This window comes from Legionella bozemanae (assembly GCF_900450575.1).
Classification (GTDB): domain Bacteria; phylum Pseudomonadota; class Gammaproteobacteria; order Legionellales; family Legionellaceae; genus Legionella; species Legionella bozemanae.
Map to the genome: position 1 here is coordinate 982055 of NZ_UGGY01000001.1, position 57671 is coordinate 1039725.

Consider the following 57671-nt stretch of genomic DNA (forward strand, 5'->3'; position numbering starts at 1 on the left):
ATATTCATGCGACGCCCCAACGCCGGCAAAGACCCCAGTTAAGCTGCCGCGCAACGAGCGGACCGGGTAGTTTGCATTTTCTAAAGCGTTGTAACACTGTTCTAAAAAGAGACGTTGTTGGGGATCTATGAAAGGCGCTTCGCGGGGGCTAATCCCGAAAAACGGCGCATCAAATGCTTTAATGTTCTCGATGAGCCCCAGTTTCGTAATGTAGGATTTTCCGGGGGCATCCGGATTGGGGTCGTAGTATTTTTTATTGTCCCAACGCTCAAGGGGAATCTCTTTAACGCCGCTTAGACCTTGTTCGAGCAGGGTCTCAAAGGCAGCAACATCAGGGGCACCAGGCAGAGAACAACTCATGCTGATAATGGCAATCGGTTCATTCATGATGTTGTCTTTGCTCTCTTGATGTCCTTTTTGTATCTGCATCGTGTACCTCTGAAGTAGTTACTTAAATTTTAGCTAGGAATGACGCTTCTGTCTAAACAAGAAGACCTAGACTATAATACTTATAGAAAGGCTAAATTATGATAAGTTTTAAAGGGCCTCTCATTCTCCAAAATGATCTCATATTAATGGTTGGTAAGATGGAAGCTTGCCCAGAACTATCGGCCTAATTTATAGACAGACTTTAATAAATGGGACAACCGTGAATGTCTAATACAATTTTAAATAAACAATTTACAATTGGTAAATTACATTTTATAAGCGAGCATGAAACGCGTGGGTTGATCTATGAAATCTTTTATCAAAAAACTTATTTGCCAGATTATCTCACTTTAAATCCTGGCTCGATTATTATAGACGTAGGGGCACATATTGGACTTTTTTCACTATTTGCTCTACGTCAATGCAAAAATGATGCATTGATTTATAGTTTTGAACCTATTCCTATCTCTTTTGAATGTCTAAAGAGGAACTTGGCGCCATTCGGAAAGAAATGTCATATATATAACATGGGAATTGGTGATGTTACTGACGATTGTTCTGTTGAATTTACCCTTTTTGGAAGTGATCTTACGACCGCAACCTATAAGCCCCTGGATAAAATGATCTCTAATTATAATCCTTTATTAGATTATAATACCTTACTAAAAATTGCTCGATATCGGAACAAGTTATTGTATTATCAACTGAAATATTTACCTTTTATGCGACACTATCTGATTAAAAGGAACTTTAAAAATCGAACAGCAGAAACAAAAGTCTTGTGTCAACTTACATCACTTGGCCGTTTTATCGAAAGAAAGGCGATAAATCATGTCGATTTTTTGAAAATTGATGTTGAAGGTGCGGAGTTTGAAGTTGTAAAAAGCATTAAATCCATGCAATTTTCTATGATTAAACAGTTATGCATTGAAGTGCATAATATAGATAATAGAGTAGAGTATCTTGCTGCATATTTGCGAGAACAAGGTTATCTTACTCTGATCAATAGAAATCCTCTTTATGAAAAGTTGGATTGGAACCAATATATGATCTATGCAAAAAGAGCAGTCTAATACAATGAAAGCAAGTAAACTTAGAAAAATACATCGATTTTTAATGCAGTTATCACCCATTCTACGCATCGCATTGATCCGCTGGCTCTATAATAAATTTGCATCGAATAACAAGTCGAAACAATGTGTTTTTCTGAATTATGGGTATCACGATGAGACTACCTTATCGTTAAAGCCCGAAGATGAGCCAAATCGATATTTCATTCAACTCTATCATCGTGTCGTCAGAGATATCGATTTACAGAACAAAGATATTGCTGAAGTTGGATGTGGTCAGGGTGCTGGTGGTACATTCTTATTGCAGTATAAAAAACCTCGCTCCTACATTGGTATTGATTTGTCTGAAAAAGCAATTGAAATATGCCAACGCAATTCCAAATGGGCCAATGCCCGTTGGATTCAAGGACGTGCAGACGCTCTGCCTCTCCCTGATCAGAGTGTTGATGTGCTTGTTAATGTAGAATCCTCTCATTGTTATCCTTCAATGGAAAAATTTCTTAGCGAAGTTTGGCGTGTGCTTCGAGCTAATGGTTACATGGCTTTTACCGATCTGCGTCCGTCTTCAGAGGTAGAATTGTTAGACCAATGTATTAGTACTTCTGGATTACACGTTATTAGTCGTTGTGATATTACTCCTCAAGTACTTGATTCGTTAACTCGTCTGTCGGACAGGCGAAAAGCCCATATTAATGCAACTTACTCACCCATATGGCGTCAAGCGGTTCGTGACATATCTGCAGTGAAGGGTTCAGTTACTTATAATGGGTTTATAAATGGGCAACAGAAGTATCTTTGTTATTTGTTACAAAAGAAAAGCACAGAAAGACATCTTGCATAATCTAATGAGGTAACGCGATGCAGACAAAAAAAGGACATCAAAATAGTATAAACGACATCCTGAATGAACCGATTGCCATTATTGGAATGAATTGTCAATTTCCCGGGATTAATTCTGATGTCGAAGATGTCGATGCGTTTTATGAGATGTTGCTCAAAGAACAGACTTCAATTAAAGAGGTGCCTGAGAACCGCTGGGATATTAATCAATATTATGATGCGGACAGACAGAAAGAAAATAAAATAGTAAGCCGTAAGGGAGGGTTTTTGAATGACCCTCAATTATTCGATGCCGCTTTTTTTAAAATAACGCCTACTGAAGCGAAACAAATGGACCCGCAACAACGTCTTTTTTTAGAGGTTTCCATTCGCGCGTTAAATCATGCCAACATCCCGCTTGATTCCTTAAAAAACTCCAACACTGGGGTCTATTGCGGCATTTCCACCCATGATTACAGCCAACTGAATTACAAAGACCATATCACATTTAATGCCTATACCTATATTGGTTCTGCTGATAGTGCTGCCCCAGGAAGACTGTGTCACTTTCTTAATTTAAAAGGCCCATGCATGACGGTGGATACCGCCTGTTCCTCCTCGCTGTCGGCACTTTATCTTGCCACAATGGCATTAAGAAATCAGCAGTGCGATATGGCGATTGTTGGCGGAGTCCATCTGAGCCTTTGCCCTGAAATTTTTATAGGGGTAACAAAAGCCAATATGCTCTCAGCTCTTGGCCAATGCAGCAGCTTTGATGCTACGGCCGATGGTTATGCGCGCAGTGAAGGGTGTGCGGTAGTGGTTGTGAAACGGCTTCGTGATGCCCTCAAAGACCAGAATAAAATCCTCGCCGTGATAAAAAGCATCGTCATGAATCAAGATGGCGGCGGCGGGATGGGTATGGCTGCGCCGAATATCGAGGCGCAAATTGCCATGCACCAGGCCGTCTTGGCACAGGCTCATGTAGCAGCAAGTGATATTGACTATATCGAAACCCATGGAACCGGGACGATTTTAGGAGATGAGGTCGAGTTTAATGCGATTCAGCACATACACCAAGGCCATCATTCCAAGGACAGTCCCTTAATTATCGGTGCAGTAAAAAGTAATTTGGGGCATACTATTTCTGCATCAGGAATTGCCTCGCTCATTAAAGTGATTGCCTCATTAAACAATGAACGCATCCCTGCTAATTTGCATTACACCACACCAAGTCCATCGATTGACCCCGAGAGCATCCCTGCGCTTCTCCCCGTTCAAGCAATCCCTTTTGTGAAATGCCCTAATAAAAAACGATATGCGCAAGTATCCAATTTTGGGTTTACCGGCACCAATGTGAGCGCAGTCATTGAAGAGCCGCCTGAGTTGGCATTAACCCCATTCAGTGCTCCTCACGATGAACCGCAGTGTTTTGTGCTTTCAGCACACAGTGAATATTCTTTAAAGCACATGCTGGCAAGTCACTTGCGCTATTTAAAGGAATCCTCCGCAAGCCTACACGATGTGTGTTCTACTTTAATCAATTGTCGGGATCATTATAAATTTCGTTGCGCCATTATTGCCCAAAATAAAGAAGAACTCATCCAAAAAATTGAAGCAAAAGCGTATGAGCTGAACAAAGTAGCCCTAAAAAAAGACATAATCATCATAGAGCATGAGGCCCAACAGATTTATACGCATTTTCTCGCAGGAGCCAATATCCGATTTGCTAAGAACACGGAATCATACAATCCAGTTGATTTGCCCTTGTATTTTTTTGATAGAAAAACCTACTGGCATGATAAAGAAGATAAAAGCATCTCAGTCGATGCACCGGTTCCTCAAGATTGGGGCTTCCAATTGCAATGGCAGAGCCAACCCGTTGGGAAAGATCATCGCAAAATATCAGGTAAACCTTGGCTTTTAATAGGAGCCAAACACTTGGCTTCTGGCTTTATAGAACAAGGATTACCTATTGTCCTGGATGATGATAGCCCCGCATTAGACACGCTGGATGGGATTATTTTTGCAGCGAATTTTGGTTCAATACCTCCAAAGGATATTGAGGCCCATATTGATTGGCAAAAGAATACGCTAAAAAAATTATTGAGTTTGCTTAAAGAGTTACAGCATAAAGCAATTGAATTACAGCTCATAGTCCTCACTACAAATGCAATAGCGGAGCTTGCCGACGACACACTGAATCTTGATAGCAGCGCTCTCTTGGGATTTTGCAAGACTTTGGTTTTAGAATTACCCCAATATCAAACGATTCTCATCGATTTGGATAAACACGATGAAGATTATTATCCGGGGCAGGTGGTTAATGAAATTTATTATAACCATGGCCAAAGTTATGAGCATGTCGTTGCCTACCGTAATGGCCAACGATGGGTCTCTCGCTTAAAAAGAGCCACACTACCCGACAAAAAACAATCACTATGCAGCGAAGGCCGCTACCTTATCACCGGGGGCTGTGGCGGATTAGGTTTGGTAACCGCGCAAGCATTACTATCAGCCGGCGCCAAAGAGTTAATTCTTGTCTCAAGGCATGTGGATAAGCCCGAATTAAAAGCACGTATTAAAATACTTCAATCCTATTATCCGAATCAAATAATTCGTATTGTTGGGTTAGATATTACAGATAAAGAAAAACTATGTAATTTGTTATTAGAGAATAACGAGGATGGTTTGTTAAAGGGCATTATTCATGCAGCCGGAGCCTCAATGAATGCGCCATTGCTTGAGCACCAAGATGAAGACATTGACTCTTTATTTTCTGCCAAGGTAAAAGGTGGCTGGTATTTACATGAATTAAGCCAGCACTGCAGTCTGGATTTTTTTATCGTCTACTCTTCTGTTTCCTCGGTATTTGGCAGCAACAAAGAGTCAGTATACAGTGCCACTAATAGTTTTTTAGATGCCTTAATTGCTGAGCGTCGGCGTTTGGGATTGGTGGGCACAGCAATTCAATGGGGACCTTGGGCTGAGGTCGGTATGGCAGAAAAACGAGCACGCGACCCGAGTCTAAAACAGGCATTCATTCATAATGAGCAAGGTCGTGCCTTGATTCATCGTTTAATCAATAGCCCATTAACTCATATCACTATTATATCACCTGAATACCTCAAGTTTATGCTGGATTTTGTGCCAAAACCACTGCCTTTATTTTATCAAGATTTGGACAATGAGCTGAATGGGGTTGAGCACAAGGGTAATGAAAACATATCGCCTTGGCTGAATGATTACATAAAGATAGCAGGTGATAAAAAAAGTATCGCGTGCAAGAACATGGTCTCTGCACTCTGTAAAAAAATCCTAGAATTACCAGAAACTGAAGAATTAGAAGAGCATGAAGGATTTTTTGAACTTGGTTTTGATTCGTTAATGGTTACTGAAATAGCGACCAGGCTGAAGGAAAAGTTGAAACCCTTTCTTAATGTAACCGCCACGATCGGCTTTGATTATCCATCCATAAGCAAACTCGCCCAATATGTTGAATCGGAATTGCAAAAGAGCCTCCTTCAAGCGCAAGTGCTGCAGTCATTACCAGAAGATGCTGATGACTCCATTGCCATTATCAGCATGAGTTGTTCCCTGCCTGGTGCCCCTGATGTTGCTGCCTTTGAGACCCTGCTCGAACAGGGTCTAAGCGGCGTTAAAGAGATTCCCCTTGAGCGTTGGGACAATAAAAAATACTACGACCCCAATCCGGATGCCCCCGGAAAATCCTACATTACGAAACTGGGGCTCATCGAGAACATTAAAGCATTTGATGCGCCGTTTTTCGGGATTAGCCCCCGCGAAGCGCCTTTCATAGATCCCCAACAACGTCTCTTTTTAGAACAGTGTTACAACGCTTTAGAAAATGCAAACTACCCGGTCCGCTCGTTGCGCGGCAGCTTAACTGGGGTCTTTGCCGGCGTTGGGGCGTCGCATGAATATTATTCCCAACTGGAACAAGCAGGGCTATCCCACGATGAGATGGGGATGTTTGCGGTCACGGGCAAAGCGTTAAACATGATTCCTGGGCGCGTCACCTATACCTTTGACTTCAAGGGCCCTGCAGTAAGCTTTGATACGGCGTGTTCTTCGTCTTTAGTTGCGATTCATTATGCCTGTCAAAGCTTAAAAACCCGGGAAATCGATTTTGCGCTTGCAGGTGGGGTGAATGTGTTAGTACGCCCCGAAAGCATTGTCAATCTATGCAAAGCAAAGGCCTTATCGTTGACGAGTGAATGCAAAACCTTTGACGAACGTGCAGACGGTTATGTGCGGGCGGAAGGGTGCGGGGTGTTATTCCTGAAACGCCTCGCAGACGCCCTACGCGATAACGACACGATTTTAGCAGTGATTCAAGCGTCAGCAGTCAGTAATGATGGAAAGACTGCCGGATTAACCGTGCCCAATGGGAAAAGCCAGGAAGAGGTGATGCGCAAAGCGTTGAGCCAGACGTCCTTATCCAGCAGCGACATCAGCTACATTGAGACCCACGGCACAGGTACTCCTCTTGGCGACCCCATCGAGGTTCATGCCATCAACCAGGTCTATGGTGCGCAGCGCAGCCCAGATAACCCACTTTATCTGGGTGCTGTGAAAACCAATCTGGGCCATCTTGAAAGCGCCGCGGGTGTTGCCGGTATAATTAAAGTCATCTTGAGCTTACAAAAGGGGCGAATTTATAAAAACATCAATTTTCAGCGGTTAAATCCAAAAATCAAACTGGATAATACCCGTCTTGCATTAGACAGCATGGATTGGACTCCCCATACCTCGCTGAAATGCGCCGCCGTCAACGCGTTTGGTTTTAGCGGCACCAATGCCCATGTGATTGTGCAAGAGTTTCCTGCCAAGACACGACAAAAAAACACTCTGCCCGCCCAAACCGGACTTCTTTCGAATGTGCTGGTGTTGTCTGCCAAAAGCCAGAGTGCGTTGGACCATCTGGCCCAACGCTACCAACAGTATTTAGCAACAACCTCAGATGCCTTTAGTGACATCTGCTTTACCGCAGCCACCTGTCGAGAGCACTATTCTTATCGCCTGGCCGTAGCGGCTAAGAGTGCTGTTGAAGCCAGTCAAATGTTGCAGCAAGGTGTGTTTGCTTCATCCTCTGAGGACACAAAGTCGCTGGATGTGCACACCCCAGAACGTGCGGCACTCGTTAGCGAGTACCTCCAAGGTCGAGACGTTGATTGGCGGGATTACTACTCCGCTTCCCCTGGAGCATTCAACAAAGTCTCCTTACCTAACTATCCATTTGACCGCCGTGAATTTTGGTTGGAAAAAAAAGCGGTTGCACCTCATTTCAGTGCCGATGACTTTGCCGTACAGCATCTTTATGACCGCACCTGGAATCTGCTGCATGCCAACGTCCCCAGCACCGCCGAACTGCCTGAGCTTTGGGTTATCGCACACGATGAGCTACGTGCGCAAAAAGTATTAGGGGGGCTTAAGTATCAGTGCATCAAGGAGGTCACCCAATTAGAGGATGTGGCGCATAAAAACATCGTATTCCTGTACGATGAACAATACTTCACTGCATTCGTTCATTGGTGCCAACAGATGTTTCAACACCAGCCGGCACGTTTTATCTTCGTCACTGAAAACGCGTATGCCCTCAACGACAAGTACACCACAGACAGGGTCAACCCGTACCACACCATGGCCAGTTCGTTTTGGAAAAGTTTTAGAAATGAACTTGGGTTGACTCAAAATTATACCATTGACCTCGACTCACGCAGTACCTTAAGCGAGGTGTTACGCTATATCGTGCATACCACGAGTGCTGAGACCCAGTTTGCGGTGCGTGATGCCATTTATGTACCCCGGCTTAAGAAAAAGCCACTCCCTCCAGAGCACCCCGAAGTATTATTCGACCGGGAAGCAAGTTACCTCATTACGGGCGGTACAGGTGGTTTGGGCAAACCCTTAATGGAGTATCTCATACAGCGAGGGGCCAAACACCTCATCATTACCAGCCGCACAGAATGCGCCCAGGAGACGCAGGCCTTCATAGAGCAGGCCCGCAAAAAACAGGTTGCGATAAAACATTATTCCTGTGATGCCGCCGACGCTCAGCGCATGAAACACCTTATCACCGAGATTGAACACAGCGCACACCCCCTAAGGGGGATCTTCCATCTTGCCGGAGTGATTCGGAATGAGTTGCTCGTTAATTTAAGGGACAAGGAGGTCGACGAGGTGTTGCGTGCGAAAGCGAACAGCGCGCTGATTTTGCATCAACTCACCAAAAATCTGCATCTGGATTGCTTTGTCCTGTTTTCATCGGCGGCCTCTATCCTTGGTTCTAAAGGTCAGGCTAACTATGTGGCAGCGAATGGGTTCTTGGATGGTCTGGCGCATCTGCGCCACCAACAGGGCTTGCCGGCACTGGCAATTAACTGGGGTACTTTTCACACTCGAGGCATGGCAGCACAGCACATTGAGGCGCTTAAGCGACGCGGGTTTATTCCCTTGAATCCCGAGAGTATTGGTGTGCTGGATGTGTTGTTGCCGAGCAAGGTGCCACAAATGGCCGTATGCCCCATACATTGGGATGTTTATTTCAAAAACACACCCAAATCCATCGAGTTCTCTGCACTCGTTGAGAAGGAGTCGCCTAGTGGTAAATTCTTTTTAGAGGCTCTGCAGCAGCAGACGCCCAAAGAACGAGTTACCCTCTTGAGCCAAACTTTATGCACGATTGTCGCTGATGTTTTGGGGTTGGAAAGCGGCGAAGAGGTAGGCATCAAAAACGATCTGTTCGCCATGGGCATGGACTCACTGATGGCTTTGGAATTGAGAAACCGCATTCATGATAAATTGAACTGCCCAGCGCTGAGCCTACCCATAGAGTATTTTATTAACGAACCCCGAATCGACAAAATTGCCAAAAATATTGCCAACGACTTACACAAAGTCTTTGAGAATGTACCAAAGTCTCTTCCCTCAGAAAATCCAAGCGATGAAGAAATCGCTTTGTGTGATACTCAATACGTATTCTGGATAATCAATAAAATGGGTTCTAGTTTCAATTGCGGAATGCAGGTACAGCTACGCGGTAATCTCAATAAGAAATACTTGTATCAGGCTTTTGATTTTACCATTCAGCAAGCTCCTGTTTTTTGGTTGAGTTTTAACAAAGAGGCGCCGATTCAAACAGTGAAGAAAGAAGGGCAATTCAAGTTAATCTATGAAGACATTTCTTTAAATTATGATCAGAATGCGTTGAACGACGTATTTTATGAAAATATAATGCAGTTGATTCCCTTAACAGAACCCCCGCTGATTCGAGTTTATCTTTATAAATTGAATCATGATCTGCATGAATTACACATCATGATACCTCATATCATACTGGATGATCCTTCATACAGAATTTTATTCGATCAATTTAGGAAAAATTACGCAACCCTTTTACGGGGCAAAAATCTTGTGCCTGGATCAGAAAAATATACCTATTTGGACTTTGTGAAGCAAAATAATGTTTATTATGAAAAAGACCTGCACGATAAAATGGATTTTTGGCGGGTTTATAATAAGAATTTTGAAAGGTTGAGTTTCGGACGTGCGCATCATCTACCTGATGCCGCTAACCAACCTCAAAATTTATTTCATTATCCTTTAGACGCGCAACTTGTCGAACAATTTAGGAGTTGGCATCAGGAACGAAATATTAATGTGAGCACTGGTTTAATTGCTGTGTGTCACATGGTTTTTTACAAACTCAGTAGTCAAAAGAGAATACCCATTACGATACTGCATAGTGGTAGGGAAGGCAGTCGTTACAGTTCTGTTATTGGCTTGTTTACGGAATATAAAATGATAAATATTACCTTAAACGAGGAATATAAATTTGTTGATTTTCTCAAATCAATCGAGGAGCAGTTCATAATCACAGCTCCTTATCAAAAATGTACTTATGCCATCAAAAGTACGGGAATTAAAGGTTCTCGATTATCATTTGGTCAATATTTGACCTATATATATAATAGGTTAACCCTTGCAAAACACTTTAAAAAAAGCAAACTTAATTCAGTTGTAGTGGATTATCAACTTAAGAGCCTGAGCCGAGTACAATGGCGTCAACTCGAAATTCAAGCGAAGCATTACCTCAATGAATTATTTAAGTTAAATCTGCCGTTGCAAAAACCAGCGAGCTTAAGAGTAGTGATTAACATTACGGCAAACTTTTTTATCAAAGGGTTTAGGGATCTGAATTTTGAAGGTCTTGACTCCAGTACCCCTAATCATTATGGCAGTGTGGACCGTCCTATAGGTAATGAAGCTTTATGGCTGTATTTTACAAAAGATCAATATGGTGAATATCGACTTTCGATTAATGGCCCCTTAACGAAACACTGCAAAGATCAAATAGCTCACGAATTGAATCAGGTAATTGCTAAGGTATTAACAAGTGATGAATATACCGTTGATGATTTAATGCGCGAGTAATTTTCATCGAGTCCGAACGTTCTATATCCCTGCTGCCTTCTGTTCATCCCGTACAGGATGACAAAATGTTAAGATTTAGATGAAATTTTAAAATTTTTTACGTCAGACGACTCAAAATAGACATATTTTCAAACAAATATATACTTTATTATAACAATTATGAATTACGTCAGAATTTATGCCTAAGTTCACTTCGATTGAAAAAAGGTGCGACGTGACAAAAATATAAGGATATGTGAATTATGAAGCATGGGCACTGTGATCACGAGCACTCAAAAATGCGTTCCAAGCTTGAGAACGCGCATGAAATGTGTCATCAACATCATCAGATGCATAAGCAGCCTAACCCGGATGGACATCGGGCTGTGACCGGAATCTACACATGTCCTATGCATCCAGAGATTCGTCAATCAGGTCCTGGACATTGTCCTGTTTGTGGTATGGCTTTAGAACCGGAAACCGTTTCCGCCGAAAAAGAAAATCCGGAATATAAAAGCATGAAGTACCGGTTTTGGTTGGCACTGATTTTGAGTATACCGGTAGTTGTATTAGAAATGGGTGGTCATTTGTTCCATTTTATTTCGGCCAATAGTTCTGCCTGGATTCAGTTTGTATTAGCAACTCCTGTAGTTTTATGGTGTGGTCTTCCTTTTTTCCAGCGTGGCTTCCTTTCATTGAAAACCCGACAACTGAATATGTTTACACTCATTGCGATGGGGATAGGTGTCGCTTGGGTTTACAGTGCTATAGCTCTATTGTTTCCTGGCCTCTTTCCTACTACTTTCCGTAATCAAGGAGTAATCAGTGTTTATTTTGAAGCAGCTGCAGTCATCACTACTTTGGTTTTGCTAGGACAAGTTCTGGAATTAAAAGCACGGGAACAAACAGGTGGCGCTATTCGTGCTTTATTGAGTTTAGCTCCTGAAAGTGCCCGCCGAATTGATCAAGAAGGTAATGAGGAAGAAGTCACACTGGATCAAGTTCAGGTAGGGGATATGCTTCGTGTACGTCCCGGTGAAAAAATTCCTGTGGATGGTGAGGTACTCGAAGGAATTAGCAATGTGGATGAATCCATGGTTACTGGGGAGTCGATGCCAATAAATAAAGAGGCGGGTTCAAAAGTGATTGGAGCCACAATAAACCAGAATGGTAGTTTTATAATGAAAGCGGAGCATGTGGGTAGTGACACCATGCTGTCACATATTGTACAAATGGTGAGTGATGCCCAACGAAGTCGTGCCCCCATTCAACGATTGGCCGATACGGTTTCAGGATGGTTTGTGCCCGCGGTGATTTTGATTGCAGTAGTAGCGTTCATCGTCTGGTTTTTCTTAGGTCCACAACCTTCATTCAGTTATGGTTTGCTTGCAGCGGTATCAGTGCTGATTATTGCCTGTCCTTGTGCATTAGGTTTGGCAACCCCTATGTCCATTATGGTTGGTGTTGGTAAAGGCGCTCAGAATGGAGTATTAGTTAAAAATGCCGAAGCATTGGAACAAATGGAGAAAGTTAATCTACTCGTTGTAGATAAAACGGGTACTCTAACGCTTGGTCATCCAAAATTAACCCAAATTATTTCTGAAAAAAAATATGAAACGGATGAACTACTTGCTTTAGCTGCCGCATTGGAATATCAGAGCGAACACCCTCTTGCCAATGCAATCACGACTGCAGCAAAAGAGAAACAGCTGTCGTTTGCCACGGCAACAGATTTTAAAGCAATTGCAGGGCAAGGTATTATTGGCAAGGTTGATGGTTCAAAAATTGCACTTGGGAATTGGCAATTGATGCAAGAATATGGATCAAATAATACATCACTTGTCGAGAGTGCTGATGAATTACGAGCTCAGGGAGCAACCGTGATGTTTATGGCTGTCGATGATGAGACCATTGCCATTCTGGCAGTTGAAGATCCAGTTAAATCAAGTACGCCTGATGCCATTCTTGAGTTGCAAAAAAATGAGATTGAAATCTATATGCTCACTGGGGACAGTAAAAAAACCGCAGAGTCTGTGGCAAGCCGTTTAGGTATAAAAAATGTGCTTGCTGAAATTATGCCTGAGGAGAAACGTCGGATTGTGAGTGAGTTGAAAGAGAAAGGTTTTATTGTGGCAATGGCAGGGGATGGGGTGAATGATGCTCCCGCTTTGGCAATCGCGGATATCGGTATCGCAATGGGGACAGGTACTGATGTTGCAATTGAAAGTGCTGGTATTACTTTGTTACATGGTGATTTAAATGGCATTGTTAAAGCACACCACCTCTCCCGAGCAACAATGAGCAATATACGCCAGAATTTGTTTTTTGCTTTTATTTATAATGGATTAGGTGTGCCTTTAGCTGCTGGAGTATTGTATCCAGTAACAGGATTGTTGTTGAATCCCATTATCGCTGCAACTGCGATGGCATTAAGCTCTGTTTCGGTAATTATTAATGCACTGAGATTAAGGAGAGTCAGACTATAAACCAGCTTTGTTTCGGTGCTATAAACTATAGTCTCGTTTTTTTATGGTGGATACAAAGATTTTTATGCCTAAAATACTCATGAGTGCTTGTCTTCTTGGCCAAAAAGTTCGTTATGATGGAGGCGATTGTGTACAAAACCATCCTCTGTTACAGCAATGGTATAAAGAGGGAAAAATAATTACTATTTGTCCGGAAATGGCAGGAGGATTGCCTACGCCTAGATCTCCTGCTGAGATTCAAGATGGAAAATCAGGCGTTGATGTATTAAAGAAAAATGCTTTAGTCAAAACAAAGAACAATCAAGATGTTACTGGTTTTTTTCTTGAAGGTGCGCAAAGAGCACTGGAACTCGCAAAGAAACATCACATATGTGTTGCTATTTTAAAAGCCAGAAGTCCCTCTTGCGGGTCGAATATGATCTATGATGGAACATTTACGCGCTCATTGATACAAGGAGAAGGTGTTACTGCTGCATTATTAACAGAGCATGGTATTCAAGTATTTGATGAAAACCATATTAATGAAGCATTGTGTGCTGCACTAAGGTAAACCCTTAATAAACCGCAATTTACAAGTCCATAATTTGTGCCTATATTTAACCAACATCTTCAGTACCTTCTAGGTTGAAACTGATTTATTTTTACAAGGAGAAAAGATAATGGAATACAAATGTCATAAATGTGGAATGGGAGTGAAAAACTTAACGTGCAGCAAATGCAATGCACTACTGGTTAGTGATGTTGTTAAAACCGATAATGCCAAGGTTCAGGTAGCAAAATGTCCTAATGGGTGTGGACAAATTAAATCACCAACATGTTGTGGTCATGATATGGTAAGCTCGGATTAATAGAAAATCTTTGCAGCCCGTTAAAAGGCTGTCATCCCTGCGCAGGCAGGGAGCCATTTACAATGTGACAAATAACGCTATGGCAAGCTTGCAAACAGATGGATTTGTAAGTTAAGAATAAATCCATATTTCATGCAATATTCTGCTGCATGCTCATGATTACGTTGATTTTTTTCCATATCCAGAAGCCCCGCCTCCCAAAAACTGACAACTTCATTGATTTCAGAACGTTCTGCTAAAGTAAGATCATGCCCCTTATCACGAATAGCGTTAACACGTTGCGGCTCTTTTCGATATTTATTCATAGGGCTCACAAAAACCTGTTTATTCGTTTTTTCAGCCCATTCATGTGCCCATGTAGGTATTTCGCTATAAGGTATATATCGATCCTCCTCGGGCGCAGACATAACAAATTTCAAACAATCAGCTCGCTCAAGCATTTTTGAATTAGGCTTCAAATAGCGAATGGCTTTTCCATCTTTTTCCAGGCATTTGGGGCTCACTACCAGTGTTGTGCTTTGCAGAAGGTCAGGTAGGAGGGAAATACCATTCGATTCAATTTGGATGTATTGGAAATACGGTTTGGCTTCTTCTAAAAATACCGATAAATTTTGTTGTAATGAAGGTTCTCCCCCTGTAATAACGAGGACCATTTTTTTTGCCAGCCCTTTTGCCCAGGAAGGCGTAGGAAGATTGCGGCCCTGAAAAAATGCAGCAATGACGCTATCTGCTTCTTCGAGTAACGAGTTAAAGCTTTTCCATTCACCGGCATCAAAGTAAGTATCGCAAAAGGAACACGCTAAATTACATTTGGCCAAACGAATAAAATAGGCTGGATGGCCGCGAAAAGGTCCTTCTCCTTGCAAGGTAAAAAAACGACTGGTAATGAAGAGCTCGTCTGGTTTTGCTGTTTTAAAAAAAGACTTTCCTACTCTGTCGTTCAAGCCGAACATCTATTTACCCTTTTCTGTATAAAATTTTTACATATTATACCCTATTGTATTTGAAATGTGAGCCCTTACTCTTATTTTTATTCTATGGAATGTGTTGTTCGAATTTTTGGGATAGCCTGAGATAGTGTCAGTTTTTTTGACTAGAAATCTTAATGTATTAAGCCATTTTTAATGAATATAGTGTATTTCCAACGTCCCGCGGCTTTGTTCGCGGTGTCTAGTGTTTTAAGTGCGCGGACAAGCCGCGGGGCGTTGGAAGAAAGAATATGGAAATCTGATGATCCCTCAAGATACTGGGTGAGGATGTAAGCCGCAACCTGGGATTTAGACGCTTTTATTTATATCTAAAAAACCGGGTTTACGCCGGGCTGCTTCTAGGCTACAAAACCTTTTTGATGTCGGGATGTGAGCCGTTTACAGACTGAATTAAGGCAAAACGCTCAATTAAATTGATGTTCTCTGAAGCCAATTGATAAATTTTTGCAATCGTTTCCCGGCTTATTTGGTTGAAAATAAGCTTTATTTCATTTTGTTGAGGCAGGCATATAGGCGAATACCGATAGGAGCTAAGAATTTTTTTCATTGAATTTAAATTAATGGAATCAAAGGCATAGAAATTATTGCGAGTATAAATCTTAAAAGGAAATGAGGTTTTTTTTATTTCAGTATTAAAATTCAATTTACTAAAAGGCAATTTATTATGACTGAAGCAATTTAACTCTTTGTATCGTTTGATGAAGTTGATTTGATTTAGATAGAAAAAATCTTGTGAAATTCCCCTTAGTTTTCTGTTTACAATAGAGCAGTTAATTATTGGAAGGCCAAAGCCCACATAATTAATAAAAAGCAATTCAAATAAATTTTCAATATAGTGTTCTATTGCATGCTCACGACGATTTAGCAATGCTTCATGAATAAAATGAAAATCCAAGCCTTTCCATGGTGCGGTATCAGAATGCAAATACCAAAGGAGATAATAAATTCCATCCCATGGTTTTTTGTAGTACTGCGCTGCTATTTTATTTTGCAGCTTACGAATTTCATACACCAGCGAAGGGGTAATAGTGTAAGGAATTCTTGGTTTTAAACAAACTGCCATGCCATTTGTTTTTTGATGGCGGATGGCGAGTAACTCGATATTATGCACAGCAATCCTTATTAAAATAGTGTAAAAATATCCGAATAAGGGAATAACATTTGAAAGTGTAGTAAAGAAAATAGGATTTTTCAAAAAAACGATCTTATTGTTTTTGATGAGGTGAAATCAGCCGCATAGCCATTATATTGGAGATCTGTTTTAATTGCTCACAAAGCTGGGGTAATGATTCTTTAGGACCGCATATATCAATAAGATTTACGGCAATTATTCCGCGTGATTTATTTTCCATTTGTTCAATATTGTATTTTAATTTTGATATGTTCTGGGTGATTTTGCCTATGGTTCCCGGAATATTTTTGTTAATAACCAGTAAACGATAACAATTAGGGACTTGAGTGGCAGAAAGAGAGATATTTGGAAAATTAACAGAATACTCAATGATTCCATGCTCTAGATAATTACAAATATTGCGAATTACCATTTCTGCTGCAGTCTGTTCTGCTTCCTGGGTACTTGCCCCCAAATGAGGAAAGCTCAAAACGTTAGGATGTCCAGCCAAGTTAATTGTTGGAAAATCTGTGATATAACCCATGATTTGCTGATTATTTAATTGTTGCAAAATAGCTGCTTCATTCACTATTTGTTCGCGTGAAAAATTAAGTAATAGAGTATGGGGTTTCACTAGAGCAATATTTTCTTCATTGATTAAGTGGTTGGTTGTTGCATTTAAAGGAATATGCAGCGTAATAATATCTGCGTGGGCAAGCAATACATTCATATCAATGACTTTTTCAACTCCAGGCATCAATGCTAGAGCATTCGTCAGCGTCATATTGGTATCAAAACCTAATACTTTCATTCCTAAGGCTAATCCAGCATTAGCCACTTTAACGCCTATATTGCCCAAGCCTATCACACCTAAAGTTTTACCTGAAATTTCATGACCAACAAATTTATTTTTTTTTGTTTCAATTTCTCGATTAAATAATTGGCTATCTTCTTTGGACAATTCAGTAATGAAGGAGCGGGTTTCATCTAAATGTCTATAGCCCATTATCATGGCTGCCATCACCAACTCTTTTACTGCATTGGCATTTGCTCCAGGTGCATAAAATACTGGAACACCCATATTGGTAAGCACATCGATGGGAATATTATCAATACCTGTTCCTGCTCGTGCTACTGCTTTTAAGTTGTTTGAAAATGGATGATTATGTAATTTATGGGAGCGCACCAAAATGACATCTGGTTCAATGGGATTAAGACCTAATTGATAAACGTCAGGGTGAAACAAACTCAAACTCTGAGGTGATATATTATCAAGAATTTGAATGGTGAACATGGGCATCTCCCTTGATCAAAACAGAATTATAAATCTCTGTAAGTCCTTGTTCATAACAAGCATAATATTGTGAAGGCAATTGTTTCAACTCATTCTGAGTTAATCCTAAAGGGATTATTGGGTAAAAGCTGGTATTGGTGATATAAAACTCGGAGTTGTTTTTTACCTGTTCCTTAGGGTTTAAACCAGCAAAACCAATAAAGCGTGTAACCGTTTCTCGAGCTTCCCAGTCGCTTACTCCATCACCTACCAGTAAGGATCGTTCACCTGGTTTAAGTATTGAGGCAATTTCTATTGTTTTGCCATTGCCTTGAGTCATGTTGCTTTGTCTATCAAACTCTTGATAGTTGCCTTGTTCATCAAAATATACTTCCACTGCGAGCACATTACTTGGGGGAACTCCTAAATCCTGTGCAAACGGAACAACAGCCATTTTAATCCCGGCTGAAATGATATAGATTTTTTTATTCAAATGATGCAATAACTGAAAGAGTTCTTGGGCTCCAGGAGCAATGGAGCGCTTATAGCGTTCTGCCAGTTCTTCTATTTGTTCTCGTGTAGGTTGAACATAGGCCAAGCGTTGCTGATAATCATTAGGGGTCATGCCAGTGTGTCCCATACATCGTTCAGTAATTTGATGAACTTGTTGGGCAACCCCATTCATTGTTGCTAACTCATTAATGCCTTCAATAAGGGAGAGTGTCCCGTCACAATCAAAGAAAAAGGTATCAATGGGAGCGTTTAAAGCCCAGTTTCTATTATCCATGGGTAATTTGCTCTTATTTTTAAACTGAGTGTCATAATTTTAGTTCGTTTGAGCTATGCCCATACTCTTCTTCCGTCATTAATGGACGGAGTTGTTCCACAATTTTATACCAGTCATTTTTATCATAGATTGTTTCTTCCTGTAGTTTGGCTTTATATTTATTACCTTGTAATAGGCGATTGAATTCTACAAATAAATAAGAGGCAAAAGAGTGGTTTTCATATCGAGTATCAGGATCCTCGAAAAACTGCTCCAGTTGTTGCAGAACTATATCAATGCTTTGACTTGCTTCCGCTTTAGTTTTAATCGAATCTGCTTTTTTTTGCCCATCAGGCCCGTGACGCAACCAACTAAGCCAGCCATTAGGTTGGCGAGTATTGATACCCAGTTCATAATATTTTTTATAAGCGGTCTGTGCCTTTCCTATTGTTGTCTTTAACACGTTGAGCCAATCTTTAGTCAAGCCTATATCTGTTGACTCGCAGGATTTTTGCTCATTTTTTTTAAAAAAATCATGCGATAATGAGTTTGATTTGCGTTGTGAAGGGTTCCTGTGCTCAATTCTTGGCCTTGATTTGGTAAGATGAGTCAGGGATGCCTTACTAAAAGGTAGCGCGTTAATAGGTGTTGTATTAAAAGGAATTGTATTAAGAGATGCCGCTCTCAAACGAGACCGCTCTTTTGCTGCAAGTAGCTCCTCCCTTCTTTGAGCAACTAATCCTTTAGGAATCCCAAAATTGTCACCTTCTTCAATTGCATGTGTCTGCTTATTCTTTTTGCCCATTGTAATTTCCTTATCCCTAAGTTATTCATTAGCCCTCTTTCCAAACTCTACTGAGGAGGTGAGTTGCTTCGTCGATTAGGTGCTCGAATCCTCATGTACTGGCGTGTACACTCCGGTTCTTCGCTCCGCGTCTCCTTGCACTTCACTCCTCTCAGCGAGTTTGGAAAAGGTCTATTTACAAACATCAAATCGATATGATTTAAAGGCGATCTAATCATATAGGCTCTTTTTTTACTATGCAATAATTCCAAACTCATGTGATGCGAATTATGTAATAGCACTAAGACTTAGCTATAACTTCAAGAATAAGTCTATACTTGGAAGAATGATAGGAGCAGGAAAAAGGAATGCCATGAATACTTATACACCAGACATTGAACATCCCGTATCTATCCCCAGTAAAAATGTTTATCTCAACGGTTTTTTATTGATACCTGAAAAAGCTAAAGGAATGGTAGTTTTCGTGCATGGAAGTGGGAGCAGTCGATTCAGCAGCCGCAATCAATATGTGGCAAGCACCCTGAATGAAGGGAAATATGCTACATTGCTCTTCGATCTCCTTACTTCCCAAGAAGATGTTATTGATAATGTCACTCGCGAATATCGTTTTGATATTCATTTATTAGCTTCTCGACTTGTTGATGTAATTCATTGGTGTACAAAGGAGTTTGCAGAATTCCATTTTCCAATCGGTTTGTTTGGGTCGAGTACTGGCGGCGGCGCCGCGCTTGTAGCGGCGGCGCAGGAACCTAAGTTAGTCAATGCGATTGTATCGCGTGGTGGCAGGCCGGATTTGGCTGGAAACTATTTGCCGCAGGTCAAGACGCCTACGTTACTTATTGTGGGTGGTGATGATGAAGTGGTGATTGGGCTCAATCAGCAAGCGATATCGCAAATGAGTTGTACCACACATTTGGAAATAGTTCCTGGAGCAACTCATTTATTTGAGGAGCCTGGAAAATTACATGAGGTCTCAGACTTAGCCAAAAAATGGTTTGACCAGTATTGCACTGGATAATGTTTTGTGAGCAAGGAGGCTTTTTATGAATAAGGATGCTTTGCAAAAATTAATAAATGAACTCAACGGCGCAATCGTTTCACTTAAATCTCATGATGAAGATTATGATGTAGTACTCAAACAAATGGGGAGTTCTCGATTTGTGATGATTGGCGAAGCAACTCATGGAACCCACGAATTTTATCAAACACGCATCGAAATATCGCAACGTCTTATTAAAGAGCATGGATTTATGGCTATTGCAATTGAAGGGGATTGGCCTGATGCGCATCGTGTTCATCGTTATTTACAAGGGGAGGGCAAGGTAACTGACAATGAGCACGCCCTAGATGGTTTTCAGCGATTTCCTGTCTGGATGTGGCGCAATTCAACACTTCCTCCTTTCCTTAGTTGGTTGCGTCAATACAATGATAACTTACCTGCAACACAAAAGATTGGATTTTACGGCCTTGATTTATACAGTTTAAACTCTTCCATGCAAGCAGTAATTGATTTCTTAAATAAAATCGATCCTGAAGCGGCGCAACGTGCCGCTCAGCGCTATGCCTGCTTTGATCATTTGAATCAGGATCCGCAAATGTATGGTTATCTAATTAGTGCTGGGGTTAAAAAAGCCTGTATTCATGAAGCAGTAGCTCAATTAGTTGAACTACAGCATCGTGCTTTTGAGTACCTTCATCGCGATGGAATCGCTGTCGAAGACGCATATTTTTTTGCAACTCAAAATGCTCGCTTGGTAAAAAATGCAGAAAATTATTATCGCTCCATGTTAGAGGGGAGGGTTTCTACATGGAATATCCGGGATAGCCATATGATGGAAACACTCAATGTGCTCGCTGATCATTTGGAAACCCGATTTAATCAACCTGCTAAAATTATTATTTGGGCGCATAATTCGCATGTGGGTGATTCACGTGCCACGGAGATGGGTGAGCGTAATGAGTTTAATTTGGGCCAATTAGTACGTGAGCAATATGGCCAGCATTCTTATTCTCTTGGTTTTTCTACTTATGAAGGAACTGTCATGGCTGCATCCGATTGGGGAAGGCCTGGGGAGAAAAAGCAAGTACAACCGGGTATACCAGGGAGCTATGAGGAATTATTTCATCATTTAAGGCACAAGAATTTTTTCTTGAATTTATCAGCTAACGAAAAGTTGGAACATTATTTAAATGTTCCCCGCTTACAACGGGCTATAGGAGTGGTTTATCTTTCCGCGACTGAACGTTTTAGTCATTATTTTTTTACACATTTGCCTTATCAATTCGATGGGTTGATTCATTTTGATAAAACAAGTGCTTTACAGCCTTTAAGTGAAGAGCAGCTCATGACCCATGAATAAGGTAAAACGGTAGCCTGGGGCGCAGCGAACATCGCTGAAAAACCAGTACCGCTTTATTCCTACGTCCCGTGGCTTTGTCCGCGGGATCCAAATATCTGCCTAGAACACTGGATCCTGTTGACAAGCCCGCGAACAAGTCTTGAGCGATCCACGCGAAATGTAACCCCCGACGTACTGCGCTTTATGCCTGTACGATCCCCACAAAATTCAAAGAAAGACTGTAGTGGGGGTCTGTGTTGTGGCATTTAGCTCAGAGAGTAGAGGTAATAAATTTTGAAACTGTTTTACTTTGAGAGAGATTCCTTTTTTGAGAGCTTCGCGCCCTAAATAGACCAGGGATAAAATGTTGGTGAATTTTGAAGAGTGAGCCTGAAAGGAAGATGCATATCCTTTACGCTTGGTAAAAATGCCAGCAAGCCAACAAGCAAAAGTAGAGATAGCAGCAATAAGCAGTAATATGCTCATTCTTTGAGGAGAACGAGAAAGACTTTCTTTCAATCCAAACCCATAACGAGTACATTTTGTATCACGAAAATTTTCTTCTATTTGCATGCGTTGCCGATAAATATTCACAGCGTATTCAGCGGTGTTTGTTGAGGTCAATGAAGTGACCAATAACCAAGGCTCACGATGAGCTCTAGTATATCGTTTACTCATTGCATCACGCCTACCTTTCTTGTATTGATTCACTCTATGACGACCTTTAGAGAGGCCTTTATAGAGTATAAAGTGAGCAGGGATTTGTTCTTTCTCTGTAAGAAGGCCCTGCCCCAAGTAGTTAGGTTTGGCTGTGGCTTGTTCATAATAGATATGACTTAATTGCCAAGTTGCTGTAGCCTCTAAATATATCGCATTCTTATGGCGTAATCGGCCTAAAAAATCCCAATCAAGCGCTCGAACATAGGAAAACCAAGGCGCTCTAAATCCCGCATCGGTAACAATAATAGGTTGTACAGAGCTCGGTAAAATAGCTTTTAGATTATTTAAAAATTCTTTATGAGTTTGATGGTTATTTTGTTTTTTCTGTGGATGACATTCTTCGTAAATCACAATCGAGCGTCCTTGCATCGACAAGGAGGCTCTCAATAAATAGAGTTTAGTCTGCGAACATATACAGCTCCAATCAACATGAATCCAGGGGCGTCTTTGTGCTGCTAGTAGATAATGACTCATTGTCCTATAAAATTCAATCGCTTCTTTTTGTAATCGCGTATTCCCTAATAAGCGGTCTATCCTTTTTATATTGCTGCGAGTCTTAACTTTAGTATGAGGCAAATGACGGCCAAGCGATGTCAGCGTTAATTTATTTACCTTAATTAACGTCGATGAAGCCATGATTAAATTGTGTAAGCGTGATTTATGAATAAAAGGTAATTCTTTTGCTAATGTTTTGTGTAATAATTGCATCAGGTGCATGACGTCGATCTCTTATTGTTGTGGAACTCTATTGGATCATAATCCGTCATGCACTTTCAATACCATTATTCCTATATTTCAATGCCTTAAACCAAATTTTTTTGTCTATCTCTCAGGCTTTATGCGCGGTACGTAGAAAGATGAGTATGTTTCATTTAAAAACCCAAGATTACATTCAAATTTCGCGTGGGTCGCTCAGGGACAAGTCGTAGGAGCAGGGTGTAGGCAGGGATGTGATCAAGAGACAGTTGCTGCACCCGGGTTACTTATGGACAGCCTTTTTATTTGATATTAATGCAATTAAATCTTCTTCATTTAATGTTTCTTGCTTTAATAATAATTGCGCCCCTTTTTCTAAAATTTTAATGCGTTTTTTAATAATATCTACGGCATCATCAAAGGCAGTTTGAATTATTTTGCGAACTGCCGTATCAATCTCACATGCTGTTTCTTCGCTAAATTCACGTTCGTTGTGCGTTATAGGAGACTCCAGGAAAGGTGAGTGTTCTTTCTGGTACGTTACAGGCCCAAGCTCTTTATCCATACCGTAACGCATGACCATATTCCGTGCAATGTCAGTCGCTTTGGCAAGATCGTCTGCTGCTCCCGTTGAAAATCGACCAAAAACAACAAATTCAGCTGCTCTACCTCCGAGTAAAACCATCATTTTATTTTTTAACTCTTCTTCTGTCATAAGATAACGGTCCTCAGTAGGACGTTGAATGGTATATCCTAAGCTGCCTATTCCTCGTGGAATAATTGAGACTTTGTGCACCTGATCTACGTTAGGCAAGGAGAGCGCTACCAGGGTGTGTCCCATTTCATGATAAGCTACTGCTTTACGCTCTTCGGGATTGAGTAAGCGATTCTTTTTTTCCAGCCCTGCCACCATTCGTTCAATAGCATTGGTAAAGTCATCCATACTTACAGAGTCGGCATTATGACGTGTGGCAAGCAAGGCTGCTTCATTGACCAGATTTGCTAAATCGGCACCCGAAAAACCTGGAGTTAAGGCCGCAATCTTTTCAGGATCAACATCAGGGCCCTGCCGAATTTTTTTCAGATGAACATTGAGAATTTCTACTCGACCTTTTTTATCCGGCCGATCGACAAGTATGTGGCGGTCAAAACGCCCCGCCCGCAATAATGCGGGGTCAAGAATTTCCGGTCGATTGGTAGCGGCAAGCAGAATTAATCCTTCACTGGGGTCGAAGCCATCCATTTCCGAGAGTAACTGGTTTAAAGTTTGCTCTTTTTCATCATGTCCTCCGCCGATAGGATAAGCGCCGCGTGCTCTGCCTAAGGCATCAAGTTCATCAATAAAAATAATTGTTGGCGCGGTTTCTCGGGCATTAGTGAACAAATCACGTACTCGTGCAGCACCAACGCCAACAAACATTTCTACGAATTCTGAACCATTAATTGAAAAAAATGGTACTCCTGCTTCTCCTGCTACAGCTCGTGCAAGTAATGTTTTTCCGGTTCCAGGCGGACCCACTAAAAGTACGCCTTTAGGTATATGAGCGCCAATACGAGTATAATGTTGCGGGTTTTTAAGGAATTCAACTACTTCCATAAGCTCGGCTTTCGCTTCATCTACTCCTGCAACATCTTGAAATGATACATGTGTTTCTTTTTCCATGTAGATTTTCGCTTTACTTTTTCCAACATCCAAAACGCCGCCAGTTGCTGAACCCATACGTCTTAGTAAAAAACTCCACAGAGCGAAAAAGAGCAATGCAGGAATAATCCAGGATAATATCAGGGTTAACCATTTGTTTTCAGCTTGTCCTGTAAATTTTACTTTTGCTGCTTCCAAAGCCGATATAAGGGATGGATCATTAACGCGAACTGTAGTGACTTGGGGGTTTTTGCCGCCATATTCTTTTATTTCATTAAATTTGTCTTCGGGAAGTAATCCTGATAAACCTTCAGTTTTTACGTCTGCGGTAATGTAGCTTTCATCAAGTAAGACGTTATTTAACTTATCGGCTTTCAAAAGTTTTATAAAATCACTGTAAGCAATATTTACAGGATGGGTTGCGAAAAAAAAGCTCTGAAACAGGATGATAATCCAGAAAATCATCAAAACATACCAGAGCGAAAACTGCCATTGTTTATTTTCCACCACTTCTCCCAATTTAAGGCTATCCTTTTATTAGTAGAAAAAACGAACTGGTTTTATACAGTATATACCAAAGGATGGATGAGCATGTGATGAAGTATTGCCTAATTCCATATTTTTATGCTATGAGCCTGACTGGAGGGGGATTTCAAACCATATTGAAAAGAGCAGGGAAATAGTTCCTATTTAGCGAGTGAATTAAGTGCTAAAAGTGAAGCTGTTTTATTTCAAAAAACACCCAAATTGTTGAATTAAAGATCTATCGAGATTATAATTAAACTATTGCTCGGTAATTGGCATGAATCATGTTTCAAAATGTAGATAATACAATTAACCCAACTCCTAAAGAGAATTATATTCTTGATTACCCTGGTAAAAATGATTTATCTGATTTTTTAAGTTATGTCAGGCACGAAGATGCGATGGCGGAAATTTATTTTGAAAATGATGTTGAAAAATTAGGTGATGAAACGGTTCAGTTATTTAACAATAATGGAAAATTGTTACATAACGATAGCAATAGATGTGATTTAATGCTTGTTTTGCGGGACAATGGAAAAGTCATCGGCTTTATTGAATTAAGGCTAAACAAAGATACAGAAAAAATATCTCAATTGTTTAGTTTATTTGTAAGTGAGACATATCGTCGTAAAGGACTTGGTAATTTAATGATGGTCTATGCTCTGGATTTTTTCGTAAATAGCGGACAGCACAATATGACAGTCAGCCCCTCAGCAGAATCGCTTACCGTTTATAATAAGTTTGGTTTTTATCCACCAGAGTTTTATGAAGATCAAGAGGCATTAAAAAATTGGTTCAAAAAGATGGAGAAGGAACGGCTTGAGCAGTTACAAGATGAGCCTTCAGAGTATCTTATAATGGATTTAACCGATCAATTTTGTCGTGAAACCTTTGAAAATCATTGTAAGAAAGTTTCTCCTCATTTTGTCAAATTTGAGATTTCTCAAGATTTACAAAAGGATCTAAAAAGTGATGTCTTCGACTGGAGAAAAAAAACAGCCACACCAACTTTATCTAGCAGTGGTTTGGGAGTTCTAAGTACTTTAGACGATGGCAAAAAAAGAAAAGCTGAACCTACCACATCGGCCTCCACTGTGCAGGATGAACCTCAAACCAAAAAATTGTTTCATGATTAATAGAGAAAGTGCATACAGAAAATCAGTACTAATCAGCGCGAAACGGCCATCATTTATTACCGCATGTTCTTTAATTTACGACTATTATTAGTAGAAAAATGAACTAATCTTACCCTTAGATTCAAGGATAAAGGATCATGTCATCAGTATTTCCTCAATTCCATATTTTTTTATGTGGTGATGTTATGACTGGGAGAGGGATAGATCAAATTTTAACTCATCCTGGTGAGCCGCAAATTTATGAGTCTTATGTTAAAGATGCACGTGATTATGTCTGGCTTGCTGAAAGAGTCAATGGCAAGATTCCGCTTGGCAAAAAAGGAACATATATATGGGGAGATGGTTTAGTAGAATTAAAATTAAGAAATCCTGATTTTCGTTTAATTAATCTGGAAACAAGCATTACCCGTAGCAATACGCCATGGCCATTCAAGGGGATTAATTACCGCATGCATCCTGAGAATATAGATGCAATTACTTCAGCACACGTTGATGTATGTGCTGTGGCTAATAATCACATATTGGATTGGGGCCGAGAGGGATTTTTAGAGACACTGTTGACTTTGGATAAAGCTCGAATAGCTTATGCGGGCGCAGGAAAAAATATTCAGGAAGCGACTGCGCCTGCAATCCATCTTGTTCCAGGTTTTAAAGGAAGGATTCTCGTATTCTCGATGGGGCTTTTTTCCAGTGGTATTTTAAAAGAGTGGGCTGCCACTTCGGAACAACCTGGGGTATGGTTGCTGACTGATTTAGGTAAAGACTCCATAAAGCAAATAAAGGAAGTGATTGAGTATTACAGAAAAACTGGAGATTTATGCATTGTTAGCATTCATTGGGGGGAAAATTGGGGTTATGACATTCCAGCTCAACATCAGCGATTTGCTTACACACTCATTGATGAATTAGGTGTTAACGTGATTCATGGTCATTCTTCGCATCACCCAATAGGTATTGAATGGCACAACCAGGGGTTAATTCTATATGGTTGCGGAGATTTGATTAATGATTATGAGGGTATCAGTGGCTGGGAACAATTTAAAAGTGATTTGTCATTGATGTATTTTTTTTCTTTTGCCCCCAATTTACAGTTGTCGCATTTGGAGTTGGTGCCAATGATAAGAAAAAATTTCAAATTGCATTATGCAAGTAATGAAGAGTGCCAATGGATAGTTAAAAAACTTATCCAATGTTCGCAGGCTTTTAAGACGTCTTTTGAATTAGAGGAGCGTGTGATTTATTGTTTATGAATTCAACTAATTGAGTTTGAGGAATTTGTGGAGAAAGGTGAATCTATCTTTTGGGTTATTCCTTCTGTAATAATTAAAATTAAAGGCGCTAAATCTTTTTTGCTGCATTGCTCGAGTTTTTTTCTTATTTTTTCATGTGAAGTAGAATAAAAATCTGCAAAATCATTATGTTTATAACAGTAAAGTAACCATTGGATGTCTTTTTTAGTTGGTGAAGAAGAGAAAAAAAAACTTGTCCGTGATGTTTTTTTTAAAAAACGAATTTGTTCTACCAGATGGTTTGCAGCATTTCTTCTTAATTGATTGATAAGTGAGAAGGGCGCATTGTTTTCTTGGGCAATTTTGTAGAACAGGACACATTGCTTCATACTCATTAGGCTAATTAATCTTTTTTGCAAATGCTCATCTAAATGGAAAAATAACATTTGATATTTTTTCTCGGTTAACCAATATTCTTCTTGAGCTGCTATATAAAGACGCAAAAAGTAACTCTCCTTTTCTGTATTATAGCGATTGGCGTCATCGAGTAGGCTTAATTGCCTTAATGCAGTAAAAAACTCAAGTATGGCATTTGGCGAAGGTCGATCCACCCTGTTTTTTTTTCCCATTTTCAAGATGAAATTTTTTACTAATTCACAAATAAAGAGGTCAGGTTTTTTCTTAAAATGCTCAAAAAGCCCGTCAGTACAAAAACCAATATCGCGAAATTTTCTTATGAGTTCCTCTCGCTTCATGTGTACATTGTCATTTCCGAATTCAATAATCTTTTTTAAGGGGTTATCTGCACCAAATAGACTTAGTAAAAGTGGGCTCAATGCAAAAAAATCACTAGATTCCGAGTAATAACCGTTTAATATTTCGATGGCAATATGTTCTGGAGTTCCTTGAGGAATTTGTGGTGTATCAATGATGGGTTTGGCATAATCGAGATCCAGGAATGACACGTCAACTTTATATTTTTTCCCATCAGTGGTCTCAATTTCTTTGATTTGTATTTTGATATTTTCCCCTTTAATATCGCCATGTACGATTGAAGGACCGCTGGTATTCCTATAATGAAGGGTGTTGAGTCCAAGAATCAATTGCCAAGAGATATCTACTACTTGTAAAAAGGTTAATTGATTTAATCCAGGATTATCACAAGCATCCGGATAGATATGGAACCCATCTATGTAATCCATAATGAGAGCATCTCTACCTTTAATATTTAAGACGGCTATTTCTGAAGTATAAAATTGAAAAGGAGAGGGATGGTGCTTGCCATCATAGAGTTTTATTGCCACAGGGCTATGGTAGTCAATTCTCAACTCTTCTTTTTTTATGTGGCGCGGTTTTAAATCTAGGGGGTTTGCATTGACTAAAGTACACTGATGTCCTTTATAAACAGCACCGCCTAACTCTTCAGAAAAATCAGAGGCATAGTACACAACAGATCCATTTCGTTGTTTTACAGGAAATAAGGTAAAGGGCAGCGGTTTTTTACCTTTTTCTTTATGTGTCATAAAGCGTGCCTTTTAGTAAGTACTATTTTATTACTTAAACCATCCAGACCCTAAATGTCCTTAATTAATTTTGACTCGATACTTAGTGACATGAACGCATCCTGAAAATTAGTTACTTTTTTTATTGAATGCAACATGTCCTTGCATCATTTTTACAAGTTGCTTAATAGTCTCTTAATTTTAATGGAATAAAGTGGAATTAGAAAAGAAGAAATAAGTTGATCGAAGAAGTGTTGAATTACCGCTATTTTTAGCGGCGTCTCTATCATTAATCTTTAAAGAGGAAGATGACATGATATCTAAAAGTGACATTACAAAAAAACAGGAAGCTGTATTTGTTACAACGGATCATTTTGCTAAGGAATATAGAGAAATTATCGAAAGAATTTCGGGGATCCGAATTGATGCCTCGCGTCTGCAGCGCTTGAATCAAGAAATAATTAAAATAAAGAAAAATGATTTTTTATCTTCTGATGCAAAAATTATTGCACTTTTGGATGTTTTGGCGAGTGAATATGCTGTCATTTTAAATTCATTTGGGGGGGCATACAGTGAAGCAGGTAATTTTATTAAAAATTTCTGTTCAAAAAATTTTGGTGTCGAATTAGGTAAAGCGCCTCTATATCGTATAAAATCAGATGGTTTAATGATGCGTATTTTAAATGATCAGATAAAAGTTCAATCTCAAGAGATAGAGGAAGAAAATTTATTACCACCTGTCAAAATGAGAACAACTGAATTGGGTTCTGTTTCAAAGAGCGAACCACTGCTTAGGCTACAAAAGGAGTTAAAACCTAGAGTATCCTCTTCAGTAGATATCCTTGAAACAGAACTAGTGGAAATAGGCCAATTCACTGTACGCAAAAACAAGGAATTAACTCGTTTAGGTAGTATGTTTGGCGCAAAACAATTTTGTTATGCAAAAAAGCCTAGTGGTGTAGAACCAGGATTTAGGGCGGTTAATTTAGATAAATTATTTTTTCAGGAACTGGACTCCCTGTTAGCGAAAGAACATTTGCCCTCTTCAGAGGAGTTGCCTGATAAAGAGCGATTAAAACTTATTCGCTTACGAGAAGACTTAAATGAAGCGGCAAGTGTAAAACAAAAGCGCGTCGTATTTTCAACTTTTATTAATTCGCATATAAAAGGCCCTCATGCTGAAAGCATCCTATATCCTGGTATCCAATGGCTTTGCAATGAAATAAAAGAAGCGGTAGCCAAAAACAATGGCTTAAGAGCTTGGATGTATAAACTCGATTATGCCGAAGGTCAAAAAGACAGAATTAAAGCCAACAAAGAAGCAATAAGAGAGTTTGTAGGCACACGCTTGGCCGGTATTTTTAGTGCGCAAAATCAAAAGCAGGAGCTTATCTGGGTTAAAAATGGTTCAAAAGGAGTTCATGCCTTATTAGCATGCGGCTGGAAAAATGGTTTGCGAGAGTTAACAAGTTTTCTATATGGTGGTTCTGAGCCTGATTATAATGGTGTCTTGGTAGAAGATAAGCAGGCTGCAATCAAACGCTCCAAATACATTCCCGGGTTGGCCAAGAATTTAATTTTTGGTATTGCGATTGGCGATCGGGATGGCATGGGTAAGGATGCGCAAAATAAAGGTTTTGCCGACGCTGCATTTTACGGTTTTGATTATGGAAAGCCTTATGAAGGAGAAGGCGTATGCTCAAGCTTAAGTGATGATTTTTCATTTGAAGACAGTTTCGCTAAAGCGCCTGCATTATTTAGAAGTTCTTCCACAATTGGTTTTGCCCGCCATTTTATGTATCGAAATTACAGTGTTTTTTACGATACTACCTTATCTGAGCGCATGGAAGGGTTCCATTTACTCAGAAAGATGATCACCGGTGAAAACCCTAATGAAGAAGTGATTGAAAGTTATCCAGGGCTAAGACAGGAATTAGAGCGTATTCAAAAAAATACACCTTCCCGGGAGGAGTTATTAAATTCTTTAGGCGAGCTGAGGAGAAATTGCAGTGAGGGAAGTCAATTACAGGCTTTAATTGATACCGATATCATGAAAATATGGGCAGGGAAATTATCAAATTTTGATCTGTATTTTGCCAAAATAAGAATTAATTTAATCGAGATGGGTATAAAAAACGACATGCCTTATGAGGAGCTGGAAGGGTATCTAGGGTTTATTAATGATATGGCAGCAACAGCCTATAACAGCAATCAACAGATATTGGCTAAATTCCCAAAACGAATGTTATTAACTGCACAGGAAATCGATTTAATCGATAAATTAGAAAAGTATTTTTCACCTACCTCAGTCATGTCGCATGATGGAGAAGTTTTTTTGCGTACAATGCGTTTTGATCCACAAAGCGGCAGAATTCCATTTCAATTAAAAAGGGAAGAGAATGGGACTTATACCTTAACTACACTGAATAAAAAAATTGCTCGTCAATTGGAAGATGAGTTTGCGCTTGAGTGCGTTCAAAACGATGGGGGCTTAAGTTGTACTATTATGCCCAAACAACTTTTAAAATTAATGGAAATCGCTGAGCTTAAATACAATCAGAAAAAAGAGATGTTATTAATTAAACCAACCTATAAATTTATCACCTTTCCTAACATGTCTTTTTTGCTGAACCAGTATAATATGCCATCGGATCCTAAAATAGATATTGGTTTTTTATGGCATGCAGAGAATAGCTTATCTTTGCGAGTTATCGCTAAAACTGAGAAACAAGCACTGCAAGTACAGAAGCTTTTTGGAATACTTCCCGCGCTGAATCAAGCTGAGCTTATTGAAGTTTCATCAGAGGAACATGATAAATTCCAACACCTCATAGACCAACTCTTTGAGGAAAATCAGCAGTTCATGCGACGCAAAATGAGTGTGCAGACAGGGCGAGGAGACGTAATTTCTACTTTTTCTCGTTTGAGTGTGCAAATAGCTCCGACTGCAGGGGGTAATACCAAATGGAACGATTTACATGAAAAAGCTGAAGTTGAAGACGAGGCTCTAGCACCCACCAATCAATTGTTATTGAAACGATTGCGAGGATTGATTAGTGACTCAGGCGTTTTACAAGTAATTGAAAAAGTTATAAACGAGGTAACGAACCCTAAAGTTATTGAAAAATTGTTGCAATACAATGATAAAACGCTCTCTTCTTATGATAACCTAAAAGCGATCATTGATGAGCGATTTGATGCGATAGTAGAGATTGCAGAGGAACAGCATCTAATGGGCTTAGTTGGTTCAAGCGTGAAACAAACAATTTATTAAGGTCCGGGCTTAAGCAATAGGACACTATGCATTTAGGACAATGCGCAAAAATACATGCTATTTATTTTTATTATTTAGAACAATCCCCTTATAGAATCCTTTGCATTGTTTGCTATACCAAACGCCTTTTGTAATTCCTGCTTCACTGTATTTATATAAAAAATAATCGATTCGCTCATGCCAGGAATTTTTTGCTGTCTTTGCAAAGGCGATTAAACTGCCGTGAATGAGATAAATACCGTCTACTTTGTCACTTTTAAAGGATATTTGTTTTAGATGAATCCCCTTATTAGTGATTATAGGCTTATCAATTCCATCCTGTATGGTATGAATGAAGGTGCCAGGGCTATGTTCCTTACAGTATTTTTTGGTAACTCCTTTTTTATTCGGAACTGCTTGATAATAAATTCCTTTCCAGGTGATTAAATCAAGATTGGCAAATAAGACACCAGGAAAAAATAAGAGATATAAAAAAACGAAAATACAGTGCAACGTGATTATCCTTATCTAAATATATAGTCTGAGTAAAGCACAGCGGTACGTAGGTCATGAAGCACTCAGCTCATAATAATGGTTTGTAAAAAGGGGCTGGAAGCCGATACGTTTGTAGAGATTAAGGCCTGCAGTGGATGCTTCCAAAAAGCATGTTTGCACTTTTAAATCCAAAGCTTTTTGCAAAGTATAAGCTAACATTGCGCAGGCAAAGCCGCGTTTTTGAAAGCGCGGTAAGGTAGCTAAATCATCGATGCGGGCAAGATTTTCTTTTACCGTTAATGTTATTGATACCACTGCTTCTTTGGCAAAAAAACCTGAAAAATGATGAATATCACACGATTTTTTCAATGCTTCATCATGTCTTAAAGTATAAACATGGGTAATTTCTGGTGTTGATTGAAAGCCATGGATAAGGGGAATACTCCAGGTATGTAAATCCTTATTCATTTCTTTAAATTCAAGTTGGTTATCCGGAGTATTCAGTGAATTCGCCACAAGATTGAACGCCATCCCTACACCAGTATCAGTTAATTCATAATCTTGTGGTAATGGATTATCTTGCTCTGAAAAAATCGGTGTATGTTCTGAAAAAATCAGTGCCCATGGTAAATTCTTTTGTGCGAAGTAGGATCTGCAATGTGCGAGATCATGTAAAAATTTTTCATCTATCTTGGTAACAAAAGCAGGGTTCAAACCTGTGGCAAGCACCCCGGTTTCAAAAGCAGTTATTGTTTGATAATCAAGACAATTTAAACTGATCAGCGAGAAAAAGCGCCTTTCCATATCATGAAAATCATGAAGCAGTTTTTGCATTAAAATAAATCCAATAAATAATTTTTTGTCGCATTATAACAAACTCCTAAGATGATAATGTACTGAAAAGGGAAAGAATCTGCATTTCAAACTAGGTACAGCGAAAGAACCTTCAGTATAAGGCTAATCCTTCGCTATAATTCTTAGTTTACTGAAGCTCATTTATTCAGGATTGTTTGCCTCGGATGAGAAGAACCGGCATGGGGGCATTGCGAATTACTCCTTCTGCAACACTACCAAGTAATAAATGCTGATAGCCTCGACGACCATGCGTTCCTACGACAAGCAAATCAGCTGGCCAATTTTTTGCTGCTTCAATGATTTTCTCAGGTACTTTTTCTTTAGAAGGATTCATTTCAAGTAAATGTGCTTCGCAATCAGCATGGTGTTCGCGGGCAATGGTGAGCATCTTATCCAGAAATTTTTGACCATATTCTTTGAATGAAGCTTCTAGTCTCTCATAATCAACACCGGTTCCGACATAAGGAGCATAAAATTCGTTTGCTATATGTACAATTCGTAATTTTGCCTGATGCACTTTACTCAGATTAATGGCTTCATGGAAGGCTTGCATTGATGTAGTACTGTCATCAATTGCAACTAAGATATTATGATACATTATTATTTCCTTATGAAAGTAAAATGGATTCCAGTGGTAAACGCATTAAATAGCATGATATAAAATCAGACCTATATTCCGCGCCTTATGGGCGGAACCCAGCTCCGGTATTTCATGTACGCTCGACTGGATGCCGTGCATAAAGCACGGCAAGTAGGCCCAAAAGAGCTGTTTTATGTTCAAAGAGCGTTTACCCTTACGTTCTGGAATATCTTACCTATAATCTAGAATGAAACCTAGGGTCTGGTGACAATTCGCTCCATTTTGGCTCAATCTAGCGAATTGTCACCAGACCCTATAGAATGTTTTTAATTTAGGTAAAAGAAACAAAATGAATTAATTTTTGAGTATAAAAATTGCATGAGGCAAGAATGACTACGAATAATGAAATTCTGTTTACTCCATTTAACTTGCGCGGTTCAATTTTGAAAAACCGCATCGTGATGGCTCCACTAACGCGAAATCGCGCAATTCATGGAATTGATGCCCCTTCAGAACTTAATGCGGAATATTATGCGCAACGAGCAGATGCAGGTTTAATCATCGCTGAGGCAACACAAATTTCACCTACAGGGAAAGGATATGCTTGGACGCCTGGAATTTACTCCTCGGAGCAAATTGCTGGATGGAAATTAGTAACGGACGCAGTTCATGCAAAGGGTGGGGTTATTTATTTGCAACTTTGGCATGTAGGACGAATTTCACATCCCTCGCTTCAACCGAAAGGGGGTGCTCCTGTAGCTCCTTCTGCCATTGCGGCAACAGGGCAGCGCACATTTATTGAAAATGGGACATTTGTCGAAGTGGGGAATCCACGTGCTTTAAAGCTTAGTGAAATTCCGGGCATTATTGAAGATTATCGAGTTGCAGCAAGGAATGCTATTTTATCCGGATTTGATGGTGTTGAAATTCATGCAGCCAATGGATATCTTATTCATCAATTTTTGTGTGATGGAACAAATCATCGCACCGATCAATACGGCGGTTCAATTGTTAATCGACTGCGTTTTGCACTGGAAGTAACCAGTGCCATTGTATCTGAAATTGGTGCAAATCGAACAGGAATTCGTCTTGCTCCGGTAAGTCATGCCAATGGCGTTTCAGATACCTCGCCTGCTGCGGTGTTTTTCCCGCTTGTACGGGAGCTGAATCGATTCGATTTGGCTTATATTCATGTTATCGAAGGGGAAACTCAAGGCGCACGAGAGTATTATGGCCTTGATTTTGCTGCATTACGGAAAGAGTTTAACGGCCCTTGGATGGTAAATAACGGCTATACATTAGAAATGGCAATTGAAGCGATCAGCAGTGGTTATGCGGATCTCGTTGCTTTTGGGAGGTATTTTATTTCCAATCCGGATCTGGTGACGCGATTTAGAAAAAATGCCCTACTCAATGAATTAGATCGTGCGACTTTATATGGGGGTGGCACAAAAGGTTACACTGATTATCCCTTTTTATAGTAAATGAATGAAGACAAATAAGATGAGGCACAAACAATTGTTACTGGTTCTTTTTCTTTTTATTTTAATTGTTACTCTAGGGTATTTTTTACAACGACATTTCATTTATTTTCCATCTCCAGAAAAACCGAGTTTGAGCGATTTTCAGGCCGAAGACATGCAAATCATTAAGCTGCCTGTTGCAGATGGATTGACTTTAAGTTCTTGGTATAAACCCGCTGTGGATAATAAGCCGACAATACTCTATTTACATGGAAATGCAGGGCATATTGGTTATCGCATGTATTTGACTCGTCAGTTCCTTTCACAGGGGTTTGGCGTGTTATTACTTGAGTATCGCGGGTATGGAGGAAATCCGGGAAAGCCAACTGAATCAGGATTGTATCAGGATGCTCGAGCAGCAATGACGTTTTTACAGCAACAGGGCGTTCCGGTAAATAATATCGTGCTTTATGGAGAATCATTAGGAACCGGGGTAGCTACGCAAATGGCAACAGAATTTCCTATTTGCTCTTTAGTTTTGCAATCCCCCTATACCTCATTAACTGCTTTGGCTCGATTTCATTATTCCTGGGTGCTCATGCCTGTAATTGATAAGTATGATTCTTTATCGCGTATTCAAAACATTCATGTTCCTATCTTAATGTTGCATGGAAAATTGGATGAGGTTGTACCTTACGATCAGGGTTTAGCCCTTTTCAACCATGCAAACCAACCTAAGAAATGGATTGAATTTGCTGATAAGGGGCATCATAACTTATGGGATGAACATTTTGCTCAAATCGTTATTCATTTTATTAATACTTATTGTGGGCCCGAATTCAACACGAGCACACAATAAATAATATTCTTACAGCCTAGATGACGCGTCTGAATCTTATATACATCGCTGAAAAACCAGTCCAAGCACTACTCCGACGTCCCGCGGGCTTGTCCGCGAGATCCAGGCGATCTGTCCTAAAACACTGGACCTGCGAACAAGCCGCGGGGTGTAGGCCGAGATGTGATCAAGAGACAGGTGATGCGTGGCGGAAAGCTACAACCGGAGAAAATAAGGCTAAATTGCATCAGCAGGTCTATTCATGATTAAAATTTTGGTACGTTTTTTTGAGCCAACAGTATTGCGGTAGGAAAAAAAATTAACATAGAATGCATTATGTTTCTTGGTAAGGGGTTATGGATGACCTATTTGAAGCGTATTGCAGTTATTTTCATCATTCTATCGTTGGCTCAAGAATTGATTTTAGCAAAAACAAATACAGAAACTCAAGCATGCGATGCAAGCATCCATAATCCTTGTGTCGTGCAGGATACTGAGTATTCCTCTTCTTCATTAAAGGTATTGCGTGATGCCTCCATGATCGCCGATGTATACCAAGGGAATACAGCAGGTATTAAAGAGCTGACCATTTCTGGAAGTGAGGAGCCGAGTGAAAAGGGATGGAAAGATATTTCTGATTATATTTCCAGGCATAAGAGTTCAAGGAGTCAATCTGTTTTGGTACTAGATTTACGCCAAGAGAGCCATGGTTATCTTAATGGCAAAGCGATTACGTTAGTAAGTGAATATGATTGGATAAATAAAGGAAAAAGCAATAGCCAAAGTCTTGCAGATCAGGAAAATTGGCTTAATTCATTAAGAGTTCAGAAAAAGGTGAGAGGGATTTTATCCTCACAACAGTTTGCCGCTAAGGAATATTCCAATGGTAAAAACATTCCAGTTAAAGTGGTAAAAAACGAAAAAGATTTGGTTTCTCGATTAGGTTTTGAATATCATCGACTCTATGTTACCGATCATGCCGCACCTTCTGATTTAGAAGTTGATGCGTTTTTGGCCATAATAAAAAATGCGCCTGAAGATGCGTGGTTTCATATCCATTGCCGGGGAGGAAAAGGCAGGACAACAAGCTTTTTTGTAATGTATGACATGTTAAAAAATGCAGATAAAGTGAGTTTTGAAGAAATTGTTGCGCGTCATGCCTCAATACCGCCATATTATAATTTATTTGAAGTAAATCGAGCTGATCCTTTTCTTACTCCTTATTATGAACAGAGACTTCGTTTTCTTTCTCATTTTTATCAGTTTGCTCAGCAGCTTTTGAAAGGGTATCAAGGAACATGGAGTCAATGGAGCTCCAGCAATCCTGTAGATAAGACATAGGATGGATTTTGAAATTAGGCTAGTGAACAGCTTCAGCCGTGATGTTCTTGAGAATAGGGTTTTATCCAGACTTTTGAGGTAGGGGTAGTGTGGTATACCATGCCTCTCCTAGGATAATCTGTTCCCACCAGACAGACATTTTTTCTTCATTCATTTCGTGCCATGCAACAGGATGTAGTACCAAAGCATCAGCCATTCGTTTTGATAAATCATACATGGCAAGTCGTTTAGGAAGAGAATCTTTCTCCCATGCTGTAATTGCCTGCTGCAAATCATCACCTTGCTTGAGATGTTCACTAAGACTTAGTGCATCCTGAATGGCTAAGGAAGCGCCATTTCCTACATGAGGGCGTAATACTGCACTTGCATCACCCAGTAAAAGAGCGCCCTGGGTTACAAGGTGATCGACGCAAACATCAACAATTTTCTGCATGAAAGGAGATGGCGTATCGAGAATGATTTGTGCCGCAACCTCCGGTAATTGGTTACGAGCTAATTGGTGTAGATGTTGTTTTGCTTTTACAGAAAAGTCGATTAAAGAGGTTGGGCCTAAATCCTCAAGGTCTGCAAGCGCTAATTTTTCATAAAAAACCCAATTTAACTTATTTGTTTGATGATGATACACCGGATAAGTTAATAAATGTCCTTTGTTATAGCAGTAATAAAGTCCCTGATCATTGAAAAGAGTTTTATTTTTTATCTTCTCAAACTCCAGCGTGCCACGCCATGCAACATAACCCGAATATTCCGGCTGTACATTGGATATCAATTTTCTTCCCAGAGATTGAACGCCATCTGCAAAAACAATTAAATCAAAGGCCTGTGTTTCTCCAGACTCTAAAATGACTTGTCCAGGACGTTCATCAGGAAGCTGTACGTCAATGACTTTTACGCCATGATGATATATCGAGTTCGGTATTCTTTTTCTTAAGTTAGTGAATAAAGTATCCCAGTGGAGACTTGCCATGGAAATTCCCTGTTTCCATAAAAATTTTCCATAAATCGGCTCATTGTCCGCTTGGCAATAAAAGCTGCGGGTGGTGAATGTATGAGCTAATGTACCTGGGTCAATAATATTTTGAGCGATTAAGGTGTTCAGTAATTCAATAGAGAGGGTAATACCCGCCCCACGTGATTTTAAATCAGGTTCCCGCTCAAAAACAGTGACCGGAAACTGGTCTTTCAATAATAAGGCCAGGGCACAACCTGCTATAGAACCTCCAATAATAGCGATTTTCAATGTAATTCCTGCCAGGAAATTGAATGAATACGATGGATTATATAAAGTAACAAAACAAAATCAATAAAGACCAATTAAACGCACAGGGGCTTCGGTTAAATCAGCAATTTTCATAAGTAAAATCATGCTGTAGGCACCTAATGCAGGTAATCTTGTTGCATTAAAAGCATTTTCAACAATATATTTCTTGTTTTCGAGCATCAGCTGGTGAACGATAAAGTCATTTTCTGGTCTATCCGGAGACAAGGTATCAATTCCGAATCTTATATACATCTCTGGAAAACCAGCCCAGCTCTACTCCAATGTCTTGTCCCCACGACCTTGTTCGCGGGGCGTCAGCACAGAGGTGAGCAAAGGCAACCGGGTTATCTACCGAAGCCCTTGAAAGGTATTTATTGCAAATTAATTAAAGTTCCAATCAGCAACCGGAGTTTCTGAATATTGATTTTTGGTATACTGCTCCAGCATATAATTAAAGTCATTTTTGTGTTTCATCAGATGTTTCTTTTGCCAGATACTTCCATTTTGATTTTTATAAAGTCTGGTTTTAATGATATCTAAATAAAAATGAGCCTCAACAGAGTCTATCCCCAAATCTTCAAGTCCTTTTAAAGCTTGGGGTAATAAGTTTTTTAAAAGAGTTCGAGCCTTAATCTTACCGGTGTTCCAATGTAGTCGCGCTTCTAATCCATAACGAGCTGACGCATAAAAATTTTTTAAAGTAGATTCCTGAGTTATTAAAGAGGTTAAAGAAGGGGATGTGTTTGCATAATAATAAACTATGCCATAAAAAAATGCCGCATTTGCTATCATATCAATTACAGTTGGGCCCGTAGATAATGCGCGGTGTTCAATTCTCAGATACGGTTCATCCTGTTTGTTAAAATCTAAAATGGGCCTGTTCCAGCGAAAAATGCAACTATTTTGACATCGAACATGGAACATATGATGGATTGGCTCCTCATAAGCTGCCAGAGGCAAGAGATAAGGAAAGTTTTTTAAATTATTTTCAAAAATGGGACATAGAGTTTCTTGCATATAATTAGGTTCAAAAAAAACGGTTTTTTGCAATGGATGAGGAAATGTATAAAGTTGTTCAAAAATACCAATTCTTGTTTCGCTCCATAAATTTTTTCCACAAAAATAAGGGGAGTTACTACTAAGAGCTAATAAGGGGGCTGATAATATTTGAACAATATTAAAATAATGAGCTAATTGATGCTGGGGAACTTCTATATGAAGCTGCAACGCACATATTAAACCTTCTATAGCTAAAGATTCTGGAGATAACTGAAGATTTTCATTTTCTCCTTTTAAATGAATAGATAAAGGTGCTTCTTTGCGATATTTGGTTACAAACTCATTCATTAAAAGAAAAGCATCCTTGGGCGTAATATAGGAAGGTTTAAAAAGAGCAGGGTCTGTTTGCGGTATTGAACCTATAAGTACCAAGTGGTGCCGGGTATTAAGCGCCATGTCACAACATTTATTCCAGGTCGCTAAAATATTTTGATGCAGAAGAGATAAAAAATTATCTTTTAAGGGAAAAACCGGAGTATTAATTTCCAGTTGAGTACCTCCTGCCTCTCTGACCAAGTCTTGGTTTTTTAATTTTTTAGTAAAAAGAATATTATGGGGCGTTAATTGATATTCTTTATCCAAAATAAGAAATTCAATTTCGGCACCTGCATTCATATGTTCCGATTTAAAATAATTTTTTGTAAACCATTTTTCTAAAAGCTGGGTTTCAGCAATTAAATTTTTTTCAAATAATTCACAATCAATTTTATAGTTTTCAATTTTTTTAATGCGCATTGCATCGTCCTTAGTATTACAACTAAAGCTTTTGTAATGAAATACTTAAATTTGATTCAACCATGAAACAATGATTCATCGGAATAATTTGCCATTTAAATCCATTGTTGGTTGATAATTTTTCAGAAGCAATGATTACGTATTGGTAAACAGTTTCTGTAGTTGCTTTTTGTGCAAAATTCCCTCTCAGGGAGAAGTACATCGTTTCCGGTTTTGCTTTTGAAGAAGTACAATAACGAAATGCAACGATTCTTTTTCCATCCGTGATGCAGATATTAAAATAGGACACGCCTTTTTCATGATGTTTTTTTACTAATTCGTCAATTATGTTCAACGTTTTTAACAAGGTATTGTGGATATCATGGGCATCTTTTATTTTTAAATTTTTTGCTAATTGAAGAAATAATGCAAAAATCAATTCTGAGTCGGTACTGCCTTTAACCCAATTATAAATATCATTGTCCAATAAATTATGAATTTGTCGCTTGATTTTTTCAAAGTTGGGAATCCATCCATTGTGCATAAATAACCAGTTTTTATATATAAAAGGGTGACAATTAAATTGTGAGATCCCGCCTGTGCTTGCTGCACGGATATGGCCAAAAAACAAATGAGACTTAGTCTTTTTTGCCAAATAAGTTAAATTTTGATCATTCCATGCAGGATAAAGGGATGTGAATAAAGCAGGTATTCGAGAGAATGAAGTGTACCATCCTAACCCAAACCCATCTCCATTAGTCAACGTACGTGATTCACGGGCAAGGAGGCTTTGTTTTATAAGCGAATTATTAGGCTTTATTAAAAGATCCGCTAATAAAATATTTTCTTTTCCTATATAAGCTACAAATCGACACATAATTTGTCCTATCGAGGCTTAAAACGATCCAATCATTGTAATTTTAGGAGTGGAACAATGAGATGTCCAAAAATAAACGTCTAATAATTACTTTTTTATTCATGTTAACCAGATTGTATCTTTGGGTTTATATTAGGGGGCTTTGAGTGCATCTCCGACCTACACCCCATATGGCAACAGTATTGTTTAGCGCAACTCTTCTGGAGCTCGCGGACAACCCGCGAACAAGGCCGTGGGGGCGGGACGTCGGAGTAGAGCTAGACTGGTTTTTCAGCGATATGTATCAGAGTTGGCCATAATTTGATATAAGATGTTGTGTAGTATAATTAATAACAAGAAGCGGCCATGGACTTAGGCAAAATGGAAAAAAATAAATGGGAGTTTTGGATCGATAGAGGCGGTACGTTCACTGATGTTGTTGCCTGCAGTCCCGAAGGACGTGTAAGCAGCCATAAATTACTTTCTGAAAATCCTGAACGCTATCCAGATGCGGCCATCCAGGGTATTCAAGATATCCTCAAATGTACTGCTATTCCAGCAGATGAAATTGCATTCATTAAAATGGGAACAACCGTAGCAACGAATACCCTACTTGAGCGCAAGGGAGCGAAGGTACTTTTAGTGATTACTGAAGGTTATGCTGATGCTTTGCGAATTGGATATCAAAATCGTCCTGAACTTTTTGCATTAAATATTAGATTACCTCCCTTGCTTTATGAAGAAGTGATTGAAGTTAAGGAACGAGTTGATGCAAAAGGTACTGTCTTAAAACCCTTAGATGTAGAAGGGGCGCGAAAAAAAATGGAACAAGCCTATGCTAAAGGATATCGCACGCTTGCTATCGTATTGATGCATGCCTATCGCTTTAATCGGCATGAAAAAAAATTAAAGGAAATTGCCGAGGTAATAGGATTCACACAAATTTCGGTAAGTCATGAAGTTGTACCCGTAATGAAATTGGTAAGCCGTGGAGAGACTACTGTTGTTGATGCTTATCTTTCTCCAGTGTTACAACGCTACATTCATAGTCTGCAAAATAAGTTAGAAAAAATCCCGTTGTTTTTTATGCAATCTAATGGAGGATTGGTGAATGCAAAACTTTTTCAAGGTAAAGACAGTCTTTTTTCAGGTCCCGCAGGAGGAGTGATTGGTATGATTAAAACCAGCCAAGCCGCTGGTTTTAATCAGGTTATTGGTTTTGATATGGGAGGAACATCAACTGATGTTTCTCATTTTGCAGGCGAATACGAACGCAGCTATGATTATACGTTTAGTGGAGTACATATCCGCACGCCAATGATGTTGATCCATACTATAGCAGCAGGGGGCGGGTCGATTCTTAATTTTGATGGTCAACGTTATGCTGTAGGACCTCAATCAGCAGGAGCAAATCCAGGCCCTGCCTGTTATCGTCGTGGTGGTCCACTCACTATAACCGATTGCAATGTGCTGCTTGGCAAAATACAGCCCCAGTTTTTCCCTAAAATTTTTGGTTCTGCAGCCAATCAAGAAATTGATGTACTCGTAGTGAATGAACATTTTCAGGCTTTAGCAAAAAAAATTCAAAAAGAAACAGGAAGTAGAAAAACGGTTGAAGAGGTTGCTGAAGGTTACCTCAACATCGCAGTGGAGAATATGGCGAATGCGATAAAAAAAATTTCCATACAACGTGGTTATGATGTGAGGCAGTATGTCTTAAATTGTTTTGGCGGAGCAGCAGGGCAGCATGCATGTATGGTTGCTGATAATTTAGGAATCAAAAAGATATTAATTCATCCCTTGGCAGGTGTGCTTTCTGCGTATGGAATGGGATTGGCAGAAGTCAGCGTCATGCATGAACAAGCAATTGAAAAAGCATTGCAGCGAGGCATTCTTGCTCTTTTACGTCCAAATTTTGAAAAAATAGAGAAAAAAGCTCATGGCGCATTAAAATCCCAGGGATTAACTAATAAAGCGATGACATGCAAACGGCAAGTGCACTTACGTTATGAAGGCTCAGATACTACATTACTTGTTGCATTTGGAACTATTAAATCCATGCGGCAGACATTTATGGAACAACATCGTAAAACGTTTGGATTCGCTTCATCCAGAAAAGCACTGATTGTTGAAGCAATTTCTATAGAATGTGCCGTTCCCAGTAAAACGTCGATTGAATTGACTGAAGAAGCGTCCCAACATCGCCCTGAACATAAAATTCCGCAACGTGAAGCAGTGAAAATTTTTACTCAGGGCTCCTACCATAAAGCGTCAGTGTATGATCGAGATGAATTAATTCCTGGGGATTGCATTCACGGTTGTGCCGTAATCATCGAAGCGAATGCGACTACTATTGTGGAACCGGGTTGGCAAGCTGAGGTGACTGCACAAAAATACTTATTATTAACACGATATCAAACTCTGGCTGCTAAAAAAGTAACGACTCGAGTTGATCCTGCCATGTTGGAGATATTTAATAATCGCTTCATGAGCATCGCGGAGCAAATGGGGGAGGTTCTACGTAAAACAGCAAGCTCGGTTAATATTAAAGAACGTCTTGATTTTTCCTGTGCTATTTTTGACGAGCAGGGCGAACTCGTTGCCAATGCACCTCATATTCCGGTGCATCTAGGCTCAATGAGCGAAAGCGTGAAATCCATATTAAAAAACAATCCGCAAATTCATCCGAACGATGTATATGTTTTAAATGCGCCTTATAACGGTGGAACCCATTTACCCGATATTACTTTGATCACTCCAGTTTTTGATAAACAAGGAAGCAATTTGTTATTTCTAGTTGGTTCACGCGGACATCATGCAGATATTGGCGGAATTACCCCGGGATCCATCCCTGCAGAAAGCAAAATTGTCGAGGAAGAAGGGGTACTGATCAATAATTTTAAAATCATGGATCAAGGTCGTTTTTTAGAAAAGGCGACATTAAACTTGCTTACCAAAGCGGAATATCCAGCGCGTAATCCCCATCAAAACTTAGAGGATTTCAAAGCACAAATTGCAGCAAATGCTTCTGGTGTGCAGAGTTTATTGGATTTAATTATACAGTTTGGTTGGGACGTAGTGCATGCTTATATGAAACACGTACGTGATAATGCGACTTCATCAGTAGAACGCTTATTGGGTAAGCTGGGGAATGGTCATTTTACTTATGCATTAGATGATGGGAGCCAAATTAAAGTCGCATTGAGTATTAATAAACAAACAAAACGGATGCACATTGATTTTACTGGCAGTTGCAAACAACACCCAGGTAATTTTAATGCGCCCACGGCGATTTGTAAGGCTGCTGTTTTATATGTTCTGCGCTGTCTGATTGCTGAAAATATTCCGTTAAATAGTGGTTGTTTTGTACCGATTGAGCTCGTTATCCCTGAAAACAGCATTTTAAATCCCAGCTATCCCGCTGCGGTTGTTGCGGGTAACGTTGAAACGTCCCAATGCATTGTTGATACCTTGTTTGGTGCATTAGGAGTGGTCGCTGCATCCCAAGGAACATGTAATAATGTCACTTTTGGCAATAAAAAGTATCAATATTATGAAACAATTTGTGGCGGAGCCGGAGCTGGGCCTGATTTTGATGGGGCTTCTGCAGTTCATACACATATGACCAATACCTATCTTACCGATCCAGAAATCTTAGAATTGCGTTTTCCAATTCTTCTAGAACAATTTTCCATTCGCAAAGGAAGCGGGGGGGACGGTTTGCATGGCGGCGGGGACGGTGTCGTTCGACGGATTCGTTTTTTAGAGAAGATGATCGTAAATATTATCTCCAGTCATCGTGTCATTCCTCCCTATGGGATGCAAGGAGGTGCTTCGGGTAAGCCTGGGCACAATTGGGTTCAACGTGCAAATGGCCAAGTAGAAGAATTGGGAAGTTGTGCACGTATAGAAATGCATCCAGGTGATGTGTTCATTATTGAAACACCTGGAGGTGGGGGGTACGGTAAACATTTACATGGGAGCCTGAGCTAATACCTAATTGTAGCTTGGGTGCAACGAAGCGAATCCCAGGATTTTAAAGTAATTGTTCTCCACGCAAGGGTATATTAAAAATGAGCCACAAAACGCAGTATTCCATTTGTACCTTGGGGGCGATTTCTGGCATCTTGCTCAGAGTAAACGTTTAAAAAGATAAAATGATTTTTGCTAAGACTGTAAACCATCCCTGGACCAATCGCCCATATACTTTCCTTGCGATTTGGGACGGCGACTCCGTTTACCAGGGTATCGGTGATTTGATTGAAAAAATAGCCGTTCACACCCACTGTCCACTTTTCAATTATTGCATAACCTACAGCAATATCTGCAAAAATAGCCTGTCCTGCCTGAGTGGAGCGAACATTGGGACCAAAGGAAACATTGGGGCTATGATTGACACCATTCCACAGATAATGCAGTCGTGCAGCAGTGGACCATTTAGGAGTCATCCAAAACGTAAAAGCCCAGTAGGGGTTTAAAGACCAAAAGTGGCTACTGGCATTAATTGCATTGATGCTGCTGTATCGTCCTATTGGGGCAATGATATCCAGTTCAAGGCGAGAGACAAATAAAGGCCCTTTTCCATCTTTGCGCATAATGGGGTCAAACTGCAGCGCAGGTCCGACCCACAAATCCCCAGGCCCATTTTCAGCTTTTAATACGGTATTTCCCAATCCGTCGTCTACACGATCATTAACTACCCAGGGTAATAGTGCGGAAAAACCTAAATTAGCTCCGAAAATTTTTTTTGTTGTTACATAGATAAACTGGGTCACATTTGCAACAACATCAAGTTCAGTACGTGGCAGCGGAAGCTTATTGCCCTTGTTATCATTAAAACGATTGGAAGTATAGTATTGAAAATAATCTTGAAAATAAAAACCCGGGCCAGAAGGAGGGCTTCCATCATAAAAACTGGTATAACCCAGATTAACAACTGGTTCATCATAAGCCAGCGCTGATGAAGCGGCCAAGAAGCATACTAAGCTAAAATAAAAATGCAGTATTCCTTTCCATTGCATAAAAGTCGTCCTTTCTAAACTCGTCTCTTTCCAGTTGTTATTCTAGGTTGATATCTTCTATTGCCTATTGAGCTGAAATGTACAGAATTAACCGAATTTTTCAGGAATCGCTATTGTATTGTGGGAGATCACAATTGTTCTTTTTTGTATATTTATTTGGCATAATTAAATCATTACTCTTTGATAATTGGTGAAATTATCTCTGATTTATTGCAGAAGAACAATATAAAGGGAATGATTTTCCCATATGAATCAATGGGTAGAAAAGAATGTATTAGGAATTAATAAAATGAATCCAATAGTTTTTATAGAAAATCCAAGTGAAGACGATCACGGCGCCATTTGCAAGGGGATTGATCATTACGCGGCCCAATTTGGTTTTGCAAGCACCGGTGGCTATTTTTATGCAGCATATGATGAGCATCACCATATTATTGCGGCAATCTCTGGGTTTGATAATTTTGGTCCAGCTGAAATTGGCGGTTTGTGGGTCGATGAACGATTCCGGAATCAAGGATATGGAAAAGCACTACTTGCAAAAGCAGAAGAATGGGCGAAGCATAAGGGATGTAACATGATGACTGTTTTTACTTTAAAAGATTGGCCGGCATGTGCTTGGTACCAAAAATTGGGTTTTTCGATAGAGTATGAACGACCCAATCATGCGAATCATTCTATAGGTTGTTATTTAATAAAAAAACTAGAGTATTAGTAGATTTTTATTCCCAGGCATCAGCTCTAATTATTATTACACAGAAAGTATTTGATGGAGGTAAATACCATGATGTGCACTGCATTTATAGGTCTGGATTATATTATTGATATCATGCACCCTCAAGGCAAAATCGCGCGTTCCGCTTCACATGCCCAGGAGCGTGATGTAATTAAAAAGGTAAATAAGGTCCTGGAGATTGCACAATTAAAAAATTGGTTAGCCATAATGGTTAAAGTGGGTTTTAGTGCACATTATATCGAGCAACCGAAACACTCCCCTATCTTTGGTAAAGTTCATCAATTGGGAGCACTTCAGTTAGGCTCTGAAGGAACTGAATTTCACCCGGAATTGCAAATTGGCGATAGTTTAGTCATTGTGAAACCACGAATTAGTGCCTTTTATGGAACTGCACTTGATGCTGCATTACGAGCAAATCAAATTGAACGACTTATTATAGGAGGAGTAAGTACTTCTTGGGCAGTGCAAAGCACGGCTCGCGATGCCCATGATCGTGATTATAAGGTCTGTATTGTTGAAGATATTTGTGCAGCGGCTAATCAGGAGGAACATCAATCTTCCATCCAATTAATGGAGAAAATAGCACAAATAGTAACGGTAAGTGAATTAAAAGGTATTTGATGCAGGTTATTTCTAAAGCAATACAAACATTAAAAGATGAGATCCTGATATGGCCTTTGTTAAGAGGTATTATCGTATTATTACCTTTCGCATTTCTGTATTTAACGACCAATAATCCCCGTTGGCTCCAGTCTTCTGTTTTAACTATGGCAACTCTAATTGTAGAGGAACGATTGCAGCTGACAGCATTAGGTGTGTTACTCCATGGCAGTATGATTATTGCGATGTTTTATTTGCTCTTTTTAACTCAACTTCAGCCGGTTCTTTTTGTTGTTTCATGCTCCCTGGCGGCAACGACTGTGATCTGGGTTACAATAAAGGGAGAGAAGTTACGTCCATTGGGAAGCTGGACTTTTATTCCTGCCATTATTCTTGCTACTGAGTTTGCAGCGGAGACTAAGCCTGCAACAATGTTTTATCAAGCACCTCAATTCTTGCCTTATTTAGTGTTTGCATTGATCCCTACTTTATTGATAGCACAGATTGATAAAATAAGCGCATTTTATAAAAAACGTGTCACATATTATCATCCCTTGCGATTAGGAGGCTTAGATGATTTTGGCGAACAAAATCCCTATATTGAAAGCATGATCGCTATGGCACTTGCTGTTTTTATTTCTGCATTTTTAGTTGAGTATTTTCAAATGGAAAACGGGCAATGGATGATTTGGGGGGCGGCAAGTGTTGTTACCGGTAACATAACGACAACACCACAAAAATTGCGTCAACGCGTTACAGGTGTATCCATCGGTGTTCCATTAGGTATTTTATTTGCTCAATTTATTCCTAATACTCCTTTTGATTTGACGTTTACCGTGTGTGGGGTTTTTTTAACTTTAGTGACTTTTCGTCGTTATGCGGTTGCATATACTTTTCGGTGTTTCTTTGTTACAACAGCTGTGATATTGGCGACTCATTCAATTAGTGTTGCTTCAGAACGCTTTACTCACGTTATATTGGGCGGTCTTGTAGGATTCGTATGCGTTATGATCTGCCATTTTTCTGTGCTTTGGGCAAGCAAAGATAAGATTTAAATTTCAAGTGTTATTTTGAATTTTTGCGCATGTTACCTTATGGCTTAGATATATTTTATCGCTTTTTTATGTATTATTTGGGAAAGATCTTCTAATAAATTAAGCTTACAGGGGCTTTTAAAAGTCTGTTATTTGGGACCCAACAATAAGAATAGAAGTAGATTTTTTTTCATATTTTTGCGTTCCTTGGTTATGTTTTTATTTCCATATGAGAACTTCTGGTAATTTACGAGGCACTACTGGTTGAGTGACGGCTGGGACCCCTACAATAATGGGTGCAATTGCTGTTATATCAGAGGGAATATTCAATTTTGTTTTCCATTCAGGAGTATTCAAAGCCGAAACTGCAAGCCCAATAACACAGGTACCAAGTCCATGGGCACAAGCTGCGAGTATTAAGTTTTCAGCTGCCAACCAACAATCAGCAGTTACAAAATGTCCATGATATTTGCTGTAAATAATGATGAGGGTGCTTGCATTATAAAATGCATGAAAATCAGGATCATTTATAAGTTCTTGCAGATATCTCATCTGTATTTTTGAATAATTAAGGGATTCTGTGTAAATAAGTGCTTTCACGCTGTCTGATAAACGATCCAGGGTATCCTGATCTTGAATTACAGCAAAAGACCATGGTTCTTCCTGCATGGCAGTAGGCGCTTGAACTGCGGCATCAAGTAATGAGTTAATAGTTGTCCGATCAAGTTTTTGTGACGTGTAATTTCGTATGGATCGGCGTTTATAAATTATTTCAACTTCGCGCATTAGGGCTTTTTCTTCCTCAGGTTTTTTTGAAGTAGCCATAATTTTCTCCATTTAAACTCTGTGACCATACAATCACAGGAAAAATAACACATTTTTTAAAATGACGACTTTTGGAGTTTGCTTGCCTGGTTTTCTTGACCAGCATGAGAGCTCCTTTTTTTTGGGGCAATGAGTTGTTTGCAGATGATAAATTTCAGCTAGGTATGGATGTTTTTTCATAACATCAAAATAATTCCTTTTATGGTTCTTAAATTTTGGTTCATCTTCCTGCTTTGTCAAGTTTATCAAAATCAGGCTCGATTGATTGAAAAAAACAAAGTATTATTTTTTGGTTATTAGAATTAGCAAAATAATCGTATAAGTAGCATTGAAGGAAGCCCACTGGAGACTAAGGATGCATTACCTTTACCCTGAACCATTAAAACCTGGAGATACTATTGGGCTGGTTACTCCATCAAGTCCTATGATTCCTGGCATATTGGAAGTCGGTATTGCTTATTTGCAGCAAAAAGGGTTTCAAGTGAAGCTGGGACAACATGTGCATGCTACGGATCGTTTTTTAGCTGGAGAGGATGAGTTTCGGGCAAGAGACGTCATGGATTTTTTTATGGATGATGAGGTTAAAGTGATCATGGCGATTGCCGGTGGTTATGGAGCGCAACGAATAATCCCTCTTCTTGATTATGATCTTATTCGAACTCGACCCAAATATTTAAGCGGGTTTAGTGATACTACCGCCTTACAAGTGGCTTTACTTAAGAAAACCAGAATGATTTCTTGTACAGGTTTTGTATTTGGTGATTTAGGAGACGGTCCACTTGATCCTTTAATTGAGAAGACCCTATGGACTTGTCTTGCAGGAGGATCATATCAAATAAAAGAAGGTCAAACAGTGCAACCAGGCATCGCCAAAGGCAGATTGGTTGGTGGTAATTTGGAAGCGTTGATTTCATTAATGGGGACACCTTATCAACCCGAAGTAAAAAACTGTATTTTATTATTAGAAGACGTAGGTGCAGAGCCTTATCAAGTGGATAGCCGTTTATCGCAGCTTGATATGGCGGGGGTTTTTAGTGAAGTTAATGGTGTGATTTTTGGGCAGTTTGTTCGGTGTGTTGCGAAGTATTTTCCGGAGCGTGATGGGATTGTTGATGATGTGATTGAAGAATGGTCCTTGCGTATTAAAGTACCCTGCATTAAAAACTTTCCTTATGGACATTTTCCTAGACGATGTGTATTACCTCTTGGTAAAGAAGTTCTTTTGCATGCAGATCAATGTTTAGTGACTATTTTATGATTCCTTCATTTAACATAAAGAGGCATTTATATTTTTAATGTAGGGTGTAAATGTAAAAAATGAGCGATTTCCCTATAAAGTACAACAGGATAAAATGGATCTGAAATACTATGTATGATGCGATTATTTTTGATTTTGATGGAGTTATTTTAGACAGTGAACCTATTCACTATGAAGCATGCTGTTATGTGCTTAAGTCATTAGGAATAACTCTAAGCTATTGTGAATATATAAAAAAATACTTGGGGTTTTCTGATAAAGATATGTTCCCAAGGTTATTGTGCAATGAGGGAGTTCGTTGTACGGAAAGAGAAATCAAGCATTTGATTCAACAAAAAGCGAGTGCTTACATTAATATCATTAATAATCGAGATTCCTTACCTCTGATTGTAGATTTTGAACAATTTATTTTTAAAATTGCTCCTAAAATTAATAAAATTGCCATTTGTAGTGGCTCCAGTTGTAGTGAAATTAACGCGGTACTCTCTAGAGTAAGGCAAGGAAAATTACATGCTTATTTTGATGCTATTGTGACAACGGAAGATGTACAAAGCGGAAAGCCATCTCCTGAAGGTTATTTACTCACTGCAAAACGTTTAAATGTTGCTCCTGGACGTTGTTTGGTAATCGAAGACACACTCCATGGAGTCAAAGCAGCTAAAGCGGCAGGGATGCAAGTAATTGGTTTGACGACAACCTATGACACATATCAATTTTTAATTGCGGATAAAGTCATTACTGGGTATAGGCAGTTATTGGCTAGAGTTTGGTAATATGTACTCATTAGCCTGAGTAACATAGCAAAACTTGGAAAAATCTTTGGCAAATCCCTGATTTCCGTTAAGTTCACTCAGAACAAGTAACTCTATTGATGTGCTAACCAGTCTTCATAGGTTAAAGCAAAGCGAAAATGATCACACCATACATTGTTTATTTTCAAATATCTTGGGGAGAATCCTTCTTTAAGAAAGCCATTTTGGGTGGCTAAATGAATGGATGCAGTATTAGTAGGTTGGATATTTGCTTCAATTCGATGCAGTTTTAATTTTAAGAAAACTTCTTTTAAAACCAGTTTTAATGCTCGACTCATTAATCCTTGGCCAGCGTAGGTTACCGATGCAAAATAACCCATGTATGCACTTTGAAACACACCATGCACCATTTCATTAATATTGAATACACCGATAATCTCTTCATTCTGGTTTAATGCTAAAAAACATCGACGATCTTCGTGCTGATATTTTTGTAAATAGGTTTGAAACTCCTCAGAAGTTTGAGGTGCACTAACAAATGGATAGTGAAAATGCCGGCTTTTTTGCATGGTCAGGAGAAAATTAGCTTCATCATGCTGACTTAACGTCCGCAGCAGTATTGTATTTGTTGTTTGCATAAGCATAAGCGTTTGAGAAATGTGATATATTATCACAGTTATTATGTAGGAGTTTAGGGTTTACCCTGAGAGTAGAAACACAACGGAACTGATTTGAGTGACAAAGTAAGTTCTTCATTTGAATCACTTTATTATTTGGGATAAAATCGGCAAAAAAATACCCAGGTCATTAAAATCATGCCACTTATTGTTAATTTATCAGCCATACATGCTTTAAAACCCATTAGCACCTGTGTCCGCTCATTTGAAGATATTTGCGATCGTTATTCTACGGGGTATTTCAGTTGTTGTTCCAGTTTCTTTCAATCATGGACAAATTATGCTTGGCTTATGTATCAACTGGGTAGGAATAACTCTAAATTAATTCAGCCTTATCGCTTAGGTAAACTTACTACAGAAGAATTTTTGGAACGTTTATTGGAAATTTTTTCATTTCTTAAGGATGCAGCTCCTGCAGAGAGGGACATGGAGGAATTAAAGGGCAAGCAGTTGTATTCCAATACTTTTGCAAGGATGCTTCTGGAACATGCTTGGAATTCACAAGTCGAATGGGATGAATTAAAGGCAGACTATCTCTCAGTATTAATTCATGAAGCAGAGCGCGATTTAAATTCAGAAGTTTCTCATGCAGCTGGATTTAAATCGAAAAGAGATCCTATTTATTTTATTGCGAATACCAATGAATTGCATGTATTGCAGATTCTCAATATGTTGCGAAAAGCATATCCATCCATCAATTTTTATCGAGATATTGATGTAAGCATTAAAGAAAATAAAGAGCCTGTTGAAATTGCTCCCGGTATATTTCTTTGTTTGTCTTACCGCTACCAACTCTTTAAAACACAAGAGGAAAACCAAACGGTTGATCCCGGCTCCACAATGTCTTTACTCAATTATTTGGTTACAAAACAACTTACAGATGTTCCGGTTTCAGAGCTTCGTGTGATTAGTCAACACCAAGAAGATTTGGTTGAAGCACTGCGCGTTGGTATTGATGCGGATCATATTTATCAAGCTAAAGATTATTTTGCAGTTCAAACAGAAAACATGAAGAAAATGAATTAGCCCTATGGAAAGAATGTGTTTGGGGCTCGCATTATACTTATTAGGAAGTACCACAAGTATGGCTATGGACATAGTAACTATAGAACAACCTGAATACCGTAAGGTTTTAAAGAGTAAGGCTCAAGAAGTCCAGTTTCCTTTGAGCCAGGAAGATAAAAAGTTAATTGCTGCAATGAAGACTAAATTGCATGGATTGGGTGGAGTTGGTTTGGCCGCGCCCCAGGTAAACTGTGCAAAAAGAATAATTGCAATCTATATTCCCGAAGAATCGACTTTATTGCGGGATAATGTTAACAAATTTTATCCTATGCATATTATGATTAATCCAAGTTATGAGCCGATAGCTGGATCTGAAATGCGCCAAGATTTTGAGGGTTGCTATTCTGTTTCCAGCAAATCCGGGAAGGTTCCTCGATATGAGCAAATCACAGTGAGTTATTATGATGAGTCAGGTCGTTTTCATCAACAAATTGAAGAGGGATTCTATGCTCGGGTTTTACAACATGAAATTGATCATTTAAATGGCTTTTTAATTCTCGACCGCCTTACTCCAGATTGCATACAAGGTTCAGTCGAAGAAATGATGGCTTTGCGACGAGAATCGTTACCTCCAGAGAAAAGAGCGCTATTTGATCAGGTTATTGCACGAAAGGCGAAAAAATAACCTTGAGCTTAAGATAAACTTATATCATTTTGTCAGAATTAAATTGAGGATTATTTTTTATTTTTAATAGTTCGGCTGAATTTTGTGCGGTAAACTGAGCTTTTGCTTGTTCATAACCTGTTTCGGCGATTTCTTTGTATTTTTTGAAATCCAGAATGCCATATTGATCTGTTTTTAAAGTAATACCATAATCTGCCATGGCCATCATTTTTGAGGTATTTTGATGGGAGCTGATTGTTAGAAGTCTCAACACCAATTCACCTAAGTTAATGGGTAATATTGACTCTTTCCCCATAAATTTATTGTAAAGCAGTTTCCATCCAGAAAGCGAATAGGGTATTGGTGATAATTTAAATGCATTATTATTATTAATATTGGAAGCAATAATTTTACTGCTATGTGAGTACTGTCTCATGACATTAGTGGGTATATTATTGAGTATTCCACCATCAATTAGAAGTTTGTCATTAAAAGATACTGGTGGATAAATAAAAGGTAAGGAAATGCTGGAACGAATGGATTCCCATAATAGTCCTCTGTCATGGACATATAAATTTTTACTGATTAAATCCGTTGATACGCAAAAATAGTTAAGCCATAAATCTTCGATTTGACTCTTTTCACCATAGAGTTCAATAAGACTGTCTGTGGCTCTTCTGCCTGTAGCAATTGCGATGTAGGGGAAGGTAAAATCAATTTTGGACCCTTTGATCAAATACGCTTCTACATATTTCAAAACATCACTAGAAGAATATCCCATAGCAAAAACAGCTGCGAGCATTGCTCCCATACTTGTTCCGGCAATGTAATCTACGGGGATCCCTCTTTCTTCTAATAAGCGATAAACACCTATATGAGCGAGACCTCGTGCGCCGCCGCCACTGAGTACTAAGGATATGGTATTGTCAGTAAAGATACGCATCATCCGGGAAATACCGTCCTCTGTATTACTTCGAACATGAAAATGACTGTTGACAGAGCGTTTTTCTAACCAGCTTTGAGTATTTTTTGGTGGGTTTGCAGTTTGATGAAGAAGTACTAGTACGTTTCGTTTAATAAAATTACTTTGCATTGTTAAAATGTAACTCTCTACTTCGGATAAGTCAGGATCATGTTCTTCTGCCAGTGCTAAAAAAGCGAGTGAATCTGCTTGACGTACACAAAATTTAGTCCAGCTTGTTATTGTTTCATCAGCGAGATAGAAAATATAAGTGTACTCTTTTTCTAGTTGGTTAATCCATAAAATCCCTTCATTACTCATATTTCCATTCGCATCCAGCAGATTTTTTCTTTTTTCCAGATAACTACTGTTTAATAAAAGAATTTTTTCTCCATAGGAGAAACGAAAAATCATTTCTTGCAATTGAAATTCGAGGTCTTGTATTGGTCTTATAGGGATTAGAGCAATAGATTTATCGCGTGTAGAAGCGCTATGGATTCCCTGCAGTGAGTTGGTTAGTCGTTGAATGGTGAATTGGGTTATTTTATTCAGCAGTTCAGGAAATGTTCTGCACAATTTCAAAAAATATTTTTTCGATAATTTTAAGATAATGCTATCACGCAAGGTATAGACATTCGCAGAACGTGGTAAATCAGACAAAAGAGCCATTTCACCTATAATTGATCCTTCATGTAGCTCGCCTTGGAACGTTACATTTCCTTCAATATCGGTTATTTGATAGTAAAGACGACCTTTAATTAAAATGTAGAGGTCATTCATATTTTCCCCTTTTTTAATCAAAAGGGAATCACCGGCTCGGGATTCTATTTCCAAAACACGAGAAAGTTTTGAAAGACATGCATCACTCATACAACTAAAAGGTTCATGTTGTTTAATGAATTCAAAAATTTCTTTGGTTGTAAATAATGGTTGAGTCATATCTTTATTGTTACTTTAAAATTACAACAATTATTTTTATTATAGACTTTGTTTTGGAAGTGGAGATGACTAAGGATTATGCTCATTTTGCTGTTATTGGTGCGATTTGGCTAATCACTAGAGGAAAACCATTATTTTTCAAAGGCGAACTTGACAAAATTAAATATAAATTTCTAAAATGCAAAGGGCTAAATTATATTTTGCCTTATAGCTTATTTAACTAACTCTAAAAGGAATTAAGTAAATGAACAAATTACAATTAACAGGCGTTGCTCTTGCAATGGGTGCTGCTTCTATGTTTGCTTTAACCCCTGCTTTTGCAGCTGATACTACTGCGGGCATGGTAAAATGCCAAGGTGGTAATGCATGTAAAGGACAAGGCGCTTGCAAAACTGCTGATAACGCTTGTAAAGGCCAAAACGCTTGTAAAGGAAAAGGTATCGCTGAAATGTCTCAAGAGGACTGCCAAAAAGCAGGCGGTACTGTTGTTCAATAATTTCAATTTGAGTTTCGCATTACTCCAGGCATGTATTGCATGCCTGGTTTCATATCTTTCCCCGGGCTGAATATGGATATCCCACAGTATAAAACAATTGAAAAAATGCCTTTTTTAGGTTTTGGATTGGGATTACGACCTGATTATTATGAAGAAATCTTGGAACAAAAACCCAACTTGGATTGGTTTGAGGTACTCACCGAAAATTATATGGTTTCAGGTGGCAAACCACTTTACTATCTTGACCAAATACGAGCTCACTATCCTATAGTGATGCATGGGGTATCTCTTTCATTAGGAAGTACAGACCCGCTGGATCGTGATTATTTAAATCAATTAAAAGCGTTGGTAGCTCGTGTCGAGCCAGTCTGGGTATCTGATCATTTATGCTGGACGGGGGTTAACGGGATTAATGCTCATGATTTGTTGCCTGTTCCCTATACACGTGAAACAATAACCCACATTGCATCGCGAATTCAGCAAGTACAGGATTTTTTAGGGCGTCCCATTTTAATCGAAAACGTTTCCAGTTATCTTACTTACAAACAATCTGAAATGACCGAATGGGAATTTATCCAGGAAATTGTAAAACAAGCAGGTTGTTATATTTTATTAGACATAAATAATATTTATGTGAGTTCTGTAAATCATCAGTTTAATCCCATGGATTATATTATGGCTATGCCTGCCGAACGTGTTGCGCAAATTCATTTAGCTGGCCATTCAAATCATGGCGATTACATTATCGATACGCATGACGCACCAGTAATTCAACCTGTTTGGAATCTTTATGCTGCAGCATTGCAACGTTTAGGGCCGATATCATCTATGATTGAACGAGATGACAATATGCCTCCTTTTGCGGAATTGCTCGCAGAAATCAATCAGGCACGACGGATTGCTGAGTCAATTTTAGTTGAAGAGGTACTGGTATGACGGAGCTTTCCCAGTTACAGAATCAGTTTCAAAAATTTCTCTTATCAGGGCATGCTGAGATTCATGGTTCTATAGTACAAACTGATTTGGTATCAGTGGAAACTCGCCTAGGCATTTATCGTGATGCTTATAAACTTCGGCTTATTGAAAGTTTGAGTACTAACTTTCCTGCCTTATATGCTTATTTAGGAACCGAAGAATTTAATAAGTTATCTACTTATTACATTGATGCCC

The 57671-nt window shown here is 39.2% G+C and carries 44 protein-coding genes and 3 pseudogenes (2 of these 47 running past the window's edge); 27 read left to right on the forward strand and 20 right to left on the reverse strand.

Translation table 11 applies throughout. From position 1 onward, the window contains the following. Positions 1-387: pseudogene (locus DY223_RS04205) on the reverse strand (SDR family NAD(P)-dependent oxidoreductase) (its annotated part extends 4509 nt beyond the left edge of the window); the annotation flags it as partial. Between the two features lie 266 nt (positions 388-653). On the opposite strand from DY223_RS04205, the gene DY223_RS04210 reads away from it, so the two are divergent. The 7 genes and pseudogenes from DY223_RS04210 to DY223_RS04235 all read left to right on the forward strand — a co-directional run bounded on the left by DY223_RS04210 (position 654) and on the right by DY223_RS04235 (position 14088). After that, on the forward strand, positions 654-1502 hold the full coding sequence (locus DY223_RS04210) for an FkbM family methyltransferase (protein ID WP_058460015.1): 849 nt from the start codon (positions 654-656) through the stop codon (positions 1500-1502). Between the two features lie 4 nt (positions 1503-1506). Further along, a complete protein-coding gene (locus tag DY223_RS04215) occupies positions 1507-2340 on the forward strand; it encodes a class I SAM-dependent methyltransferase (RefSeq protein ID WP_160116273.1) in 834 nt (277 codons plus the stop codon). 17 nt (positions 2341-2357) lie between these two features. Then, a pseudogene (locus DY223_RS19785) lies at positions 2358-7496 on the forward strand (SDR family NAD(P)-dependent oxidoreductase); the annotation flags it as partial. Between the two features lie 720 nt (positions 7497-8216). Next, positions 8217-10775 (forward strand): annotated as a pseudogene (locus DY223_RS19790) (SDR family NAD(P)-dependent oxidoreductase); the annotation flags it as partial. 242 nt (positions 10776-11017) lie between these two features. Next, positions 11018-13240 (forward strand): copper-transporting P-type ATPase, encoded by a 2223-nt coding sequence (locus DY223_RS04225; RefSeq protein ID WP_058460770.1) that lies wholly within the window; start codon positions 11018-11020, stop codon positions 13238-13240. A gap of 64 nt (positions 13241-13304) precedes the next feature. After that, on the forward strand, positions 13305-13790 hold the full coding sequence (locus DY223_RS04230) for a 2-thiouracil desulfurase family protein (RefSeq protein ID WP_058460769.1): 486 nt from the start codon (positions 13305-13307) through the stop codon (positions 13788-13790). Between the two features lie 109 nt (positions 13791-13899). Next, positions 13900-14088 carry a hypothetical protein gene (locus DY223_RS04235; RefSeq protein ID WP_058460768.1) on the forward strand — a complete coding sequence of 63 codons (189 nt, stop codon included), beginning with the start codon at positions 13900-13902 and terminating at the stop codon, positions 14086-14088. Positions 14089-14165: 77 nt separating this feature from the next. Here the strand turns inward: DY223_RS04235 and DY223_RS04240 are convergent, their stop codons facing one another. The 5 genes from DY223_RS04240 to DY223_RS04260 all read right to left on the reverse strand — a co-directional run bounded on the left by DY223_RS04240 (position 14166) and on the right by DY223_RS04260 (position 19032). After that, the gene (locus tag DY223_RS04240) at positions 14166-15041 is read right to left on the reverse strand and encodes a 7-carboxy-7-deazaguanine synthase QueE (RefSeq protein ID WP_058460767.1); all 876 of its coding nucleotides are present in this window, start codon (positions 15039-15041) and stop codon (positions 14166-14168) included. 379 nt (positions 15042-15420) lie between these two features. After that, a complete protein-coding gene (locus DY223_RS04245; RefSeq protein WP_058460766.1) occupies positions 15421-16188 on the reverse strand; it encodes a hypothetical protein in 768 nt (255 codons plus the stop codon). Between the two features lie 94 nt (positions 16189-16282). Continuing rightward, complete coding sequence (locus DY223_RS04250) at positions 16283-17482, reverse strand: 3-phosphoglycerate dehydrogenase family protein (protein WP_058460765.1); 1200 nt, start codon at positions 17480-17482, stop codon at positions 16283-16285. Further along, on the reverse strand, positions 17460-18248 hold the full coding sequence (locus DY223_RS04255) for an HAD-IB family phosphatase (RefSeq protein ID WP_058460764.1): 789 nt from the start codon (positions 18246-18248) through the stop codon (positions 17460-17462). The genes DY223_RS04250 and DY223_RS04255 overlap by 23 nt, the downstream gene beginning before the upstream one ends. 31 nt (positions 18249-18279) lie before the next feature. Next, a complete protein-coding gene (locus DY223_RS04260) occupies positions 18280-19032 on the reverse strand; it encodes a hypothetical protein (protein ID WP_058460763.1) in 753 nt (250 codons plus the stop codon). Positions 19033-19384: 352 nt separating this feature from the next. Here DY223_RS04260 and DY223_RS04270 point away from each other — a divergent pair, with 352 nt between their 5' ends. Further along, a complete protein-coding gene (locus DY223_RS04270; protein ID WP_058460762.1) occupies positions 19385-20050 on the forward strand; it encodes a dienelactone hydrolase family protein in 666 nt (221 codons plus the stop codon). 25 nt (positions 20051-20075) lie between these two features. After that, the gene (locus DY223_RS04275; RefSeq protein ID WP_058460761.1) at positions 20076-21392 is read left to right on the forward strand and encodes an erythromycin esterase family protein; all 1317 of its coding nucleotides are present in this window, start codon (positions 20076-20078) and stop codon (positions 21390-21392) included. A 207-nt stretch (positions 21393-21599) separates the two neighbouring features. Here DY223_RS04275 and DY223_RS04280 read toward each other — a convergent pair whose 3' ends face one another. Beyond that, entirely contained in the window at positions 21600-22799 is a 1200-nt protein-coding gene (locus DY223_RS04280) for an IS4 family transposase (protein WP_160116260.1), read from the reverse strand. Positions 22800-23070: 271 nt separating this feature from the next. Continuing rightward, on the reverse strand, positions 23071-24936 hold the full coding sequence (gene ftsH, locus DY223_RS04285; protein WP_058460557.1) for an ATP-dependent zinc metalloprotease FtsH: 1866 nt from the start codon (positions 24934-24936) through the stop codon (positions 23071-23073). A gap of 302 nt (positions 24937-25238) precedes the next feature. Here ftsH and DY223_RS04290 point away from each other — a divergent pair, with 302 nt between their 5' ends. Beyond that, the gene (locus DY223_RS04290) at positions 25239-26090 is read left to right on the forward strand and encodes a GNAT family N-acetyltransferase (RefSeq protein WP_058460249.1); all 852 of its coding nucleotides are present in this window, start codon (positions 25239-25241) and stop codon (positions 26088-26090) included. A 137-nt stretch (positions 26091-26227) separates the two neighbouring features. Continuing rightward, positions 26228-27340: a CapA family protein gene (locus tag DY223_RS04295; protein WP_058460250.1), complete on the forward strand. Its 1113-nt coding sequence runs from the start codon at positions 26228-26230 to the stop codon at positions 27338-27340. A 2-nt stretch (positions 27341-27342) separates the two neighbouring features. Here the strand turns inward: DY223_RS04295 and DY223_RS04300 are convergent, their stop codons facing one another. Continuing rightward, the gene (locus tag DY223_RS04300) at positions 27343-28842 is read right to left on the reverse strand and encodes a protein kinase domain-containing protein (protein ID WP_058460251.1); all 1500 of its coding nucleotides are present in this window, start codon (positions 28840-28842) and stop codon (positions 27343-27345) included. 292 nt (positions 28843-29134) lie between these two features. Between DY223_RS04300 and DY223_RS04305 the strand changes: the two genes are divergently transcribed. After that, positions 29135-32095, forward strand: a complete 2961-nt coding sequence (locus tag DY223_RS04305) for a hypothetical protein (RefSeq protein ID WP_058460252.1) — start codon at positions 29135-29137, stop codon at positions 32093-32095. Positions 32096-32152: 57 nt separating this feature from the next. Here DY223_RS04305 and DY223_RS04310 read toward each other — a convergent pair whose 3' ends face one another. The 3 genes from DY223_RS04310 to DY223_RS04320 form a co-directional block, all read right to left on the reverse strand. Then, positions 32153-32587 carry a hypothetical protein gene (locus tag DY223_RS04310; RefSeq protein ID WP_058460253.1) on the reverse strand — a complete coding sequence of 145 codons (435 nt, stop codon included), beginning with the start codon at positions 32585-32587 and terminating at the stop codon, positions 32153-32155. A 54-nt stretch (positions 32588-32641) separates the two neighbouring features. Beyond that, entirely contained in the window at positions 32642-33403 is a 762-nt protein-coding gene (locus DY223_RS04315; RefSeq protein WP_058460254.1) for a GNAT family N-acetyltransferase, read from the reverse strand. 166 nt (positions 33404-33569) lie between these two features. Beyond that, positions 33570-34022, reverse strand: a complete 453-nt coding sequence (locus DY223_RS04320) for a universal stress protein (RefSeq protein WP_058460255.1) — start codon at positions 34020-34022, stop codon at positions 33570-33572. A gap of 371 nt (positions 34023-34393) precedes the next feature. Here DY223_RS04320 and DY223_RS04325 point away from each other — a divergent pair, with 371 nt between their 5' ends. The 3 genes from DY223_RS04325 (at position 34394) to DY223_RS04335 (ending at position 37646) form a co-directional block, all read left to right on the forward strand. Then, positions 34394-35485, forward strand: coding sequence for an alkene reductase (locus DY223_RS04325; protein ID WP_058460256.1), 1092 nt, complete (start codon positions 34394-34396; stop codon positions 35483-35485). A gap of 7 nt (positions 35486-35492) precedes the next feature. Then, positions 35493-36326, forward strand: coding sequence for an alpha/beta hydrolase (locus tag DY223_RS04330; RefSeq protein ID WP_420812506.1), 834 nt, complete (start codon positions 35493-35495; stop codon positions 36324-36326). Positions 36327-36665: 339 nt separating this feature from the next. Beyond that, positions 36666-37646 carry a phosphatase domain-containing protein gene (locus DY223_RS04335; protein ID WP_058460258.1) on the forward strand — a complete coding sequence of 327 codons (981 nt, stop codon included), beginning with the start codon at positions 36666-36668 and terminating at the stop codon, positions 37644-37646. Between the two features lie 61 nt (positions 37647-37707). On the opposite strand, the gene DY223_RS04340 is transcribed toward DY223_RS04335, so the two are convergent. The 4 genes from DY223_RS04340 to DY223_RS04355 form a co-directional block, all read right to left on the reverse strand. After that, positions 37708-38886 carry an FAD binding domain-containing protein gene (locus tag DY223_RS04340; protein WP_058460259.1) on the reverse strand — a complete coding sequence of 393 codons (1179 nt, stop codon included), beginning with the start codon at positions 38884-38886 and terminating at the stop codon, positions 37708-37710. Positions 38887-38946: 60 nt separating this feature from the next. Further along, positions 38947-39159 (reverse strand): cyclase family protein, encoded by a 213-nt coding sequence (locus DY223_RS04345; protein ID WP_058460260.1) that lies wholly within the window; start codon positions 39157-39159, stop codon positions 38947-38949. 129 nt (positions 39160-39288) lie between these two features. Then, a complete protein-coding gene (locus DY223_RS04350) occupies positions 39289-40701 on the reverse strand; it encodes a glutamate-cysteine ligase family protein (RefSeq protein WP_058460261.1) in 1413 nt (470 codons plus the stop codon). A gap of 22 nt (positions 40702-40723) precedes the next feature. Next, complete coding sequence (locus DY223_RS04355) at positions 40724-41557, reverse strand: class II glutamine amidotransferase (RefSeq protein ID WP_058460262.1); 834 nt, start codon at positions 41555-41557, stop codon at positions 40724-40726. Between the two features lie 360 nt (positions 41558-41917). On the opposite strand from DY223_RS04355, the gene DY223_RS04360 reads away from it, so the two are divergent. Next, positions 41918-45529, forward strand: a complete 3612-nt coding sequence (locus tag DY223_RS04360) for a hydantoinase B/oxoprolinase family protein (protein WP_202972299.1) — start codon at positions 41918-41920, stop codon at positions 45527-45529. Positions 45530-45603: 74 nt separating this feature from the next. Here DY223_RS04360 and DY223_RS04365 read toward each other — a convergent pair whose 3' ends face one another. Continuing rightward, positions 45604-46557 (reverse strand): SphA family protein, encoded by a 954-nt coding sequence (locus DY223_RS04365; RefSeq protein WP_058460264.1) that lies wholly within the window; start codon positions 46555-46557, stop codon positions 45604-45606. A 247-nt stretch (positions 46558-46804) separates the two neighbouring features. On the opposite strand from DY223_RS04365, the gene DY223_RS04370 reads away from it, so the two are divergent. The 3 genes from DY223_RS04370 (at position 46805) to DY223_RS04380 (ending at position 48945) form a co-directional block, all read left to right on the forward strand. Continuing rightward, positions 46805-47269, forward strand: coding sequence for a GNAT family N-acetyltransferase (locus tag DY223_RS04370; RefSeq protein WP_058460265.1), 465 nt, complete (start codon positions 46805-46807; stop codon positions 47267-47269). Between the two features lie 69 nt (positions 47270-47338). Next, positions 47339-47911 carry a cysteine hydrolase family protein gene (locus DY223_RS04375; protein ID WP_235810552.1) on the forward strand — a complete coding sequence of 191 codons (573 nt, stop codon included), beginning with the start codon at positions 47339-47341 and terminating at the stop codon, positions 47909-47911. Further along, a complete protein-coding gene (locus DY223_RS04380; protein ID WP_058460266.1) occupies positions 47911-48945 on the forward strand; it encodes an FUSC family protein in 1035 nt (344 codons plus the stop codon). Before DY223_RS04375 ends, DY223_RS04380 begins: the two co-directional genes overlap by 1 nt. Positions 48946-49143: 198 nt before the next feature. Here the strand turns inward: DY223_RS04380 and DY223_RS04385 are convergent, their stop codons facing one another. Beyond that, positions 49144-49749 (reverse strand): nitroreductase family protein, encoded by a 606-nt coding sequence (locus DY223_RS04385; protein WP_058460267.1) that lies wholly within the window; start codon positions 49747-49749, stop codon positions 49144-49146. 355 nt (positions 49750-50104) lie between these two features. Here DY223_RS04385 and DY223_RS04390 point away from each other — a divergent pair, with 355 nt between their 5' ends. Together DY223_RS04390 and DY223_RS04395 are read left to right on the forward strand one after the other, a co-directional pair. Then, a complete protein-coding gene (locus DY223_RS04390; protein ID WP_058460268.1) occupies positions 50105-51007 on the forward strand; it encodes a S66 peptidase family protein in 903 nt (300 codons plus the stop codon). 110 nt (positions 51008-51117) lie between these two features. After that, positions 51118-51780, forward strand: a complete 663-nt coding sequence (locus DY223_RS04395) for an HAD family hydrolase (protein ID WP_058460269.1) — start codon at positions 51118-51120, stop codon at positions 51778-51780. A gap of 92 nt (positions 51781-51872) precedes the next feature. On the opposite strand, the gene DY223_RS04400 is transcribed toward DY223_RS04395, so the two are convergent. Continuing rightward, entirely contained in the window at positions 51873-52397 is a 525-nt protein-coding gene (locus tag DY223_RS04400; protein ID WP_058460270.1) for a GNAT family N-acetyltransferase, read from the reverse strand. 177 nt (positions 52398-52574) lie between these two features. Here DY223_RS04400 and DY223_RS04405 point away from each other — a divergent pair, with 177 nt between their 5' ends. Beyond that, positions 52575-53462: a hypothetical protein gene (locus DY223_RS04405; RefSeq protein WP_058460271.1), complete on the forward strand. Its 888-nt coding sequence runs from the start codon at positions 52575-52577 to the stop codon at positions 53460-53462. 58 nt (positions 53463-53520) lie between these two features. Beyond that, a complete protein-coding gene (gene def, locus DY223_RS04410) occupies positions 53521-54126 on the forward strand; it encodes a peptide deformylase (RefSeq protein WP_058460559.1) in 606 nt (201 codons plus the stop codon). A 19-nt stretch (positions 54127-54145) separates the two neighbouring features. Here the strand turns inward: def and DY223_RS04415 are convergent, their stop codons facing one another. Then, positions 54146-56005: a patatin-like phospholipase family protein gene (locus DY223_RS04415; protein ID WP_058460272.1), complete on the reverse strand. Its 1860-nt coding sequence runs from the start codon at positions 56003-56005 to the stop codon at positions 54146-54148. Positions 56006-56070: 65 nt separating this feature from the next. On the opposite strand from DY223_RS04415, the gene DY223_RS19065 reads away from it, so the two are divergent. The 4 genes from DY223_RS19065 to DY223_RS04435 all read left to right on the forward strand — a co-directional run. Continuing rightward, a complete protein-coding gene (locus DY223_RS19065) occupies positions 56071-56229 on the forward strand; it encodes a hypothetical protein (protein WP_154669230.1) in 159 nt (52 codons plus the stop codon). 20 nt (positions 56230-56249) lie between these two features. After that, entirely contained in the window at positions 56250-56501 is a 252-nt protein-coding gene (gene bufA2, locus DY223_RS04425; protein WP_058460274.1) for a BufA2 family periplasmic bufferin-type metallophore, read from the forward strand. A 72-nt stretch (positions 56502-56573) separates the two neighbouring features. Next, positions 56574-57437 (forward strand): MNIO family bufferin maturase, encoded by an 864-nt coding sequence (gene bufB, locus DY223_RS04430; RefSeq protein WP_058460560.1) that lies wholly within the window; start codon positions 56574-56576, stop codon positions 57435-57437. Continuing rightward, a protein-coding gene (locus DY223_RS04435; RefSeq protein ID WP_058460275.1) for an HvfC/BufC N-terminal domain-containing protein crosses the window boundary here: on the forward strand, positions 57434-57671 show its start. 545 nt of this gene lie beyond the right edge of the window; the window shows 238 of its 783 coding nt (coding positions 1-238); its start codon is at positions 57434-57436; its stop codon lies off the right edge, out of view. Before bufB ends, DY223_RS04435 begins: the two co-directional genes overlap by 4 nt.

Coding starts and splice junctions, on each gene's coding strand:
- DY223_RS04210 (WP_058460015.1), top strand. CDS start 654: ATGTCTAATACAATTTTAAATAAACAATTTACAATTGGTAAATTACAT.
- DY223_RS04215 (WP_160116273.1), top strand. CDS start 1,507: ATGAAAGCAAGTAAACTTAGAAAAATACATCGATTTTTAATGCAGTTA.
- DY223_RS04225 (WP_058460770.1), top strand. CDS start 11,018: ATGAAGCATGGGCACTGTGATCACGAGCACTCAAAAATGCGTTCCAAG.
- DY223_RS04230 (WP_058460769.1), top strand. CDS start 13,305: ATGCCTAAAATACTCATGAGTGCTTGTCTTCTTGGCCAAAAAGTTCGT.
- DY223_RS04235 (WP_058460768.1), top strand. CDS start 13,900: ATGGAATACAAATGTCATAAATGTGGAATGGGAGTGAAAAACTTAACG.
- DY223_RS04240 (WP_058460767.1), bottom strand. CDS start 15,041: ATGTTCGGCTTGAACGACAGAGTAGGAAAGTCTTTTTTTAAAACAGCA.
- DY223_RS04250 (WP_058460765.1), bottom strand. CDS start 17,482: ATGTTCACCATTCAAATTCTTGATAATATATCACCTCAGAGTTTGAGT.
- DY223_RS04255 (WP_058460764.1), bottom strand. CDS start 18,248: ATGGATAATAGAAACTGGGCTTTAAACGCTCCCATTGATACCTTTTTC.
- DY223_RS04260 (WP_058460763.1), bottom strand. CDS start 19,032: ATGGGCAAAAAGAATAAGCAGACACATGCAATTGAAGAAGGTGACAAT.
- DY223_RS04270 (WP_058460762.1), top strand. CDS start 19,385: ATGAATACTTATACACCAGACATTGAACATCCCGTATCTATCCCCAGT.
- DY223_RS04275 (WP_058460761.1), top strand. CDS start 20,076: ATGAATAAGGATGCTTTGCAAAAATTAATAAATGAACTCAACGGCGCA.
- DY223_RS04280 (WP_160116260.1), bottom strand. CDS start 22,799: ATGCAATTATTACACAAAACATTAGCAAAAGAATTACCTTTTATTCAT.
- DY223_RS04290 (WP_058460249.1), top strand. CDS start 25,239: ATGTTTCAAAATGTAGATAATACAATTAACCCAACTCCTAAAGAGAAT.
- DY223_RS04295 (WP_058460250.1), top strand. CDS start 26,228: ATGTCATCAGTATTTCCTCAATTCCATATTTTTTTATGTGGTGATGTT.
- DY223_RS04300 (WP_058460251.1), bottom strand. CDS start 28,842: ATGACACATAAAGAAAAAGGTAAAAAACCGCTGCCCTTTACCTTATTT.
- DY223_RS04305 (WP_058460252.1), top strand. CDS start 29,135: ATGATATCTAAAAGTGACATTACAAAAAAACAGGAAGCTGTATTTGTT.
- DY223_RS04315 (WP_058460254.1), bottom strand. CDS start 33,403: ATGCAAAAACTGCTTCATGATTTTCATGATATGGAAAGGCGCTTTTTC.
- DY223_RS04320 (WP_058460255.1), bottom strand. CDS start 34,022: ATGTATCATAATATCTTAGTTGCAATTGATGACAGTACTACATCAATG.
- DY223_RS04325 (WP_058460256.1), top strand. CDS start 34,394: ATGACTACGAATAATGAAATTCTGTTTACTCCATTTAACTTGCGCGGT.
- DY223_RS04330 (WP_420812506.1), top strand. CDS start 35,493: ATGAAGACAAATAAGATGAGGCACAAACAATTGTTACTGGTTCTTTTT.
- DY223_RS04335 (WP_058460258.1), top strand. CDS start 36,666: ATGACCTATTTGAAGCGTATTGCAGTTATTTTCATCATTCTATCGTTG.
- DY223_RS04345 (WP_058460260.1), bottom strand. CDS start 39,159: ATGTATATAAGATTCGGAATTGATACCTTGTCTCCGGATAGACCAGAA.
- DY223_RS04350 (WP_058460261.1), bottom strand. CDS start 40,701: ATGCGCATTAAAAAAATTGAAAACTATAAAATTGATTGTGAATTATTT.
- DY223_RS04355 (WP_058460262.1), bottom strand. CDS start 41,557: ATGTGTCGATTTGTAGCTTATATAGGAAAAGAAAATATTTTATTAGCG.
- DY223_RS04360 (WP_202972299.1), top strand. CDS start 41,918: ATGGAAAAAAATAAATGGGAGTTTTGGATCGATAGAGGCGGTACGTTC.
- DY223_RS04365 (WP_058460264.1), bottom strand. CDS start 46,557: ATGCAATGGAAAGGAATACTGCATTTTTATTTTAGCTTAGTATGCTTC.
- DY223_RS04370 (WP_058460265.1), top strand. CDS start 46,805: ATGAATCAATGGGTAGAAAAGAATGTATTAGGAATTAATAAAATGAAT.
- DY223_RS04375 (WP_235810552.1), top strand. CDS start 47,339: ATGATGTGCACTGCATTTATAGGTCTGGATTATATTATTGATATCATG.
- DY223_RS04380 (WP_058460266.1), top strand. CDS start 47,911: ATGCAGGTTATTTCTAAAGCAATACAAACATTAAAAGATGAGATCCTG.
- DY223_RS04385 (WP_058460267.1), bottom strand. CDS start 49,749: ATGGCTACTTCAAAAAAACCTGAGGAAGAAAAAGCCCTAATGCGCGAA.
- DY223_RS04390 (WP_058460268.1), top strand. CDS start 50,105: ATGCATTACCTTTACCCTGAACCATTAAAACCTGGAGATACTATTGGG.
- DY223_RS04395 (WP_058460269.1), top strand. CDS start 51,118: ATGTATGATGCGATTATTTTTGATTTTGATGGAGTTATTTTAGACAGT.
- DY223_RS04400 (WP_058460270.1), bottom strand. CDS start 52,397: ATGCAAACAACAAATACAATACTGCTGCGGACGTTAAGTCAGCATGAT.
- DY223_RS04405 (WP_058460271.1), top strand. CDS start 52,575: ATGCCACTTATTGTTAATTTATCAGCCATACATGCTTTAAAACCCATT.
- def (WP_058460559.1), top strand. CDS start 53,521: ATGGCTATGGACATAGTAACTATAGAACAACCTGAATACCGTAAGGTT.
- DY223_RS04415 (WP_058460272.1), bottom strand. CDS start 56,005: ATGACTCAACCATTATTTACAACCAAAGAAATTTTTGAATTCATTAAA.
- DY223_RS19065 (WP_154669230.1), top strand. CDS start 56,071: ATGACTAAGGATTATGCTCATTTTGCTGTTATTGGTGCGATTTGGCTA.
- bufA2 (WP_058460274.1), top strand. CDS start 56,250: ATGAACAAATTACAATTAACAGGCGTTGCTCTTGCAATGGGTGCTGCT.
- bufB (WP_058460560.1), top strand. CDS start 56,574: ATGGATATCCCACAGTATAAAACAATTGAAAAAATGCCTTTTTTAGGT.